The organism is uncultured Capnocytophaga sp., from assembly GCF_937936315.1.
In the GTDB taxonomy this organism is placed as follows: Bacteria; Bacteroidota; Bacteroidia; order Flavobacteriales; family Flavobacteriaceae; genus Capnocytophaga.
This window is the reverse complement of the sequence record NZ_CALGWU010000039.1, coordinates 57672-115342: the sequence shown is the minus strand read 5'-3', so window position 1 is coordinate 115342 and position 57671 is coordinate 57672. Positions and strand designations below refer to the sequence as shown.

The window sequence follows — 57671 nt, the reverse complement described above, 5'->3', positions numbered from 1 at the left end:
ATGAACTCTCACTTCTAAGGGCGTTTGCAAGTATAGTTTTTCCACGTAACATACTCTAAAAGTAATTGATTTTCAGAGTAATCAACTTTGGCAAAGTGTAGTGACGCAAAATTTGTAAACCAATTCTGATTTACTATAATAGAGAAAAAATTTCGGTATTCTCGCAGATATAAACATCTTTTAGTTGGCAATCTATATAGCCCCATTTTTGCCAATTTTCCTTTAGCCAATCTGCTCTTAGTCCGAATTTGTAACCTTCTGGTATAGATTCTTTAGGGAAAAGCACGTAAGTTAATCCTGCTTTATACCCCGAGATTACCATTAAACCGTAACTATCACCTAATTCACATAATAGAAAATATACAACTTCTTCATAAGGATATATTCCTTTACATTTGAATATAGTTCCTCTTGGGATAGATGTTTCTGTATAATCTATCAATTTTTTCATTCTAACAACTATTGTAAGAAACCTATAAAAGTAGTCAAGATAAAGGCGTTGATAAAATCTATAAAGAACGCTCCTACCATTGGCACAATCAAAAAAGCTTTGTGCGAAGCTCCAAAACGCTCAGTAACCGACTGCATATTAGCTACTGCTGTAGGGGTAGCTCCTAAACCAAAACCACAATGTCCTGCACAGAGTACCGCTGCATCGTAATTAGCTCCCATTAGACGGAAAGTAACAAAATAGGCATACGTGCACATTACAAAAGTTTGTACTGCTAAGATGATAAACATTGGTAGTGCTATATCAAAAAGTTGCCAGAGTTTTAAGTTAATTAGAGCGATGCCTAAAAACAGACTGAGTGAAGCATTGCCAAATACATCTATAGCACGGTCGAACATATTTACTTTGAAGGCATTGGTGAGTATATTACGCAAGAGAACCCCAAAAAATAAAGCCCAAACAAATTGTGGAATAGTAAGTTTTTCTGGCAACCAAGCCGTTACCGTAGGAGATACCATTATAGCCGAAAACGACAGACAAGCGGCAAAAAGCGCCATTGTCTCTATTGCCGATTTTGATGTAATCAAACGCTGTTTACCTGCATTTTCAAAGACTTCTACTACAGCATCAACAGCGTTGTCATTTTGTTTTTCTACAGGTTTTTTTCCTAAATTGTTCACCAATTTGCGTGCTACAGGACCACCTATGAGACCACCGAGTACTAACCCGAAAGTAGCTGAAGCCATACCGAGAGTCGTTGCTCCTTCAATATTATATTTAGTTTCTAATATCTTACCCCAAGCACCTGCCGTTCCGTGTCCGCCCGTAAGTGTGATAGAGCCTGTAATCAAGCCCATAATAGGATTTTGTCCCAATGCGCTTGCCAAACCTACTCCTACCGAGTTTTGTACGATAATAAACAGAGCTACTACTCCTAAGAAAATGATAAGCCCTTTACCACCAGCTTTTAGTCGGGAGAAATCGGCACTAAGCCCAATAGAAGAGAAGAAAAAGAGCATAAAAGCATCTTGTAGGTTTGTACTGAAGTCTAATGAAATCTCGTATTTGATATACAACAGATAGATGATAACAGCAGCTAATAGTCCACCTGCTACGGGTTCTGGTATGTTGAAATCACGTAGGATTTTTACTTTGGTTACTAATAAGCGCCCTACCAATAATACAAGGGTAGCAATAATAAGAGTGTAATAAGGGTCGATGATAATGGATTTCATTATGTTGGGTTTTAAAAAAGTTTTTTACTTTGTAAAAAGGGGATTTATAAGCAAGCATTCCCACCCCTAAGTACATAAAAGGGTGGGAATGCCAAATTTAGAGGTTAAACTCATTGTTACTCCTCACTTTCTTTCATAGTGTGGTAAACATTCTGGACATCCTCATCTTCTTCGATTTTTTCCAAAAGTTTTTCAACATCAGCTTGTTCTTCAGGGGTGAGTTCTTTAGTTGTTTGTGGAATACGTTCAAATCCAGAGGATAAGATTTCTATACCACGACCTTCTAATTCTTTTTGGATAGCACCAAAACTCTCAAAAGGGGCATAAATGAGTATACCATCTTCATCTACGAACACTTCTTCAGCTCCAAAGTCTATCATTTCGAGTTCCAATTCTTCAGGATCTATGCCCGTAGCATTGATACGGAAGTTACAAGTGTGGTCGAACATAAATTCTACTGATCCTGAGGTACCTAAAGTCCCATTACACTTATTGAAGTAACTACGGATATTCGCCACAGTGCGGTTATTGTTATCGGTGGCTGTCTCGATGAGCACGGCAATACCGTGAGGGGCATACCCTTCAAAGAGTACTTCTTTATAGTTAGCAGTATCTTTTTCACTTGCTTTTTTGATGGCGCGCTCAATATTTTCTTTGGGCATATTGGCGGCTTTGGCATTTTGTATCACGGCACGTAAGCGCGAGTTACTCTCGGGGTGAGGTCCCCCTTCTTTCACAGCCATTACAATGTCTTTCCCTATGCGGGTAAATGTCTTTGCCATTGCAGCCCAACGTTTAAATTTGCGGGCTTTTCTAAATTCAAATGCTCTTCCCATTTATATATTTATTAGTTTTTAGTTATTAGTCGTTAGTTAGTTAAAGTTTTCAGTTGTATTTTGTCGTTTTCAAAGTGTAAAGGAGTTTCAGGAAAATCAAGTTTTGTAAGTCGTTTCATCTCTTCAAAAACCTTACAATCATCATCAAGTAACAATCCATTGGCTTTGGTTTGTTTTACAGAGAGCACATCGGCATAGAGGAAATCGCCCTTGCAGTTGATTTTGATGTTTAATAAAGGCGCTATGCCATTAGCTCCTTGCAAATTAAATCGTCCATAGGTATTGAAGTTACCCATACTATAGGCAATAAACTTACCGTTATATACTTCCACAGCACGTGTTACGTGAGGCCCGTGCCCTAATACAATATCAGCTCCTGCATCTATTACCGAATGTGCGAATTTATAGACATTTCCTCTGTTTTCACCAAAGAAAATTTCATTAGCGCGTGGTACACGAGTATTTTTAGAGCCCTCAGCCCCTCCGTGAAACGATACGATCACAATATCTACTTGAGGGCGTAATTCTTTTACTAAATCAGTAGCTTGGTCGATATTGTTCACCGATAACATATTGCTATTAGGCGAGAAAGCACAAAAACCATATTTCACACCTTCTTTCTCAAATATAACCGATTTATTCTCTACTGGTCCTGCGTGATATATACCTACTTCATCAAGTATTTTAGCTGTATTGCGTCGCCCTTTTTCACCAAAATCATTAGCGTGATTATTGGCAGTACTCATCAAGTTAAAACCTGCCTCTTTGATAATTTTACCATAGCGGTCGGGCATCCGGAAAGCATAACAAGTACCTTCAGCTGAGTTTTTGCATTTATCAGAAGTTCCACTATCAAGAATTGCTCCTTCTAAGTTTCCAAATACAATATCACCTTTTAGATAAGGTTTTACGTATTTAAAGCTCTCAACAGCATCATCTTTAGGAAGATATCCTTCAGGAAACCCTGAACCTATCATCACATCGCCTACTGCCACTATACTAAGAGTGTCCTTAGTAGCGTTTGTAGCAAGGGTATCAATTTGAGCAGAAACATAAGAACTTGCGATGAGTGCTATTGAAAAGATATATTTTTTCATAGTAGAATAGCTTTATTTTTCAGCAATCACTTGCACGCCTCCTTTTACCTTATCGCCCAATTTTACTTTCACTTTAGTTCCCAAAGGTAAATACACATCTACACGCGACCCAAATTTGATAAATCCAGCGTCTTCTCCTTGTACAGCAGTGTCACCTACTTTGGCATAATTTACTATGCGTTTTGCCAAGGCTCCTGCTATTTGTCGGTATAACACTTCTCCAAATACAGGATTATCTACCACTACGGTAGTACGTTCGTTTTCTTCTGAAGCTTTTGGATGCCATGCTACCAAGTACTTACCTGGGTGATACTCACTATAAGTAACTTTACCCCCTAATGCATAACGTGTTACGTGTACATTGATAGGCGACATAAAGATGGAAACCTGCAAGCGTTTATCTTTGAAATACTCTTTTTCAAACACTTCTTCTATCACCACCACCTTGCCGTCTACGGGGGCTATGATATGCTGGTCGTTTCGAGGTGTTACGCGTTTAGGATTTCTAAAAAACTGTAGAATAGCTATAAGAAATACAATAGCCAAGAGTTGTATACCTTTCTTAAGCCATAGTATATCAACAAAATAATGCGCTATTAGTGATACTCCTATCACTATGAATAGCGTTACGAGAATAATCTTAAAACCTTCTTTATGAAACATTATTATTTATTTTAGGGGGCAAAGATAAGAAAAAATTGACAATTAGCAATTATCAATTACTAATTGTCAATCAAATGGCTAATAGCTATGGATAACAACTCTTAGCTCTACACGTCTTGCTTCAGCTGGAGTAACTTGTGGGTCTATTCCTTTAAAAGCAGTTAATATACGTTCGCTACTTATTCCTTTAGCTTTTAATATTTGAGCTACATTTACAGCACGTTGCATCGACAAGACATTGTTATATGCAACACTTCCTACCTCACTTGCGTAGCCTTCTAAGAGTATTGATAACTCGGGATGTGTTTTTAGCATCGTTACCATTTCATCTATAGTAGTAGGGTCGTAAGTTAAGGGCTCTGACTTGTTATTAGCAAAATAAAGTACAGCTTTTTTATGTCCATACGCAGCTAACAACTGTTCCAATTCACTTCGCCTTTCAGCCGAAATTTGCATAGGTACTCCTGTAGCTGTTACATTTTGGACTACTATAGGAGTTTGAGATGCTGTTGTAGGTGTAACTGTTGTTGCACGTGCATTTTTTGTAGCTATTCCTACTCCTGTATTCGCAGCCAAAGCAGCTAAGAGCAATTGTTGTTGCTTGCGTAACTGATCTACACTTTTCGACAATTGCGCCACCTGTTGTGCGATAGCAGTAGTACTACTTCCCGTTTGAGATACTGCCATAGGAGCCACTGTAGTGCGAGGCATTACACGAGAGGTTGTAGTACTTGCTGTGCGAGGTATTGCAGTGTTACGTGCGATAGCAGTGTTGGTAGCTGTACGCATTGCAGCTGTATTAGTTGCCGTGCGTGCTACTGCAGTATTACTTGCTGTTCCTACTGCTACAGTTGGGCTTTTGGTAGCAAATTTACTCTCTTCAGCTACTGCCGAAGTGTAAGGCATCTCTTTTTGTTTGTATTTTACAGCCGATAGCATACTGTCCAACTCCTTATCTCTGAGATTAGTGAGTTCTGCTCTTCCTATTTGTTCTAATAAGTATTGCAGTTCATCTACCGTCATTACTATCTCTGTTTTTGTTTTATTGGGGGCTACTTGTGCATACATACTATGTACACACAATAATAGCCCCCCTATAATGTAATAGATATACTTCATAGTTATTTTGATGCAGGTATTTCTATTTTCTCTTCTTGAATTTCACCTTTTGAATCTTGCATTTCCAAAAGAAGTTTTTCCAATCGGTCAATACGTTGTTCAGGACTTTTTACTTCTCCTTCTCTAATGCGTTTTACTACATCGTTTATTAGCTGTTGTAGTTCTTCAGGAGTCATACGCACTAAACGCACTTGCTCTGAAGCTGGATAAGGCAAACGCTCAGCTACATAGGTATTTCTAAGATTTTCCCACTGTTGTTTTTCTTTTAACAAACGGTTAGCATTTGCAGTATCACCATTTTGGTAAGCCATTTGTAGTTGTTTTTCAGCAGCAGTTATCTGGCTGTTGTAGTAAGCTAAGTTTCGTTTTTCAGGAGAAACAGGAGAAGTAGTAGAGGCAACATTTGTTGTAGTTGTAGGGGTAGCAACCCAAACTTTTTCAGCTTCGGCAGCACCTAATTCTTGCTCGTACAATTCTTTTTCTACTGATTTAGCCAACTTAATTCTTACTCCTGCATTGTAAAATACATTGCTTTGCAATTTATGTACTGAACTCAAGGCAGAAGATACATCTTCATTACGAGTAGTGTACATCAAATTAGCTACTCCAAAAAGCTCAACACGTTTTCCTAAAGGTATTGCTAATCCTACACCTCCTTTGGCAAAAAGGCCTGAGGTATTGGTATTGCTAACTACCTTGCCTACATAGTCATCGCCTACTTTCATATAACCCACACCTATTTGCAAATAAGGAACTACTCCTTTGGCTACATTCAATCGGGCTAAGAAATCTCCCCCATATATGGATAGTTTATCAAACTCAGCAGAGAATTTCTCATCTTTCATAGCACGGTGATAGTAACCTCTAACACCTATGTACTCAGTGAAATCTACTCCCAATGCCAAACCTCCAAAGTAGGCATCGCGCAAATTGCTGTCATCGCTGAAGTTTAAGTAACCCAAAGTAGGTTCTATCACTACTTTAAAACCTTTTAGACTTGTGTATACTTGGTCTAACTCGGTTAATTCATTAGGATTGCGACCTCCTAAGTAAAGTTCTAAACCTGCACCTACACTCCATGCTAAATGACTTTTATCTTCTACATTATTGTTTATCCAACTATTGTAAGCTGATGTGTTAGCTTCTGTTGGTTTATAAAGTATATTTCTAGAGTCTAATGAAAAGTGAGTAGCTTTAGCTTCAATATTTAAAGTAAGACGGCGGGCAAGATTAAATTTAGAACCTATTCCTAAACCAAAATACACTTGATTTTGACTTAAATCATTAGCTTTGATAGTTTGCATGCCTGAACCTAAAGTAACATAAGGTTGAAAAGAATAGGTCATTGGAATATTGCCCTTTAGCTCTCCACCCCAGCGATATATAGATACATCTTTAGCTTCAAATACATTGCTAATAGCAGCAGGAGCATCATAACCATCAAGAGTTGATTTCAACCCTATTGAATGTTTATAAGAACCTAATAGTTCTAAATTTCTACCAAAACCAAAACCTACATAACCTCCTGCCATAAAGCCATTAGTTACAGCTGTTTTCTTTGGTAACCACACATAGTCAGCAGTAGGTGCTACTGCAAAACTGATATCCTTTACTTGTGCAACAGCCGAAACTGATAAAAGCACGAAAGCGCTAACGCTTAAAAAAGTTTTTCTCATTTCTTTTTAAATAATTTTTATAGTATGTTTTTTTAATTAGAAAACCTAATTTTTAAATTTAGGTTAATTCTCAATTGCAAAAGTACAAACTAATTAGTTAATGAACAAATTTTCAAACCTTTAATTTATTTTTTTTTTTGCCATTCAAAAAAAACTTTGTACCTTCGCAACCTAATTTATATATTTCATCAAATTGTAATGAAAAAACTATTTATTTTGTCGTTAGCCTCTTTAGGCTTTGTAGCTTGTGGTGAACGAGCTGATTACATCGTGCTATCTGGTAAAATTGATAGCTATAACGGTCTGCCTCTTAATGTTACAGGAGGTGATTTCAAGACCGATTTACATATCAATCAAGACGGGACTTTCCGCGATACTTTGAAAGTAGCTACTAACTACTTTTATTACACAATTGGAAACCCTATGTATGGTGTTCAAATTCCTGTTTATTTGGAAAAAGGAAAAGAAACAACTGTGAATATCAACCTCAATAGTAATCCTATTGCAGCCACTTTCACTGGAGCTAATGTAGATATCAACAACTATTTACAAAAGAAAAACGCCCTTTACTTCCAAATACAAAACGGATTAGAAAAAACTTTTGCCCAAAAACCTGAAGACTTCAAAAAGAGTATCATAGCAATAGGGCAGCAGTACCTCAACCTCCTCAATGGCGAAAAAGAACTCTCTAAAAAGTTTGTAACTACAGAAACTAAAGCTATCAATTATGAATTGCTTTACATCAAAAACCTTTACGAGGGTGCTCACCAAGAACTTACAGGTGAAGAAGTAAAACTTCCTAAAGAAATAGCTGATGAATTGGCTCGTGTGAACTACGACCTCTCTCAGGACTTTGATGTCTATGCCTATTACAAAGCTTTAGTTATAAGTAACTTTTACGAAAAATACCAAAGTGCCAAAGAGGATGAAAATCCTTGGGATAAAGTAATAAAACACTTTGAAACTCTCAAATCTGAAAACATCAAAAAAAGCCTTTCACGATCGCTTATCAGTGGTATTTCGGTAGCAAACACTCCAGAAAACAACAAAAAACTAGCTGAAATAGTAAAAGCCAATGTAAAAGATGCTGAAGGTGTTGCGGAAATTAACAAACGTTTGGCTAACCTCGAGCGCCTAAAAGATGGTAATCCTTTTCCAGCTTTTGAAGCTCAAGATATAGATGGAAAGACTATTAGTTCTGAAAGTCTCAAAGGCAAACTACTCTACATAGATATTTGGGCAACTTGGTGTGTACCTTGCCGTAAAGAAATACCTGCTTTAAAAGCACTACAAGAAGAATACAAAGATAAAGACATCACTTTTGTAAGCATTTCAGTAGATGAAAACAAAGAGGCTTGGAAAAATGCAGTAACCACCGAAAAATTAACTGGTGTACAATTGCATAAAAATGTTCAAATGGCACTTGATTTCGCTGAAAACTACGACCTTACAGGTATTCCACGTTTTATCTTGGTAAGCAAAGATGGAAAACTTATCAACATCAATGCTCCTCGCCCTTCTGAGGCTAAGATAAAAGAACTTATCAACGCAAATCTATAACAGAGACTTTTTTCATATTGATTAATAACTTTGCTAAGGCTATAAAAGGCTTTAGCAAAGTTTTTTTCTGATTAACTCATCGACAAATTCACAAATTAACTATGGCTCAATCTCTCATATTTGAAGAATACGACCTCCCTAATGGACTACACATAATTCTTCACCCTAATAATGCCGCCCCTGTGGTAACTATAGGGGTAATGTACCACGTAGGTGCTAAAGACGAAGACCCTACCCGCACCGGCTTTGCACACTTTTTTGAACACCTCCTCTTTGAAGGTACTCAAAATATTGCACGTGGCAAATGGTTTGATATTGTATCGGCAAATGGCGGGCATAACAATGCCTTTACAACACAAGACAAAACGTATTATTACGAAGTTTTTCCCTCTAACAACCTGCAATTAGGCTTGTGGATGGAAGCTGAACGTATGCTCCACCCGGTTATCAATGAGATTGGAGTAAGTACTCAAAATTCAGTGGTAAAAGAAGAGAAAAACCAACGTATAGACAACGCTCCTTACGGTAGAATAATGTATCGTTCAGCTATCAATCCTTACCTTTTTAAAAAACACCCCTACTCCGGCACAGTGATTGGTGAAGTAGAGCATTTAGATGCTGCCAGTTTAGAAGAATTCATCGCTTTCAAAAAGAAATTCTACAATCCTAACAATGCGGTATTAGTAGTAGCTGGCGATTTTGATACACCAACTACCAAAGAATGGATAGAGCAATACTTCGCAACGATTCCTAATACGGGTAATGTGATACAACGCAACAAAATAGAAGAAGCTCCTATCACTGAAACTATTGAGGTAACTGAATATGACCCTAACATTCAAATTCCTCTTAAACTATATGCCTATCGCACTCCTGCAATGACGGACAAAGATTCGTATACTATTGACCTGCTTTCTAATATCCTTACCGATGGCAAAAGTGCTCGTCTGTACAAAAAAATGATTGACGAACACCAAACAGCTTTACAGGTATTGGCATTTTCGGATGCTCAAGAAGATTATGGCGTTTATATAATGGGAGCGCTCCCTATGGACGGGGTGAGTTTAGAAACTTTAGCACAAGAAATGGATGAGGAAATTGAAAGACTACAAACTGAACTCATCAGTGAACGAGAATATGAAAAGTTACAGAACCAAATAGAGGCTAACTTTGTGGCTCAAAACAGCAATATGGAAGGAATTGCCCTCTCTTTAGCTGATAACTATACTTTCTATAAAGATACAAACCTCATCAACAAAGCCATAGACCACTACCGTACTATTACTCGTGAGGATATTAGAGAGGCTGCTCGCAAGTATTTAGACAAAAAACAACGTTTAGACCTCAATTATTTACCTTCAGTTCAATAAGTAAACAAAAATGACACATATAGACCGCTCTATACAACCTCCTTCAGGAGCTGCTCCTATCATCAATTTAGGAACTCCTATTACACATAGTTTTCCGAACGGACTCACATTATTGATAGTAGAAAACCACCAACTTCCTCAAGTAGGCATCCGACTCTCTTTAGACGAATGTCCAGAATTAGAAAAAGAAAAAAAGGGAATTTCCGACCTTATTTCACTAATGGCGGGCAATGGCTCTACCTCTATCAATAAAGACGATTTTAACGAGGAAATAGACTATCTCGCTGCAACACTCTCTATCGCTCCTAATGGTGCATACGCTCAAGTACTCTCTAAATATTTCCCGCGAGTATTAGCGCTCATTGCCGATGCAGCCCTGCACCCTAACTTCACTGAGGAGGATATGGAAAAAGAAAAAGCACGCATTATCCAAAGTATCCGTGCTAACGAAAGCAATGCTGAGGTGATTATGAAACGCGTACGGCAAACCTTGCGCTACACTACGGCTCACCCTTACGGCGAATACATTACTGAAGCCCAGATTGCTGCCCTCACCTTAGACGATGTAACCAACTATTACCGCAAGCGTTTTGTGCCTAACAATGCCTATTTAGTAGTTACGGGTGATGTAAACCCCGAAGAAGTAATTACTTTAGTAAACGAACATTTCGCTGATTGGCAACCTTATTCAGAAGAAACTCCTAATTTATATATCCCTGAGAATGTGAGTGAAACGCAAATTAACTTTATAGATTTGCCCAGCGCAGTACAATCGGAAATACAAGTCACAAACCTCATCGACCTCAAGATGTCGCACCCTGATTACTTTCCACTATTAGTAGCCAATAGTATTTTAGGTGGAGATTTTAGTAGTTATATCAATATGAATTTGCGCGAAGAACACGGCTATACTTACGGAGCTTTTTCTACTTTCAAAACCGATAAATGGACAAAAGGTAGTTTCAGCATCAAAACCAAAGTAGGCAACGCCGTAACAGCACCTGCTATTAGCGAGATACTCAAAGAAGTAAAACGCATACAAACTACTATAGTGAGTGAAGAGAAGTTAGCACAAGCCAAAGCACAGTATTTAGGTCAGTTTGTATTAGCTACTGAACGCCCACAGACGATTGCTAATTACGCCATCAATATAAAAGTGCGCAACCTACCTGAAGATTTTTACAAGAACTATATCGCCAAGATTAATGCAGTAACTAAAGAAGATGTACAACGAGTTGCTAATAGTTATTTTCTATTAAAAAACTTCAGAATCATCATCGTAGGCAAAGGTAGTGACATAGCTGATGAACTTAAAAACATCAACTTTGATGGAAAGAAAATTCCTATGAAGGAGTTTGATAGCTATGGAAATGAAAAGTGAAAAGTAAAAAAGGCTTTGCTATGAGTTAGCGAAGCCTTTTTTATTTCTTATTCTTAAAACTGGAAGTATATAAAAGGTTGTGCCCCACTGGAGGCAGTAGCATATACTACCCAGAAAGTGAGTGCCACTATCACTGCTTTGAAAAGTATAGGCATACTACCAAAGAAATTCTTCAGTTGATCGTTCATATTTTGAGGGAAGAAATGCCATACAAAGCCTATTGCCATTAGTAGGAATACATTTCTATACCCCTGAATAATAGTTTGCCATTTGTGCCAATCGAATTGTAGTTCTGCAATATTATTCATCACTGTAAGGGCAATATCAAAGTCTTTTGCTCTGAAAAATATCCAACAGAAAGCCACAAAGTGAAAGGTAATTATCACAAATATCACATTGGCAGTACTACTGAAGAAACCTTTCTTCTCATCTTCTTTTTTAGCAGGGAAAAAGTCCATAAAAGTTTTATGCACAGCTAAGGCAAGTCCGTGAAGAGCTCCCCAAATGATAAAACGCAAATTAGCCCCGTGCCATAATCCTCCTAAGAGCATCGTTGTCATTTGGTTGAAATGGCTACGCACTGATTTTTTTCTATCTTTGGCTATTAGAATAGCTAATACAAATACTATTATCGCCCCTGCTACAATATAAAGCGGTATAGGAGTAGTGTTGTACATTTTTACTGCCCAAAATAGTGTAGCTCCAAAAAATAAAGTAGGGAAAAAGTAGCCCCAGAAAGTACCTCGTCTGTTCCCTCCTACCGAGAAATACAAATAGTCTTTCAACCACGTTGAAAGTGAGATATGCCAACGTCGCCAAAATTCGGTAATATTTTTAGATTGGTAAGGCGTACGGAAGTTTATAGGCAACGTAAAGCCCATCAATAGGGCTAACCCTATCGCCATATCGGAATAACCTGAAAAATCACAATAAATTTGTAACGAATAACCGTAGACTGCCATTAAGTTTTCAAAAGGAGTATAACTATTGGGAGCCTCGAAAACCCTATCTACGAAGTTTAGTGAAATATAATCGGAAATCACAGCCTTTTTGAGTAATCCTCCTATGATAAGGAAAAGAGCCAATGAGGTTTCTTCTTTAGTGAGAGTGAGCTTTTTGTATATTTGTGGAATAAAATCTTTTGCTCTTACAATAGGTCCTGCTACCAACTGAGGGAAGAAACACACAAAGAAAGCGAAGTCTAAAAAACTCTTAGCTGGTTCTATTTCACGGCGATATACATCAATCGTGTAACTCATCGTTTGGAAAGTATAGAACGAGATCCCTACTGGCAATATGATATCCATCAGCGCAAAATTGCTTTGGAAAATAGCGTTAAAACTATCGATAAGGAAGTTTGTATATTTAAAATAGAACAATATCCCCAGATTGGTTATCATACTCACCGCCAAGAAGAATTTTCGCGCAGCAGGTTTTTGGGTTTTGTAAATCTGTCCAGCAAAAAAATAGTCTAATACGGAAGAGAGTATTAGTAGTACAAAGTAATTACCCCCTGCTTTGTAATAAAAAAACAGTGAAAATAAGGTAACATATACCGTACGGAAATGGACGTGTTTTTTAGTGAAAATGTACACTAAATAAAACACCAAAAATAGCCCCAAAAACAAACTGCTATTAAATAGTAGAGGGTGATTGGGGTTATAGGTAAACCATTGTTTTACTTGTTCAGTTGTGAAGCTAAAATTATCGGTAAACCATTGGGCTAATGTTGCTGTATTCAATTTAAAATGGATTTAAAAGAGTGTTTAGATTGTTTTTTGTAGTTTAGGTAATTACTCATAAGAGCATCGAAGAAAAGCGCACCTTGTTCTAAATAACCATCTCTGGTATAATGTACGCGATCACCTGCGATAAGGTTTTGTTGAATAAATCTACTCATTGCTTCATTACCCCCTAAGGCACGATAGAGGTCGAACACACTATAGTCATCCTTTACAGCGTTGTCTATCAATGTATCAGCGTATTCTACACACAATGAAGTGGTACTTTTTTTTCTATACAAAAAAGGAGGAGGAGTAGTGAGTATAATGGGGCAGTTGCCATACTGAGTGCGTATAGTGTTGATAAACTTCATCACCTCGGCATCGTATCTTTCAGGAGCAAGTCTACCATAAGCCTCATTAGTCCCCAAGGAAATCACTATCAAATCGGGTTCGAGAGCACTTATTTGTTCAAAGAACAATTCAGATTTGTTGTAATCAGAAAAATGTGCTCCATTCACACCTATAGTGTGATAAATAATTCCTTTTTGGTCATTTTCAAGTACTATACCATTAAGCGTATATGAACTGCTTTCGGTATTAGGGGTTAAGTATATTTTATCAGAAACATTTAAATTTTCATAAGCATAGTAGTTATAAAGTGAATTAGCTTTGAGGATAGTCGCATTGCTCATATCCACTTTAGTTGCAGGAGTAGAAGCGGGTACAGCACCTGCTATTCCTTTTGTAGAAGCGATATGTAATACTTGCCCTATACGGATGTTACTACCTCTCAAATGGTTGTTTTTCTGCAATAAAGCTACTGTAGTGTGATATTTTTTAGCAATTGCATAAAGCGTTTCTCCTTGGGTTACCTTATGTGAAATCATCTTAGGAGCTGAAGGTTTTAAAGGAGCAGTTACCTTCCCTACATTGGTTGCCAACTCAAATTGACGTTGGTTTTTAGGGGTAATAATTTTAAGGGTATTAAAAGCGTAATCTTTATTTTTTAGGTTCAGTTCTATCACGAAATCTTTCTTATTAGTAGAAAGAGCGTAACCCGTGATTCCTGCGAGAGGTGAAGAAGTATTTTTTTGAACTTCCCAAGAGATATTAGAAGTAAAACTTACATTGCGCCCGCCGTTAGTACGGACTAGAGAGTAAGGAAAAACCAAGCCTAAACCTGCATTGCCAAAACTTTCTTGCAAACGCTGTCTCATCACATTGGGCATTACATCAGCTTGGATGTGTGAGTCGCCTATGTGTACGATATTCAGTTTGCGATCTTTAGATTTTTCTAAGGTGGCTAACTTTTCAAAAAACGGGTTTAGCGCCGAAGTGTTGTACATATTATTGTACTCTTTCGGAGCTTCATTTTTGGCATAAACTGCAAGGGTATCTTTGCCTGCCAAAGGGGGAGAAAAATTTTCCGCTGAGGCGTAGTTAGCTTTCAAGTAGTGTACTACACCAAAAAGCAGGCAGCTCCCCATTATGATTTTCTTTACCAAGCGTTTCTTTTTCATTATAATTATACCTCTTTAGTGTGTTATTAGTGTTTTTAGTATTACAATTCGTACAAATCTGTTTTTTTTGGCTTCATAGTATCTTTAGGAATACGTTGTGATACTGGTGTTTGTTGTACGGGGTGTACAGGTTCTGCTGCTGGTTGTCTCACTGGTGGTGTAGGCTGTTCTGTACGTGTAGTTGTAGCTGCAGTAGCAGTAGTAGCTGTAACTGTAGTAGGATGTACTTCTTGTATTTCTTTTATTTTTTCACCAAAAGCATCAGCTTTTTGGGTATTATGAGGGTCTTTGTAATGTTCGTATTCTTCCATCAATTTATTATACAACAAATGAGCAACCTTTTTAGCACCTCGTGCATTGAAGTGAGTGTAATCCTTGCTTGCAAGAGATGGATTTGCTTCTACCCATTGTTTCATAGAACCTTTTCCTCCCATCAATTCGTACAAATTGATAAAACCAGAATGAGTATTGCGTGCGTATTTGTGTTGGGCATTTGCCAAAGGCACTACAGCTTTATCAGTTTGCATTTCCATATTCACCTTAGTTGATTTATCAGCAGTTGAGACGATAAGAATAGAGGTATTAGGGAAACAAGCGCGTATTTGGTTTACTACTTTGGTCATTCCTCTTTCATACCAAGAATAATCCAAAGTACCATAGTTTAGGACATTAGCACCGAAATGCAACACAATGAGGTCATATCCGCCAAGAGCATCATCAAATCGGTTCATCAAATCTACATTGAAAAGAGAGATTGGCAAACCTGAATTACCACGACTTGAAAAGTTATCAACGTATACACCTTGTCGTTCTCCTGAACTCACTCCATAGATAGGAATACTATCAGATTTGATAAAATTGATACGTACAGACTTAGTATTATGACCTTCAGTAAGAGACAGAGTATTCAGTAACTTATTAGTTGACAAAGGTTTTACTACTTTTACTGTATCGTTATATATAATTTCTACTTTTGCTTCCTTATTGCCTGATGAACCATAATATAGCACGGGGGCATACAGTTGATTGATATGTTTTTGGTTAGATGATTTGTACTGAACCCAAGTGCCATTTCCTTGAGTAAAGAACACTTGCCCACACACCCCAAATGGACGTTTAGGGCGTTTTACATTTACATACGATTGTGTTTTCCAAGTATTAGAATAAGTGTGCCATACACTTCCTCGAGACTTAGCCGACTCGGAAGTAATAGGCAAAAATCCAATTCCTTGTCCGCCAAAAGCATCTTGAAAGAGAGCTCTTAAATCCTGTACAATTAAGTCACCATCGGTCATAGAATCGCCGTAGTAGCCTATTCTTATCTTTCCTTTTTTTGTAGTTTCGAGTTCGTGTAACTTCTTAAAAAAAGCAAAGAGATATTCATCGGATTTTTTCAATCTCTTAGTAGTAGCCATTGAATCATTTGCCTGACTGAGCACTTTATCAATTTCCTTACCTGATATAGCTTCTAACATCAAGCTATCTACCACTACATTATCCATAGCTTTGGCTTCAGGAAATATGCGTGCTGGCAAAAACTCCTTAAAACCTATAAAGATGAGGGTAGCCAGCAAAACAATAAAAAACGATTGTTTAAAATATGATGTGTTCACAAAATGGTACTTAGTTTTCTTCAGGGGGCAAAATTACAAAATAATTGGAAACTACGTATCACAAATAAAAAAAAAAGTATTACTTTTGCGTACTTTAATTTTAGTAAATATGATTGATTACTATAAAACACTGGGAGTAGAAAAAACTGCTACTCAAGATGATATAAAGAAAGCCTACCGCAAATTGGCACGAAAATATCACCCTGATATGAACCCCAACGACAAGACAGCAGAGCAAAAATTTAAAGAAATTAACGAGGCTAACGAAGTACTCAGCAATCCTGAAAACCGTGTTAAATATGACAAGTACGGTGAACATTGGCAACATGGTGAGGAGTATGAAAAAACCCAACAACAGCAATATGCTCGAGGTGGTGGTTTTGGCGGTTTTGGAGGATTTGAAGGTTTTGGTGAAGGCAACTATTCAAATGAGGATTACTCCGATTTCTTTAGAGATATGTTTGGAGGACGTACAGGTGGTTTTGGTAGAGGCTATAGCAGTGCTTCAGGTAAATTTAAAGGGCAAGACCTTTATGCCGATATGTCTCTCCCATTACGAGAAGTAGCTACTACCCAACAACGCACCTTCACGGTGAACGGCAAGAACATACGTATAACTGTACCAGCAGGAGTATATGAAGGTTTGCAAATCAAACTCAAAGGTCACGGACAAGAAGGCTATAACGGAGGTCCTAATGGTGATTTGTACATTACCTTCCACATAGAACCTGACGCTCAGTTTGAACGCAATGGCAACGACCTAAAAACAACTGTAAACATCGACCTTTATACCGCTATGTTAGGTGGAGAGGTGCAAATAGAGACTCTAAGTGGCAAGGTAAAAATGAAGGTTGCCCCTGAAACCCAAAACGGTACTACAGTGCGACTCAAAGGTAAGGGATTCCCCGTATACAAACAAAAAGATAGCTTTGGCGACCTCTTTGTTACTTACCAAGTACAATTGCCTAAAAATCTTACTGAGAAACAAAAAGAATTGTTTGAACAACTTAAAAATTCATAGTTATGGAAGAGAGAATATCAAGAGAAGACATCGTTCGTTTGTACAATATAGAAATTACTTTTTTTGACGACTTAGCCTCCAGCGGACTCATACAAACGGAGGTTATCAACAATACTACTTACCTTCATTACAACCAACTTTCTGCTTTTGAACGCTTTACAAATTGGCATTATGACCTTGAAGTAAATATGGCAGGATTGGAAATCATTCATCGTTTGTTACAACAGATTGAAGAACTCAGAGGGGTAAAATTTGAATTAGCAAATTAGCCAATGGCTAATTTGCTTATTTATTAATTTTCTGGTGGAAATCTATAACCATTGCCCGTAGCACTATCAAAAGAAGCTCCTGAAGGCAAACTGATTGTAGGCATTCCATAAGATGACCAATCCCAAAGTTGTGTTTCGTCGTCGGTTACCACTTTGGTATTAAAATCTATTTTTTTGCCATTGAGAGGCAAATAGAGTTGTAAGTCTTTGTTAGTAGGTAAAGTATGCCATAGGTTAGCTTTAAGTTCTTGCTGGGTAAGAGCTCTTCGCCAAAAGCGCAGCTCTCTCAAACGCTGATTACTACCTGCTATATATAGATTTCTAAGCTGAAGAGCTCCTCCTTGTAACAATTGAGTAGCAACAGGTTTGCCATTTACAAAAGCACGCAAAGTGTTACCATCATAAGTAAACGATAGAGCATACCATTTGTTTACTTGAGGAGCAAAAGCTGTTGTAGGAATTTCGAGAGCAGTAACAGCATTCAGTTGTGCTTGTAATTGTCCGTTTTTAAACGCTATTTCTAATGGATTTACTGTATTTTTATTGAGTCCCACAATTGGTATTTCACCTGTAAGACTTTCTACATACACTGTAGTTTCAAAACTCCACTGCTGAAAAACATTACTTGAAGAAAGAATTTCGGTAGAAGTTACCGAGGTTGTGCCCATTTTCAACACTTTACTATATCTGTTAGGACGGATCACCAACAGCAAATGTTCTTGTCCTTCAATTGCTTGTATGCTTTTTCTATTCACAATTTGCAAGGGAAGGGCATACACTTCATCATCATCGAAAATGAGATTTTTTATAGTAATTCTTATAGGAGTTTCTCTTTCACCTTTACCAAAGACTATAATTTCATCAACATTGTACTTATCAGCAGGTAATAATTTATAATTTACGCCATAGCGTTCATTATAATCAGCGAGATATTGCGCATCCCCTGTAAGGAGATCTGCAAAAAGGTTTTTCTCAGCCGGATAAATAAGTCGGGCTTTTACATTTTGCAATTGGTTTTCTTGGTATTGCTGTACAAATACCTCTTGTGCTTTATTGCCTACAAAATACACCTTTTGGTCAATATTGGGGTGAGCAATTTTTTCGGTAGTTTCATCTTTACAAGCTACTATTGAGAGCAAGCTGAGTATTAAAAATATTTTTTTCATCATTATAGAATTTTAGAATTGCATTTTCACATTTAATCCGTAACTTCTTACGGAAGGCAACATAAATTTATCATAACCACTGCCATAAGTACCTACAGAAGGCACTATTTCGGGGTCGAATGGTGCTTTGTTGTAGAGCATTAGCAAGTTGTTACCTACTAATGACACACTAAGATCTTTCAATCCTTTCACAATAAAACCTTCTCTAAAGTGATAGGTAAGAGCAGCTTCTTGCAAGCGAATATTAGTAGCCGAATATTGATAATCGGCAGCAGTTCTATTGGCTACAAAAGGAACATAGTTAGCTCGATTATCAGCAGAGGCTTTAGAAACCCCATAACGATCAAAATAACGTTCTGTTTCTGAAAGAACTATCCCACCTAAACGCGCTTTGAACAAGAAATTTAAATCAAAATTCTTATAGCTCAATTTTCCTTTCCAGCCTAAGAGCCAATCAGGGTTTGTAGAGCCTAATTTATTGCCATTAGCATCGTATATATCGCCTATTTCACCTCCTTCACGCAAGGTGTACATACCATTGGTAATCTCACGAGGTAGGCTCAGTATCTTATTTTTATTAGTAGAAGCAATGATTTGAGTTTCACCTTTCAATGCTCTGTTATAAGTGTATCCAAGTGCTACTTCTACTCCTTGATTTTGTACCTCTCCCGCTTGTTGCCACAAAATGGGAACTAACTGATTGTTAGTACGGGTGTGATAGAATGTAGCATTCAATGAAAGATTGTTAAACCATCGGGTATCTAAACCTACTTCGTAAGAGGTGGTACGTTCTAATTGTAAATCAGCAGGGTAGTTAGGTAAAGTATACGAATCACCTATCCAAGCGCGAGAAGTTTCGGCAACGCCTAACCCCGCATAGCTCATAGGGGCGGCTACTTGGCTGTAACCTCCGCGCAATTTGGCATCTTTCAATATATCTTTATTTATATTTACATATAAGGGTATTGCTAATCCTATTGACGGACTGAAGACTGTACTTTCGCTTGTGTAAGGAAAATTGGATGGTTTATCAGCGCGACCTGAGAGAGTGAGGTATAATTTATTTTTCCAATCTATTTCAGCCATTGCAAAGAAAGCTGTATTGCTTCTTTTTCCCCATAACGGGTGAAAAATCGCCGTAGGAGCTGCAATATTGCTTTGAGTGAAATTGTTTACATTTGTCAGATTTCCTCTATAACCATCTACTTGAGTGTCATAGCCTTCATAAGAGGCTCCGATATGAGCGTCTAAATACAAACCTAAAACCGTTTTATTATAATGAACGATAACATCGGCATATTGTTGTTTAAAGGTTTCTTTCCAATGAGCATAGTAACCGTTGGCAGCCGCATAAGCAGGAAGTGTGGTAGCATAACGCTTGTCGTCCATAGTAGAAGAAGTATTATCCATACGAAAACGAGCTGCCACTTCTAAATTATCCATAATTTTGTAGTTTGCTTTAGCTGAAAACATATAGCGATTTTTAGTAGCAGGACGCAAATTGCGATAGGCAATCCAATAAGGATTTTGGATATTTTCTCCTAAATTAGCAGGAGTATCAGGAGTCCCTGATCCCGCTATCCAATACTGTTTATCATAACCTGCTACAGCATCATAACGCTCAAAATAACGTTCTTGAGCAAATTGTTCACCTCTTGGATATAGATATAAACCTACTATAGGGTTGAAAGCGATGCCCGAAGCAACCTGATTGCGCTCATACTGACGGATATAGTTACCTGAAAGATCTATGTTCAACTTCTTCTTTAACAGAGAAGTGCTATTTTGCAAATAAGCGTTGTAACGGTTGTATACGCTATTAGGCACTATCCCTCCTGACTGCAAAGATGCTACTGAAGCATACGTTTTATTATTGCCACCTTCAAAATTAAATCCACCTGAAACATTTAGTGAATTTTGGTATAGGTGACCTGTTCTATAAAAATCGTTGATATTGAAATTAGTACCCTTAGGTAAGGCGCGAGTAGAGAGAGAAGTGTATTGTCCTAACTCATTACCATAGGTTTCTTGGAACTCAGGTTTTGTTAGTTTATTTACAAATTCTACTGAGGAAGACAAGTTAATATTGAGTTGATTGTCATTAGCCTTCTTAGTGCGAATGAGCAGTACCCCATTAGCAGCCGATGCTCCATAGAGGGCAGTGGCTTGTGCCCCTTGTAGTACTACTACCTCTGCAATGTCCTCAGGATTAAGGTCGGATATACCTTCGCTGGTATCTCTGCCATTGCCCCCAAACCCTCTTTCAGCTTGGTTGGCTATAGGCATTCCATCCACCACATAAAGCACATTGTTATCGCCAAAAAGCGAGCGAGCCCCGCGCATAGTAGCTTTAGTAGCCCCACCGATACCCGTCGCACTGCGCTGGATATGCAAACCCGCAACCCTGCCATCAAGGCTATTTACAAAATTTGCTTGCTTGACTTGAGTGAGGTCTATGCTTGATACAGCTTGTTGTAGATAGGTTAAACGATATGGGACTTTTTGAATCCCCAAAGCCATAGTTTTTGGAGGAATAGTAATAAAAGGGAGGATACAAATGCCTATTTTTTCCTCTTTTAAAACCACCCTAAAATTGATAGTTTTATTTTTACCCTCTACTTTTCTTCTTTGGGTTTCATAGCCTAAAAAACTAAACTCAAGTATATCACCTACTCTAGCTTTGAGTTCAAACTTACCATCGATATCTGTTGAAACACTTTTAGGATTTTTTGATGAATTTGTGTTTTTAATAATTACTTCAACTGATGGCATAGGCTCATTGTTCTCGTCGAAAACTTCCCCAGTAATGGTTTTCATTTGAGCTTGGAGGGCTCCTGAAGTTAGGAACAACAAGGTTAAGAGAAGTTGTATTTTCTGTTTCATAGCGATATATTTATAAATATACCCCGCAAAAATACAATTTTTATTCACTTATACAAAAATTTTAGCATTTTTTAAGTTTTAAAAAATAAAATTATATCAACTCTCTAACTTCTAAAACGAACCACTCGCAACTAATTTTTTGCTATTTCAAAAAAATATTATACTTTTGCCTGATTTTTAGTTTATAAATAGAAAAAAACAAGAATGGCTCGGTCTATTGATTCTTTTAACAAACGACGATTACTCACTTCCTATTTTTCGGTAATAGTGAGCATTACCTTAGTACTCTTTCTGTTGGGATTCTTTGGTTTTTTAGTGTTCAGTACTAAAAAGTTAGCCAATCACTTCAAAGAACAAGTAACCGTTACTATCCTCATTAAAGACGAAGCTAAAAGTGCCGATATCGCTCAATTGCAAAAAACACTCTCAGTAGCTTCGTTTGTAAAGTCGTTGCGATTTATCTCCAAAGATAAAGCTGCCGAAACCTTTAGTAAAGATATAGGAGAAGATTTTGTAAGTTTTATAGGCACCAACCCGTTACAAAATGTCATAGACTTGAGTTTAAAAGCCGATTATGCTGAACCCGATAGAATGGCTGAAATTAAACGTGAATTAGAACAAAATTCTTTTGTATCGGAAGTAGTGTACGACCAATCACTTGTAGCACTTATTCACGAGAATGTAAACAGAATAGGACTTATTACCTTAGTGTTTAGCGCACTGTTCTCCTTTGTATCAGTACTGCTCATCAATGCTTCTATTCGCCTATCTATTTACTCTAAACGTTTTATTATCAAAACAATGCAATTAGTAGGTGCCACACGTAGTTTTATACGTCGCCCTTTTATTCGCACCAATGTGCGTTTGGGTATCTTGAGTGCTTTCCTCGCTATACTACTTTTCTATGGATCACTCTTGGCTATTGTAAAATCATATCCTGAATTTTCAGTATTGTTAGACAATACAGTCTTATGTATCGTTTTTATAGGAATTCTCGCTATGGGTATCTTTATCAGTTGGTTGAGTACCTATTTTGCTACACAACGATTTTTAAATTTGAACACAAATGACCTTTACTATTAGGTAACTAGTAACAGATATGAAACATCATTCAACTTTTATATTCGGAAAGAAAAACTATCTCATAATGGGGATAGGGTTGGCTGTAATTGCAATTGGTTTTATACTAATGAGCGGCGGTGGAAGTGATAATCCTGCAGTATTTGACGCTTCAATTTTCAATTTCAGACGTATACACTTAGCCCCTGCTTTGGTGCTTTTAGGATTTGCTATTGAAATATATGCTATTTTAGTAAAACCTAATAAAGAAGAAGATAAGAAAAAGGGGGTATAAGGCTATGGTGATTGTAACCTTACAACGTGAAAAGTGCATAGGATGCAACTATTGTGTAGAAATGGCCCCTGAGCAGTTCCAAATGTCTAAAAAGGACGGCAAAAGTGTGCTGTTGCGTTCTACTGAGAAAAAAGGTTTTTTTACTCTCAAAAGCTATGATGATAGCATTTTTGAAGATTGTGAAAAAGCTCAAAAAGCTTGCCCTGTAAAGATTATAACTACTAAAAAAATATAAAAACAATGAAAAAAATAGTATTATTAGCAGTATGTTTATTAGCTTCTTATGCTGTAGAAGCGCAATACATAGGGCTCAAAGCTGGTTATAACTATGCTACCCTAAAAGGCAACGTGAGTGATGGTGCTAATTTTAAGCCTTATCACGGCTACTATGCAGGAATTACGTTAGAATTTCCGCTCTCTAATTTGTTTTCTCTACAAGTAGAAGGTATTTATAACCGACGTGGAGCAAATATTACTTCTAATACTTATGGCAAAGCTAAACTGAATTTAGATTATCTTTCGTTACCCGTACTTGCACGTTTCAATGTGGGAAAGGGTATTAACTTGCACATAGGTCCTCAGTTAGAATATCGCATTGATAAACCTAACTTCTACTTTGATGCTGGCACCGACCCTGTAACACGCGTGAAAGATGATGCTCTAGACATCATTGATGGAGCAATGACTGTAGGTATTGCTTATATGACCGATGCAGGTTGGTTTTTTGAAGCTCGCTGGGTACAAGGACTCACTAGTGTTTTTGAAGCAGATGAGACTAGCCTTACTCACATAGGTATTAGTCCTGATTATAATTTCAAGAATAGAACACTTTCTGTAGGAGTGGGATATAGGTTTTAGATAACAAGTAAGAAGTGATGAGAAGATTTATAATTATTATAATACTTTTTATAGGATTGTGGGGTTGTGAAAAAGAACAGCAAAAACGCAATCCTTACTTAGGAGAACTGCGCTTTACTTATACCATTGATTTAAACCAACCTCTTTATAATAGTCTCAAAACTCCTATGAATACAGTTTTCGTACCTTATGGAGGTATTAGAGGTTTTTTTGTAATTTATAATGGAAGTTCCTATTATGCTTGGGAGGCTGCTTGTCCTAACCACAGTTTAGATGGCTGCCCTAGCAGGTTATATGGTGTAAAAACTCAAGCTGATGAGGAAAATTACGAGAATACCAAACTACATAATTACGTTTATGTGCGATGCTCTTGTGATAAAACCGTTTATCTTTTAGGAAATGGCACTCCTATCACTATTGGTGATATTGCCAAACCTTATCCTTTACTCAACTATCACGTTTCAGTTTCAGGCAGCTCTTTAAGTATCAGTAACTAATGCTTTCAAAATACTTTGAAAATACAAAGCCCATCACCTTTATCATAGTGTTATTAGCACTTTTGATAGGTGATGGACTATATCAGTTTCAGATATTACAACGCCCTTTAGGAGAAGGAGCGTATTTCATCTCTTCATCTATTAGCTTTGGATTATTCCTATTTTCCTTAATACTGCTACACCAAATAGATAGATGGAATGAACTCACACAAACTAAAAACATTTATTCTATCGCTTTTTTTAGCATTTTGGTAGTGCTCTTTCCTACTCTTTTCGACAATATGAAATTAGTAGGTGCTAACTTACTCATCATCATAGCTCTATGGAGAGTACTCACCCTCAAAACGGGGGAGGAAATCCCTCAAAAGTTATTAGATACTTCCCTACTCATTATTTGTGCAAGTTTATTACATCCTTGGGCTTTAGTTTTCTTACTAAATGTATGGATTTCATTGTTATTCTACGGAGCTGAAAAGCGTCGTTATTGGTTCATTCCTCTCTTGGCTCTTTTAGTAATTACTTTGTTAGGAGGAGCTATATTATTAGTTTTGCAAATGCCCTTCCCTTTTGATAGTTATTACACTTTAGTTAGTAACGATATAGCCCACTTGTTACAACTCCCTTCCTACCCTATTGCTACAACAGTTGCTTTAGTCAGTTTAGTTTTGTTGTTTTTAGTATCAGTAGGAGTGTATTACTTCAGAAGTACTTATCATAGCATCAGTTCAATAGTAGTGGTGCAATTCTTATGGGTGGGCTTACTTGTAGTATTTTTATCAAAAGAAGTGATTTATATTTTTGCCCCCATAGCCATACTTTTTGCTTTGTATATAGAAAAAATACGAGTATGGTGGCTAAAAGAAACTGTACTATGGATATTATTATCACTACCTGCTACAGTGCTCTTACTCCATTTTATTACCAAAAGCTAAATCTCCGGCATCCCCTAACCCTGGCACTATATAGCCGTGATCATTGAGAAGTGGGTCGATAGTAGCAATCCACAAGTGAGTGGTTTCAGGGAATTTATCTTCTAAATATTCTATTCCTTGTTGCGCCCCAATTACAGCAAATAAGTGTATTTCTTTGGGTGTTCCCAAAGGCTTCAGAGCGTTGAAAACATTGGCAAACGAACGACCTGTAGCCAGCATTGGGTCGGCTAAGAAAAGAATTTTGCCTTCTAAAGAAGGAGAGGCAAGGTACTCTACCATTATATCAAAATCGGTTTCGGAAGTGTGTTTACGATAAGCTGATATAAAGGCGTTATCGGCATTGTCAAAATAATTCATCAAACCTTGATGTAGTGCTAATCCTGCACGCAAAATAGAGCAAATCACTACCTCATCTTTGGGTAATTGTACCTTTTTTTCACCCAAAGGAGTAGTTATCACTTCGGTTTTATAGTGTAGAAATTTACTCATTTCATAACACAACACCTCGCCTATACGTTCCAAATTTTTACGAAAACGCATACGGTCTTTTTGAATATTTACATCGCGCAATTCGGCGATAAATCGGTTTAATACGGAGGGCTCTTCGCCTAAATGGTGTATAATCATTGGTATGGTAAGTTTAATATTCTCACGCCACAAAAGTAGTGTATAATTTGCTAATTTCCAAATTTGCTATTTTGCTTTTTTATTTTTTTGGCACGCTATTTGGGATAATTACTACAAAACATTAAACAATAATTAAGCGTATGAAAAAAACAATCACTAAATTAACAGCTTTTATTGCTATAATGCTACTCACCACTACTGCCTATGCTCAGGAGTTTCACTTAGGAGCTAAAGCAGGTGCTAACTTAGGAAAATTAGATGGCGTTGCCTACAGCCAAGGCTTCAATTTGGGATACCAATTGGGCGGTTTTGTAGAATATGACTTCAATGACAAATGGGGGCTACAAGGTGAGGTATTATTTAGCCAAACCAATACAAAGTTCCGTGATAGTTATCAATCAGTGTGGGATGAGAAGTTTGAGAAGAAAAAAACACTGAACTATGTAAGTGTGCCTTTACTCTTTAAATACAATCCTAATGGGTTGATTTCATTGCACGCAGGCCCACAATTTAGTTTCCTTGCTAATAAAAACGACAGCACTTGGGAAAATGGTAAAAAACTTTTTAAAGATACCGACTTTTCATTAGTTGCTGGTGCCGAAGTGAATTTAGGCCCACTCTTTGCTTATGGTCGTTATGTATGGGGCTTTTCTGATATTAATAATGCCCTTAAAGAGAAAGCTACTACCCAACAAATTCAAGTGGGTGTAGGTGTACGTTTTTAGACTTACGAATATATTAGTTAATTAGAAGATAGGTTTTAAGGATTAACAAGTATCACCTTAAACCCTATCTTATTTTTTTAATATAGTAGGTATTTTTTTCTTACTCCTTTGAATTCTTCTAACTCTTTTTGCCAAGTTTGGCGTATTTCAGCTTCAGTTTTACCTTCTATAATTTGTTTTTTTAGAGCATCAGTACCTGCTATTCGGTTAAATGATGAAGTGAAGAAAGGTGTTTTCACCCCTTTACTTTGTTCAAAAGCCTTTTTAAGCCAAGAAAGATTGAGTTGATTTAAGCGAGGCGTTTTACTCAAATCTTCTCCATAACACAATTTCCCGTTAAACTTTGGATTTTTATCTCCTGCATTAGGGTGAGGTGTAAAACTAAAAGTACTTTTCGCAAAATAAGGTGAACCATAAATTTGAAACTGCTGAGAAGTACCACGCCCCATACTCACATTAGCCCCCTCGAAGAAACACAAACTGGGGTATAAATTTATTGACACATCATTAGGCAAATTGGGCGATGGTTTTACTAGCAGGCTATAAGGTGTTTGGTGAGTATAATTTGCTAACGGAATCACCTTTAAATCGGCTGTAATACCTTCGTGCAACCACTTTTCACCATTAATCATCTGGGCGTATTCACCAATAGTCATTCCATAGACCACAGGCACAGGGTGCATCCCTATAAAACTCTTGAATTGCGGTTTCAGTACAGGACCATCAATATAATGTGCATTAGGATTAGGGCGATCTAACACCATTATAGGAATATGTTGCTCAGCGCAAGCCTCCATTACATAGTGTAAAGTAGAAATATAAGTATAAAACCGCACTCCTACATCTTGGAGATCAAAGAGTACGAGGTCTACCCCTTTAAGTTGTTCTGGGGTAGGCTTTTTATTTTTACCATAGAGTGAAATAATAGGCAAACCTGTTTGTGTATCTTTACCATCTTTTACCACTTCTCCTGCATCAGCATCTCCTCTAAATCCGTGTTCGGGAGCAAAAACCTTGCTGATATTTATTTTCTTCTTCAATAGTGTATCTACTAAATGTACATAATTGTCTTTTTCAGTCTTCACAATTCCTGTTTGGTTAGTAACTACAGCTATATTTTTTGCACGCAAATCCTTAATATAAAGATACATTCGGTTTGCGCCTACAACTACTTCTTTTGTCTGTTTTTCAGCTTTTTGCGCAGAAGAGTAGTCTTGTGATTGTCCATTATTTTTGCACGAAATGAACGTACATAAGAAAAAAAGTGTAATTTTGGCACTTCTAAAAGGCATTATTGTTTTGAATATTGAATATTTCATAGCAAAAAGAGTTATTTTCTCAAAAGGGGACAAAGGTACAATTTCTTCTCCAATTATCAAAATGGCAATAGCTGCTATTGCTGTAGGAATGGTGATGATGCTCATCGCTATTGCTACAGGTATTGGTTTGCAACAAAAGATTAGAGAAAAATTAGTAGTTTTCCACGGTCACATACAAATTTTCGATTATGGCAGCAATGCTTCACAAGTTACTACCAAACCTATTAGCATACAACAGGATTTTTACCCTAACTTTTCGGAAGTACCCGAAGTTACTCATATTCAAGCAGTAGCAACCAAAGGCGGAATTATCCGTACCGAGAATACTTACGAATCCATTCTCGCTAAAGGTGTAGGACAAGATTACAATTGGTCACTCATTCGCGATTTTATTACCGAAGGGCGCACTCCTAATGTATCAAGTGAAGAACTGACCGATGAGATACTGATGTCTACCTATTTAGCTAATAGGCTACACCTTAAACTCGGCGACCGCTGCCAAGCTATCTTCTTAAAGGACGAAGCTGCTCAAGCTCCTAACCAGCGTAATTTTAAAATTGTAGGTTTATACAACAGTGGCTTTCAAGAGTTTGACGCATCGTATATCTTCACTGATATTCGTCATATTCAAAAAATCAACAAATGGAAAGCTGATGAGATAGGCAATTTTGAACTTTTTATCAAAGATTTTGATCGTATTGAGGTGGTAGGCAAACAGGTATACGGCAAAATCGGTACTTTCCTCGATTCACAAACAATTATTCAAAGATTTCCCTTTATTTTTGAGTGGCTCAGTATGTTTGATTTTAATATCTACCTCATCATAGGGATAATGATAGTTGTAGGTGGATTTAATATGATTACAGCTATTCTCGTGCTCATTTTAGAGAAAACTCCAATGATAGGAACTCTGAAAAGTTTAGGAGCTTCTGACCGCAGTATTCGCAAGATTTTTTTATACAACGCTACCTATATCATAGGTTTAGGCTTGTTATGGGGTAATATTTTAGGGTTCTTATTATTGTGGTTACAACAACGTTATAGTATTATCAAGTTAGATCCAGCAACCTATTATGTAAGTGAAGTGCCTATTGCCTTCACTCCCTTATGGATAATTTTGCTCAACATAGGGGTTTTGTTGTTGTGTTTACTAATGTTGCTCATCCCCACCTATGTGATTACCAAAATATCACCTACTAAATCGATGAAATTCTCATAGTTCCTAATCCCTAACTCCTATTTTCTAAACTTAATTAATTATAAATCTATATGAAACACTTTTTGTTAACTTTAGTACTTTTTTCAGTAGCAACTTTGGCAATGGCACAAAGCCCTAATATTTTAGACCCCGATTATCAAAACAGCCATCCAAATCGCTGGACATACGGAGGAAATATAGGCTTGAGCTATACTTATGGCTTAGGAGTTGATATATCTCCACGTGTGGGATATAAAATCACTGATGATTTAGAATTAGCTGCCATTGTAAATGGTTCGCTACAACACAGTGAGTATTATCGCAGTCTCTCAGTATCTGTAGGTCCTGCGTTATCTTATTATATAGGAAGAGCAGCCTACGTAAGCACTAGTTATCAGCATTATTTCATCTCTCAAAAACACAAAACTACTGATATTAAATACAATACTGAAGAGGACGCTCTTTACATAGGGGGAGGTTATATGCAGAACATAGGAGGCAATGTGTATGTGCAAATAGGTGCAAGTTACAATGTACTCTACAAAAAAGACAAGAGCATTTTCAGCACTGGCTTTATACCCAATGTAGGAATTGTTATCGGGTTGTAATTGGCTAATTAACAAATTATTCGTACCTTTGCGCCCTCAATCACTATAAATAATAATGACAAATACAGGAAAAATTGAACTAATGGCACCTGCCGGAAACTTCGAGTCGCTACAAGCGGCTATAGACAACGGTGCCGACTCAGTATACTTCGGGGTAGACCAGCTCAATATGCGCGCAAGAGCAAGCATTAACTTCACTATTGACGACCTTGACGAAATTGCTCGCCGCTGTGCTCCTAAAGGTATCCGTACCTACCTCACCCTCAACACTATTATCTACGACCACGACCTTTCTATCATCAAAACACTACTTGATGCTGCAAAAAAAGCAGGGCTTACTGCTGTGATAGCAATGGATCAGGCTGTGATAGCCTACGCTCGACAAATAGGAATGGAAGTGCATATCTCTACTCAAATCAACATTACCAATATCGAAACTGTGCGCTTCTACGCTATGTTCGCCGATACAATGGTGATGAGTCGTGAGCTCAGTTTGCGACAAATTAAAAAGATATGTGAGCAAATAGAAAAAGAGCAAATCAAAGGTCCTTCAGGCAATCTAGTAGAAATAGAAATATTTGGGCACGGGGCACTTTGTATGGCAGTATCAGGCAAGTGTTATTTGAGTTTGCACTCTCACAATTCTTCAGCCAATAGAGGTGCTTGCAAACAAAATTGCCGTAAAAAATATACTGTAATCGACCAAGAAAGCGGTTTTGAAATAGAACTTGACAACGAATATATGATGTCTCCTAAAGACCTCTGTACTATCGATTTTCTCGACCAAGTAATCGATACTGGCGCAAAAGTATTGAAAATTGAAGGTCGTGGGCGAGCTCCTGAGTACGTTGCTACAGTAATTCGCACTTATCGCGAAGCTATTGATGCCTATTACGCAGGTACTTACTTCAAAAATAAGTTTGAAGGATGGATAGAAACCCTCAAAACAGTCTACAATCGTGGCTTCTGGGGAGGTTATTACTTAGGACAAAAATTGGGTGAATGGAGTGAAAACCCTGGTTCTAACGCTACCCAAAAGAAAGTGTATATTGGGCAAGGCAAACACTACTTCCCTAAAACAGGTATCGCTGAATTTGCTATCGAAGCCTTTGATATAAAAATAGGCGATAAACTCCTCATTACAGGTCCCTCTACAGGGGTACAAGAACTTGAACTTACTAGTATGATGGTGAACGATGTGCCTGCTGAGCGTGCTAAAAAAGGGGATTCGTGTACCATTAAAACTGATTTCAGAGTGCGATTATCAGATAAACTTTATAAAATAGTTAAAAACAATTAACAATGAACACACTACAAGCTATTATAATTGCCATTATTGAAGGTCTTACTGAGTATCTTCCTATTTCGTCTACTGCTCACATGGGCTTTACGGCAACTCTTATGGGAATACCCGATGACGAATATTTGAAAATGTTTCAGGTATCTATACAATTTGGGGCTATTCTCTCAATTGTTGTACTATATTGGCGTAAGTTCTTCAACTTTACTCAATGGCAATTTTATCTCAAATTAGCTTGTGCTGTAGTTCCTGCTCTTATTCTTGGCAAACTATTCGATGATAAAATAGAAGCTGTTTTAGGGAACCAAAAAGCCATTGCTATTACACTAATAGTAGGGGGGATAGTCTTATTATTTGTAGACAATTGGTTTAAAAACCCTAGCATTCACGATGAGAAGCAAATCAGTGTAAAGAAAGCTGTAACCATTGGCTTTTGGCAATGTTTAGCAATGATGCCAGGCACTTCGCGTTCAGCTGCCTCTATCATAGGTGGGATGACCCAAGGACTCACACGTAAAGCGGCTGCCGAATTCTCCTTCTTTTTAGCTGTCCCTACAATGCTTGCCGTAACTGTATATTCTATTTTCTTGAAGAAATGGGGAATTGCCGAAGAAAAAGGTTACGAGTTAATAATGAAAACTAATGATAGTTTTTGGTTGTTTATTATAGGTAATGTAATAGCCTTTGTAGTGGCTATGATAGCTGTAAAGTTCTTCATCCATATCCTCACAAAATTCGGCTTCAAAGTATGGGGTATCTACCGCATCATCATCGGTACTGCATTGCTAATCTATTTCTCTATAAACTAACTACTGATACACCTAAAATGAAAATATTATTTCTGACAATAGCTTTTGTTTGTCTGCTCATTCACTCTATAAAAGCTCAGACCGATAGTTTATCAGTAATGGATGAGCAAGGAATCGTAGCCGACACTCTGCGCAGTGATGCGGAGAAACCACAACTCAAACAAGTAATTTTACCTGCTTCTCTCATTACCTTAGGAGTAATCTCTAATGCTACCTACATAAACCGCTATGTACAGCGCCACGTTTATAATTATTCTGGCGGACATAAGCTACGTATTGACGACTATATGCAATACGCTCCCATTGCAAGTGTTTTTGCCTTTAGCAACTTAGGCGTAAAAGCTAAACACACCGTTAAAGAACGATTGATTATAGGGGCTACTGCCTATGCTATAATGGGAGCTTTGGTAAACGGAGTGAAATATACTGCCAAAATACAACGTCCTGATAGTAGTGCTTTCAACTCCTTCCCTTCAGGACATACAGCAACAGCTTTCACAGGAATGGAAATCCTATGGCAAGAGTACAAAGATGAAAATGTGTGGGTAGGTATCAGTGGTTATGCTATTGCTACTACCGTGGCAACCCTTCGTTTGTACAACAACCGCCACTGGATAGGTGATGTATTAGGAGGAGCGGGGATAGGTATCCTTAGTGCAAAAGCAGCTTATTGGCTTTTGCCTTATACTTCAAAACTGCTTAAACGTAAGGAAAAATCATCAGCACAAATGGCAATCTACCCTGTATATTCTAACGAAATAAAAGGCGTAGGACTCACTTTATTCCGCTAAAAAACAGCTTCTAATGGCAATTATTACCACTATATTAAATAAAGTACCACGCCCTTGGCTCATCAAATTGAGCTATTGGGTACGTCCGTTTTTATCATTCTATCTACGAGGTAAAAAATATGAAGACCCCATTGACGGGAAGACTTTTAGAAAATTCTTACCCTATGGCTATGGTAAAGCACGCCCTAATGTACTCTCCCCTTCTACCCTATCATTAGAACGCCATAGGTTGTTATGGCTTTATCTTACCCGCGAAACAGACTTCTTTACCAAACCCTTAAAAGTACTACACGTGGCTCCCGAGCAAGCCTTCTACAAGCGATTTAAAAAGCAAGCTAACCTCGATTACCTCACAACCGACCTTTATTCGCCTTTAGCCGATGTAAAAGCTGATTTGTGCGCTTTACCCTTTGAGGATGAAAGTTTTGATGTAGTATTTTGCAACCACGTGTTAGAACATATTAGTGATGATACCCGAGCGATGAAAGAACTCTATCGCGTAATGAAAAAAGGTGGTTGGGGCATTTTTCAAGTACCACAAGACTATAACAGAACTCTTACTTTTGAAGACAATTCCATTACCGACCCTAAAGAACGCACCCGCATTTTTGGACAATACGACCATGTGAGAGTATATGGAATGGATTATTTCGAAAAACTTCGCAACATAGGTTTTGAGGTAGAAGAAATACTTTATGCTTCAAAATTACGCACTGAAGAAATTGAAAAATACCGCATCGTAACAAATGAAATCATACCTCTGTGTAAAAAGATACAATAGAAACAAAAAGACAACACATAACTCTCTTACTACTAAATAGTTGTTAAAAACGTTAATAAAAACATAAAAATTAATTGCGGAAATACTTGTAAATATGAATAATAGTAGTATCTTTGCAATGTTTTGACAAAAAAAATGAAAAAATTATTATTGAGTATCCCCCTACTTTTTGTGGGGTGTCAAACCGAAAAATTGCATTTTATAGAAGGTGAGGCACAAGGTTCTACCTATCATATCAAATACATAAGCAACAATAATGAAAACTTACAACCTGCTATTGATTCAATTTTGCAGGTGATAGACCAATCAATGTCTACCTACAAACCCGATTCTGACATTTCTAAAATCAATGCAGGGGATACTACAGTAGTAGTTGATGAACATTTTAGAAAGGTTTTTGAGGCTTCACAACAAATATGGCAGGAAAGTGAAGGTCTGTTTGACCCTACTGTAGGAGTATTAGTAAATGCTTGGGGATTTGGCAAACAAAAAATAGATGATAAAGACCTCCCTACTGATGAAAAGATAGCAGAACTTAAAAAGTATGTAGGCTTTAATAAAGTACAACTTACTGATAATAATCATATCAAAAAAGAGTACCCTGAAATATTGTTTGACTTTAATGCTATAGCCCAAGGGTATACCTCTGATGTAGTTGCCGATTTTCTCAATTCTAAAGGTATTAAAAACTATATTGTAGAAATAGCTGGGGAAATGTTCTTAAAAGGAAAGAATACTATAGAAAATAAAGCGTGGACAATAGGTGTTGAAAATCCTATCAAACCCTTAGATGAAAAAGAATTAATCACCACTATACAGTTTGAAAATCAAGGATTAGCAACTTCAGGTAATTATCGCAAAGTATGGACTGATAGCAATGGTCGCAAATACGTGCACTCCATCAATCCCATAACAGGGCGTGCTACCCAAAGTGATGTACTCAGTGCTACTGTAGTAGCTCCTTCTACAATGTATGCTGATGGTTATGCTACAATGTTTATGGTAATGGGAATGGAAAAAAGCAAAGCTTTCTTAGCAAAACATCCTAATTTAGCAGTACTTTTAGTATATAGTAATGATAAGAATGAGGAACTCACTTTCAAAACCAATCCTTTTAAAAAATTAGAAGAGAAAAATTAAAAACTTAATAAACTAACTGAAAATATTAATTTTTAAATTGAAGTAAAATATGAACAGGAAAATTTTAACATTATGTTTGGGGGCTTTGCTCTTGTTTTCTTGTGATAACACAAAGAAAACCTCAAAACTTTATGATGTAGAAGGTAAAGGTGGTAGTGTAGCCTATCGTGTGAAATACATCTCTACTGATAGTACTGACTTAAAACCTGCTATTGATTCCCTTGTAAAAGTAGTAGATCTCTCTATTTCTTCTTACAATCCAGAATCTATTGTATCAAAAATCAATCAAGGGATTGAAACAACTAAGGTAAATGATCACTTTAAGAATGCTTTTGCCACTGCACAGAAAGTATGGAAAGAAAGTGGAGGATTTTATGATCCAACTATAGGAGTTCTCGTGAAGGCTTGGGGGTTTGGTAAAGAACCTATCCAACCTATTTCTAAATTACCTACCGAACAACAAATCGACAGTTTGAAAAAATATGTAGGTCTTGAAAAAGTTCACATTAGCAATGACGATTATGTAAAAAAACAAAGTCCAGCTATCCAGTTAGACTTAACTTCTGTACTAAGAGGTTATACCGTTGATGTAATTTCGAATTTCTTGAAATCTAAAGGCATTGAGAATTTCTATGTAAAAGTAGATAGTGAAGGCATTGTGCTTGGTAGGGATATTGTGAACAATACTCCTTGGAAAGTAGAAGCTGAAGATCCTTACGAACTAAATAATGATTACAAAGAAGTAATTCTAAACCTTAATAATGAATCAATTTCTACTGATGAGAACTATCGTAGAGTATGGATTGACGGAAATGGCAAACGCTTTGTACACATTATCAATCCTTTCACAGGTCACCCAATGACAGGAGAAATGCTCAGTGCTACTGTAATTGCTAAAACAGCTGTAGAATCAGATGCTTACTCTACTATGTTTATGATTATAGGTCTTGAAAAAAGCAAAGAGTTCTTAGCTAAACACCCTGAGCTTAAAGCTCTATTAGTATATAGTGATCACAACAATGAGGTTAAAACTTATAAAACTCAAAATATAGAACCTCTTATTGTAAGTATAGCACAAAATTAATTGAAAGTAAAATAGAATGAAGGGGACTGCTTGACAACTCAAACAGTCCCCTTCTAATTGTTAAATATTAATTGATATGATTGGAATTATAGGTGCAATGGAACTTGAAATCAACACACTAAAAGCTGCCATTGAAAATTGTAAAGAAACAAAAATAGGGCGTTTTGCATTTTATCAGGGAAACCTCTGTGGTAAAGAAGTAGTGGTTTTGCTATCTGGGATTGGAAAAGTAAGTGCTGCTGTAGGTACTACCTTGCTTATAGAGCATTACCATCCATCACTTATTATCAATACAGGGACTGCTGGAGGATTAGGTGATACTTCTGTGCACGATTTAATCTTAGCTACCGAAGTGCGTCACCACGATGTAGATGTAACCGCTTTTGGTTACGAAATAGGACAACAAGCCCAGATGCCCCCTGCTTTCAAAGCTGATGCTCAGTGGAATGAGAAATTAAAAAATGTAGCCTCTACTCATCAATACATTTTGCATTATGGGCAAGTAGTAAGTGGTGATTCATTTATCTCAGACCCTAAGCGTTTTGATGAAATTTCACTTAACTTCCCTCAAGCTAAAGCTGTAGAGATGGAAGCAGCTGCCATTGCCCAAACTTGCTATATGTTAAATATACCTTTTGTGATGTTACGTGCTATATCGGATAAGGCAGGTGAGGGCAACGCTATTTCCTATAATGAGTTTGTAGAGGAAGCAGGACGTATTTCAGCTTCTATTGTCAAAGCCTTCTTATTAAGTTGTTAATATTCTATTTAGTATAGAAGTCTACTATTTTACGAATTGCGCGTTCACATACAGGACAAAAGCCTTTAGGATCATTAGATTTCATTCGGCAATCTTGCATAGGACTATAAACCCCTTTACTAGTATACCCTCCGCCTTCAAAAGCTCCGAGGGTATTTTGGTATTTTGAGATACGAGGTGTAGGAATAGGAATACTTTTTTTTACCATATCTTCCCATTTACTCTCAAAATTCACTAAGGTAGTGATATTCTCTTCCCAAGGTTCTATCTTAGGATCATAAGTCTCTTGAAAAGTAGGATCCCAATCATAATAATATTCATCGGCTAAACCAACAAAACCATGACCAAACTCATGTATATACACTTTTTCGGCAAGTTCATTATCAGCTGAAGCTAAATTGAGATGATTATAAAAAGCACCCCCTCCATAAATAGAAGTATTTACCAATATATAAACTTGATCATAAGGCACTGCTGAGGCTGCATCGGCAATGGCTTTCATACTATTAGTGGTAAGATAACGTTCTTGGTTAAAAGTATAGAAAGAAGCATTGAACGCTGTATTTTTATAAATATATTTCCCTGGTACATCTGTGCCGCTTTCTTTAGAGGGCACAGCTATAGCATAAACATTGAAATCCTTTTTAAGCTTATCAAAAGGAGGAATTGTGAACATATAATCAGTCATACGCTGTGCATCAGTATAAAATTTTTCAGCCTCTGCAGCTGTATAGCCTTCTGCTAAAATCACAATATCCACTTTTTTAGCTGCATTGCCATTATTAAGCAATTGCTTTATAGGATAATCAGGTTGCTTCTCTTCAATAATAAAATAATCATCTGGAAATAATTCTTTTGCAGCAATTGTTTGAAATACACCTTGTTTATCACGTTTATCTAGGTGCAAAAGAAGCTTCTTGGCAGGAAAAGGCAATTGCATCGCATGAGCAAAAAGGCGTTTTTCAGTTTTTGCTTCTTCAAGTGTAGCCCATTCATTAGCCAATGAGTTAAATCCTTTAGAAAAAACTAGCTGAGAGCCATCAAACACTTGTAAGCGAAAATTTCCTAAATCAGGTGCTATTAGATTTGTGTGTGAACCTCCCCAATAAGGTTCTTTTTTCATCTGCCCAAAAATCACCTCTGTTCTTTGGGTATCAGAAAGTAAATCAAAGTCTAAGCGAAGACTTTTGTCAAAAGTAAAAACAGTGTTATTTTGTGCAAAAATAAACTGTGAGATAAAAAAAAGTAAAAATAAATGTCTCATATTTAGTTGCTATTATTTTTTTTACTACATTTGCAGTGATTTTAGTTAGGAGCTGTTAGTTTTCAACTGCCAAAGATAATAATAAAAACATTAATACCAAAACAAAATGGAACATATCGCTGTACTTAGAATGTCGGCAATGGGTGACGTTGCTATTAGTGTCCCCATTTTAACCGCATTTTCAGAGCAATATCCGGACGTAAAAATCACCTACCTCACACGCCCTTTATTTGCTCCAATGTTCTCCCACCTCTCTAATGTAGAGGTATTTACCCCTGAAATTAAAGGAAAACATAGTGGTTTAATAGGATTGTATAAACTCTACAAAGAGCTAAAATCAAAAGGTATTGATGGGGTCGCAGATATTCACAATGTATTACGTACTAACATCCTTAAATTTTATTTTAAAGGATCTAAAATACCTTTTAAACAAATTAACAAAGGCAGAAGAGATAAATATGCCCTTACTCGTTATAAATTTAAAGTTTTTGAACCATTAAAACCTTCGTACCAGCGATACGCCGATGTTTTTGCTGCCTTAGGCTTCCCTATTGATTTGAACGAGAAGTATTTGCCCCCTACCCCCTCTATGAGCGAACCGGTAAAAAACTTGTTTAATGGAGCTAATGTACACATAGGCGTTGCCCCTTTCGCTTCATATGTAAGTAAGCAATACCCTTTCGACAAAATATGTAACGTAATAGAAAAACTATCTGAACGTTACCCCAACGGGAAAATTTATATTTTTGGAGGTGGTAAAGAAGAAGAACAAAAAGTAGCCCAGATTCAATTACCTAACACTGAAAATATGGTAGGAAAACTTTCATTCAAACAAGAATTAGAACTCATATCTCATCTGGATTTAATGATAGGAATGGACAGCGGTAATGCCCACCTATCGGCTATGTATGGAGTTCCTACAATTACTCTTTGGGGCGTTACACACCCTTACGCAGGCTTTTATCCGTATGCTCAACCTAAAGAAAATGCTCTTTTAGCCGATAGAACACAATTCCCGTTGATCCCCACTTCGGTCTACGGAAAAAAATATCCAAAAGGTTATGAAAAAGCTATAGAAACTATTTCTGAAGAAATGATTTTAGCAAAGGTGGAACAAATATTGAATATATTATGAAAAAAATTATGACATTTATGACTATTGTCCTGTTTATAGGAGCAGTATATGGCCAGAAGAAAGTAGAGGCTGGAAAAGAAATCAAAATAGAAGACCGAAAAGTAGCTGTTTATGAGTCAGTAGAGGTATCAGGGGCTTATCATCTCGTACTCACTGAAGGTGAAGTAGGCACTTTGAAAGTTAAAGGACAAAAAGAGGTACTTCCGTATTTGAAAACGAGCGTATCAAACAAAGTACTCTACGTGAGTATAGACAATAAATACAAACTAAAGACTTCATTAACAGTATATATACCCATTAATACTTCGTTGAAAAAAATAGTAGCAAAAGGCGCTGTTGATATCTCTACACAAGAAAAGCTAAAAGTCGGTAACTTGCAATTCAAGATAGAAGGCAGTGGAGACCTTGATGCTACTGTAGAGGCTACTTCACTTGATTTGCAAGTAGCAGGAGCTGGTGATGTGGATATCGCAGGCTCAACAGAACGCCTCAATGCTGTAGTAAAAGGAGCTGGCGATATCGATGCTAAAGAGCTCGTTGCCAAACAAGCTACTTTGCGCATAGCAGGTGCAGGAAGCATTTCAGCTCACGTAACTGAAGATGTAGATGCTTCGATAGCAGGAGCAGGAAGTATTACTATAAAAGGAAATCCGCCTGTGTTTAAGAAAAGTGTAAAAGGTATAGGGCGCATCAAAATAGAAGAATAAGGCGTATTTATGAAGAAAAAAATAATGATTATCAATGGACCTAACCTCAATTTGTTAGGTACACGAGAGCCTGAAATTTATGGCTCTCAAACTTTTGAAACGCTATTAGCCGAGTTGCAAACTAAGTTCCCCGAGTGTGAGTTACACTACTTCCAAAGCAATCACGAGGGAGCTCTTATTGATAAAATCCACGAAATAGGTTTTACTTTTGAGGGAATAGTGCTCAATGCAGGCGCTTACACTCACACTTCTATCGCTTTAGCCGACGCTATAAAGGCGGTAAAAACTCCTGTGATAGAGGTACATATCTCCAATACTTTTGCCCGAGAAACCTTCCGTCATCACTCCTTTTTATCGGCAGTAGCCAAAGGTGTAATCGTAGGGTTTGGGATGAAAAGTTACGAATTGGCAATCCAAAGTTTTATTGATTGATTGAATGAAGAAATATATATTTAAAGCACTGAAATATTTAGGGATATTAGTAGGATTACTATTGGCTTTTGTGATTGTTTTCCCGATGCTCTACCCCGAGTATGTAACCGAGAAAGTTAAGAAATTATCCAATGATAACCTCAACGGTGAACTCAACTTCTCTAAGGCAAATCTCACTTTCTTTACCCATTTTCCCTCACTTACTCTTAACTTAGACGATGTACTCCTCAAAGGGTCAGCTTCTTTTGAGAACGACACTTTAGTATCCGTAAAACGACTCTCTTTGGGGATAGATGTGAAGGAATTGCTCTTCTCTAAAAAAATTGATATAGAGGAGATTTATCTTAAAAATGCTTTTGTTCATATCCAAGTGGACAAACAAGGGGGCGCGAGTTATAATGTATACAAATCATCAGAAGAAACTACTGACGAAGGAGATGATGACGCTCGCGTAGATTTACAACGCATTGAATTAAAAGACACTCGATTGATTTATGACGATAAATCTACCGGTATTTACATTCAAGCCAACGGCTTTAACTACTTAGGAAAAGGAGGTTTAGAAGAATCTATTTTTGATTTGCGTACCAAAGCCCAAATACAATCATTAGATTTTATCTTTGGTGGTGAAACTTATCTAAAGGATAAACACGTAAATGCAGAACTCATCACTCAAATCAACACGCATTCATTATCGTTTATATTTCAGCAAAACGATTTGAAAATAAACCAATTACCCGTAGACTTCAAAGGGAAGTTAGACTTCTTGAGCAATGGTTATGACCTCAATTTCGAAATCAATTCTAAAGATAGCAATCTCAATGATTTCTTTACCGCTTTGCCCCCTCAGTTTACTCAATGGCATAAAAAAGCAACCCTTAAAGGAAAAACTGACATTTTCTTTTCGATGAAAGGAAAATATATTGCTTCACAAAACCTGAGTCCCGATATTTTCTTTAAAATGAAAGTGAGAGATGGCTATGTAGGCTATGAAGGGGTACCTGCCCCAGCCGAACATCTCTTCTTAAACGTAGAGACGAGTCTGCCTTCTTTAGATGTGAATAAAGTAGGGGTTAAACTCGATTCTATCTATTTTACAATTGGTAAAGAATATTTTTCAGGTATCTTGAATTTAAATGGTATCAATCCCCTAGTAATTGATGCTAAAGTACGTGCAAACATCAATGTAGCAAATGTAATGCATTTACTGGATATGAAGGATTTAGAGGTAAAAGGAATGCTTTTAGCCGATATAAAATCTAAAGGAACATATGCTCCAGAACAAAAACTATTTCCTATTACCAAAGGCGATTTAGAATTCTCTGAAGGCTATGTAAAAACACCTTACTACCCTAACCCTATTACCGATATACATTTTAAAGGAAAGGTAGAGAATACCAATGGTGACATGCAAACACTCTCATTGCACCTCAACCCGCTCAATCTCCTTTTTGAGAATAAATCTTTTACAGTAAATTTAGCAATGGAGAATTTTGACGATATACACTATGATATTCAAGCTAAAGGAGAACTCAATATTGCCAAGATATACAAAGTATTCTCTCAAAAAGGATTAGAATTAGAAGGTTATGCTAAAGCCGATATATCGCTGAAAGGCACACAAAGTGATGCCACCAATGGGCGTTATCACTTATTGCAAAACAAGGGCTGTATTGAACTTCGCAATATCAAAACTACTTCAGAATATTTACCTAAACCTTTTATCATTCAAGAGGGAATTTTTAGATTCCAGCAAGACGATATGAGCTTTAACAATTTCCATGCTACTTATGGTAAATCCGATTTTTTGATGAACGGACGAATGAGCAATGTCATCAACTTTTTATTCTCTAAAAATCAGATACTCAGAGGTAATTTTTCAGTATCCTCTAACTATATTGATGTTGATGAGTTTATGTATGCTTCCCCTGCTCCCTCACCTGAAGAAACAAAAGATGAAACTACTACAACCCCAACAGCTACTGTCACTTCTGAAAAAGGTGTAGTGATAGTTCCTAAACCTTTTGATTTTGACCTGAATGCTAACCTGAAAAAGGTAGTTTTTCAAGGGCTCGATATTCTCAACCTCAAAGGAAGTACCCAACTAAAAAAAGGTACTTTATCCCTGAAAAATGTCAACTTTAATGTTATAGGTGTTACAGCTCAATTCAACGCTAAATACGCTGATGAAACTCCAAAACGCGCCCATTTTTCCTTTGATATCAAAGCAGAGAATTTTGATATACAACGCGCTTATAAAGAAGTAAAACTCTTTAGAGAAATAGCTTCAATGGCTAAAGATGCATATGGTATTGTCTCTTTAGATTATAAAGTAGCAGGAAAACTAGACGAAGAGATGCTACCTATCTATCCTTCACTCAAAGGAGGAGGTGTGCTCTCTGTGAAAGATGTACAGATGAAAGGATTTAAACTCTTTAATGTAATTAGCGAGAAAACAGGCGCAGATGCATTAAAAGATTCTAAACTATCTACTATAGACATCAAAAGTGAGATAAAAAACAATCTGATTAACATAGAACGTTTTAAGTTTAAGGTATCAGGATTCCGCCCACGTATTGAAGGTCAAAGCAGTTTTGACGGCAATCTGAACTTTAAAATGCGTTTAGGATTACCTCCTTTAGGGATTATAGGTATCCCTATAAAAATAACTGGCACTCAAGAAAATCCAAAAATAAGTTTAGGTAATAAATCTAAAGACTTAGATGAAACTGAATACGAGGCTAATAGCGAAGCTACCAATGAAGAAAAAGACACTGAAGTTATACAAGAAGAAGATCATAACTCCGATAGGAATGACGATAGCAATGGCAACGGATGAAGCTATTTGTGTATTAGATTTTCTCGACCAAACAACTTGGTATCGAGATCAAGCTGAAGTACTTTTGCGCTTGGAAGCTAAAGATATGGCGCAGGAAAACGCCTTGCTTTTAGAACTCGAAAAGCAACTAAAAGAGTACTTTGCTAAAGAACGCAAAGAATTTACATTACCCATTACCTTAGTAGGCACACCCTTTCAAGAAGAAGTGTGGAAGGTATTGCAAACCATTCCGTATGGCGAAACGCGCACTTATAAAGAACAAGCAATTGCGGTAGGAAATCCCAAAGGCGTTCGTGCAGTAGCCAATGCCAATAGTAAAAATCGCCTTTCTATTATTGTACCTTGCCACCGTGTGATTGGCAGTAATGGTACGCTCACAGGTTATGCAGGTGGTCTTAGCCGAAAGGAGTTTTTGCTCAATTTAGAAAAAAGTAATTCCTAATACTATAACTATGGATTTTAGAACTATTGTACCTATCTCTAAAGCAACAGAAAGTATTACTTACTATAGCTCTATAGTGAGTTTAGGATCGTGTTTTGCTGTAAATATGGCACAAAAGTTCGCTTATTACAAATTTCCTATTACTGTAAATCCGTTTGGAGTACTCTTTCACCCTTTGGCTATAGAGAATATATTGCAACACACTATTGAAAATTCTCCTTATACAGCTGAAGATTTTTTTCTTCACAATGAATTGTGGCATAGTTTCAATTTTCATTCGGATATGAGTCAGCCTTCACTCAAAGAGGCAATACAGTTGGCTAACAGCCAGCAAATACAATTGCAACAAGCCTTACAAGAGACGAGCTTTTGTTTTATCACCTTGGGGACAGCTTGGGTATATATCTACAACAGCACCGATACTATTGTAGCAAATTGCCACAAATTGCCCTCTCAACACTTTTCTAAACGATTGCTATCTGTTGAAGAAATTACAGAAAGCCTCAGCCATATTATCGCCTTACTGAAACAACTTAACCCTTCGATAACTATAGTTTTCACCATTTCACCTGTACGACATATCAAAGATGGATTCTTTGAAAATCAAGTGAGTAAATCACAACTCTTTGCAGCTTTATACCCGCTTATCACCGATAACAAAAGTCTTTATTTTCCTGCTTACGAATTGCTATTAGACGAATTGCGCGACTATCGTTTCTACGCCAATGATATGGTGCATCCATCGGAAATGACTATCAATTATATTTGGGAGCGTTTGGTTGCTACCTATATAGAAACTGCCACTCAAGCAGATATGAAACAAGTAGACAGTATCCAAAAAGGCTTATCTCATCGTCCGTTTAACCCTGAAACTGAAAGTCATCAGCAGTTTTTAGCACAATTACAACAAAAAATGGAGGCATTTACTATGAAATACCCCCATATTAGGTTTTAGGTTTCAGGGTTAGAGATTAGTGTGCTTCTATTCTATAACTATAGCTATAAGGCTGATATAGATACAACAGATATTGTTGCATTGGTAAGTTGCCCCAGCTGTTATCTCCTCCCAAACCTAATTGTTGCAAATCGATATCTAAATGGGTATAAGGTGAAGGTGTGAGTTCCCCAGCGTGAGTTTGCCCTTTTTCTACCCCAGGGAATAACTGGGCGGGACTATAAGGCAGGGCATTTACATTCAATAGAGTATCTATACTGTAAATAGTGAGGCTTACGCCCTTCTTGCTAAGTCTTGCCCAACGCACATCACTTTTATTGCCATTCTCTTGCGGACGCACATAAGGGTAATATTGGTCGGCAATAGTTCCTTCATACAAGCCTACCATAGCCGATGTTTTTCTATCCCAATAACTTTCCCAAGGACCTCTTCCATACCACTGAATACGCTGAAAAGGCTGTAATGTGAGATGATTGCCTATTTTGAAAGTAAGTGTTTTATCCTCTTTTAAAGGCTTAAAACTATTATGCACTGTTACTGAAGGTTTTCCTTCAAATAGCAACTCTTGGATATAATCAATAGTAGCATCTACTAATCGTTTGTGAATACATACCTTTATTTGTCCGTTTGTATATTTCTCTACCGATACACTCACGCTATCAGCTTTTTTATCAGCTTCTTGTAAGTGTTGTAGTTTTTTAGGTAAACCTGCCCCAAAATCGTTATCAGTGCCTGCACGCCATAAATTTACCTCCAATCCTTCAGGAGTGAAAAGTTCTTCGTTTTTTACTTTAAAAGACACCCATTTTCCTGCTTGCTTGTCTATTTTGGCTGTATAGTTTCTATTTTGCAAGAGAATATACATTGGCGTTTCCTCTATTGTTATAGGAGTAGTATCGATGATGGATTTTTGAGGAGTATAGGCAGTGAGAGGAAACTCGGCAAAGGCAAGAGGAGTACCTTTTGCAAGTAGTCCTTCATTTTCCTTTAACTGAGCGGTATACTGCAATATATACTCTGCTTTATCATCAGTGAGCAAAACAGGCATAACAAGTGATGTACTACTTTGTGGAAGCACTACCAAATCTGTAAAAGCACCACTTTGTACCTCTTTACCATCTTTAAGCAATCGCCATACTATTTGATAGTTAGAAAGGTCTTTAAAAAAATATTTGTTATGCAAAGTCAGCACTTTGTCTTTATACTCAAAGGCTATTTCTTGCTGTACCTTGCGCACTTCATAACTATGAGGGTGAAAACTTCTGTCGGAAGCTATAACTCCGTTGATGAGAAAGTTGTTGTCACTAGGCGTATTTTTGTTGCCATAATCTCCGCCGTATGCTAATATTTTTTTGCCATTGGCTAAGGTTTTATAAAGACCTTGATCTACAAAATCCCAAATAAAACCTCCTTGTAATTTGGGGTAGTGTTCATATACATCCCAATACTCTTGAAAGTTACCTAAGCTATTACCCATAGCGTGGGCATATTCGCATTGCAAGAAAGGTTTAGTACGATTGCTAAGCGCATAATCTACAAGGAAAGGAATACGGCGGTACATACGCGATTCTATATCGGTATTCCAATCGTAATGAGCTAATTCATAATGGATAGGGCGTGTAGAATCCAATCCTTTCATCAGTTTATATCCTTTGTAGAAGTTCCAACCATTCCCCGATTCATTCCCCATACTCCAAAACAATATACTGGGGTGATTTTTATCGCGTTGTATCATTCGCTGCATCCTAAGCAAATGTGCATATTCCCAGTTAGGGTCGTTGCCCAATGTTTTATCCTTTTCATAATGCATCCCGTGGCTTTCTATATTAGCCTCATCCATTACATAAAGTCCATATTTATCACAAAGTTCATAGAAATAAGGATCATTGGGGTAATGAGAAGTACGTACCGCATTGAAGTTGAGTAATTTCATTAGCATTAGGTCTTTCTCCATACTTTCCCGAGATACTACTTGCCCCGTTTGGGGGTCGGTTTCGTGTCGGTTTACACCTTTGAAAAATACGCGTTTGCCATTTACCAATATATCACTTCCTTTTATTTCAATCGTTCTGAAGCCTACAAACCTACTTACTACCTCTTTCACCTTGCCTTGTGCATCGTATAGAGTTACTTGCAGGCGATAAAGATAAGGGATTTCAGCGCTCCACGCCTTCACTTGAGGAAAAAGTGCTTGAAATGAGAGTTCTGTTTTTCCAAAAGAGCGTTTCAGCCCATCAGTCGTCTGTTTTTCAGTATACAGCAATTTGTCTTTGTCATACAACGATACCTCAACACGGTATTTTGAGGCATCTTCTGGAGTTTCATTCCACACTTCTACAAGCGTTGAGAGTTGCCCATCAGCGTAGTTTTTGGTTAGGAGAGAGGTAATACTTAGGTCGTACAAATGTACTTTAGGACGCATATAGAGATAACAATCGCGCGAAATGCCCGAAAAGCGCCACATATCTTGACATTCGAGGTAGCTGGCATCTGTCCAGCGACGCACTTCCATAGCAATAAGATTTTTGCCCTGAACGATGTAAGGCGTAATATCAAATTCCGAAGCCAATTTGCTGTCTTTTCCTACCCCTACGAACTTTCCGTTTACATAGAGTTTAAAAGCTGATTTTACAGCCCCTAAATGCAAATATACTTTCTCACCTTGCCAAGAAGTAGGTAGGTTAAAAGTTTTGCGATAGAGACCTGCATTTTGAGCAAGACTATCAGGAATATCAGGTGGTGTAGGGTTCTTTTGGTTAAACTCGTAAGAAGCATTCACATAGATAGGAATGCCATAACCATTTACTTCCCAATTGGCAGGCACAGCTATTTTTTTCCATTGACTTTCGTTAAAATCAGTTTTGTAGAAATTCTTTGGCAACTGCTTATAATCTTCTTTCCAAAGAAAAGACCACTGTCCATTGAGGTTTAAAAAGCGTGTAGAAGTAGTGGGATTGCCGGTTTGTGCTTTACTTACCTCTTCAAAAGGAAAGTAAGAGGCGCGCATAGGTAATCGGTTAATTTCTTGTATTGCAGGATTTTCAAAGATAGTATCCAACTGCTGAGCTGTATTTTTTTTGCTTAACAAAAGTAATATTGCAACTAAAAGATATTTTTTCATACAACTTTTCGAGTTTTATAAGTGAAATAACAGATTAATTTAGGAAAATAGAAATATATCATTAGGAATAAATTCTAAAAATATGCTAAGGGACAAAGATATGCATTTTTATTAGAACTCAAAAACTTTTGACTAAAAGAATGCTTTTCAATTTGCACCTTAGTTAGAAAATATTAGCATTTTTAAACTAACAAAGAAAAAAGAGCTGAGAATTATATTCTTATTTTAATATTTTTTAGCTGTCTTACAAAAATTATTGTACTTTAGCTTTTAAACTTACATCTATCAATTCTTTTAAGTTTTTATCAGAAGGCATAGGGGCATTGGCATCTATAATATTTCCTTTAGCATCTATCAACATATAACGCGGGATGCTTCTCAAATCGTATAATTTTTTGAATAATTCCTTTGTTTCAGGAGAGGCATATAGATGAATACCACGGAGTTTCTTTTCCTTTACCATTGCTTTCCACGCTTCTTTATCGCGGTCTACCGAAATACTTACAAAGGTAATAGGTTCCGTTTTGTAATCCTCTTGTAAGGTTTCTAAGGCAGGCAACTCCTTACGACAATCAGGACAATAAGTAGCCCAGATGTCTATAAACAGCAATTTACCTTTGAGTGGTAATTGCTCATATTTTACCTCTTTATCGTTTAAATCAGTAAGAGCAGGAAGAGCGGGAAAAGGTTGTCCTGCTTTGAGTTTATTTACCAAATCAATATGTTTTGAAAGGGTATTTAAAAGGTCGTTATCTTTCACTAATTGTTTCACTAAAGCAATGATTTCCTCATTAGTGGCAGTTGCCGAAGTAGGTGATACGCCCTCAATAATCAAAGGGGCTAATGCTTGCTTGATATTTTCAGATTTAAGCGCTTTGAAATCGGCTAATATTTTGCCCCAAGGGTCATCAAACTCATATTGTACTTTATGAGAGTAGATGCGCCATTTAAAAATATTCTGTACTAAAGTTTGGTACTCGGGATAATCGTTGAAATCAGTAGCATTGTCTAAATCTACTGCGGTACATAAGTCTTGTAGCTCTTTGATAGCAGGAGCTTCTTCCTCAGTATATTTACGGTGATTGAACAAATATTCCGATACTATAACCAACTGTTGATAGTGGTTAGCTTTCTCTTCTTTAGCTGCAAAATCTGCTGGCAAGTTCTTGAGTATTTCGGTGTATTGTTGCGCTATTGCCTGCATACTTTGTTTAAAAGCCATAGGAGATTGCCCTAAGAGTTCATTTTGTTTCTCAGCTGATTGTAAGCCTATAGCTTCTTTTTGTTGCTGATAAGCTTTTATTGCTTCTTCTGAATTGGTACACGACACCAAGGCGCATACAAGGATTGCAAATATCTTTTTCATAACACTATGATTTAAAAATAATGACAAAGGTACAATATTTTTTGGAAAATTCCTCTAATTCTAGCAATTATTCCTATTTTTGCACTCAAAAAACCTCTCATAGGAAACAACAATTCATTTTATGAATATAAATATTGAAGATTTCAGTCTTACTAATTTCATTTCTTCTGTTGAAACTATCCCTTTTTATTATGCCAGCATAGAAGGTATAGCCGATTGTTTGGGGTATTACATTATCTGTTTTAAGGAAAGAAACAGTGATATTCTCTCTGCTATCAGTTTTGAGGATATTTTACTGCATAAAGAACTTACTGAAATAGCTAATCATATTTTACAAACACTGTGTATTCCTATCCGTTTTGGAGATGATAGTCATCTTGTTGCCTCTACCTTAGGACACCCTTTCTGTATTGATGAAAACCTTTTTACTGACCGAAAGATATGGTATTATTACATCAATGAAGGAAAAGGACTCTTAAGTATTGGTATTAATCTGGCAGATAAAGTTATGAATTTAGAGATTATCACTCACCCCACAATTATAAAAGAACGAAAAGAAACCTTATCTATATCATAAAAAATCCGACCTATTACTAAGTCGGATTTTTATATAATGTAGGTAGTTATTAACCACCAAAGTCGTCGAAACGGATATTTTCATCGGGCATACCAAAGTCTTGACCCATTTTTTGAACAGCTTTGTTCATCATTGGAGGACCGCAGAAGTACAATTCTATATCTTCTGGGGCTTCGTGTTTGCTCAAATATTGTTCAATCACAGCATTGTGAACAAAACCTAAGAAGCCATCACCTTCGGTATCATTGACATCTTTCTTCACTTTCCAATTGTCTTCTGGTAGTGGTTCAGAAAGTACAATGAAGAACTTGAAGTTAGGGAATTCGCGCTCTAATTCACGGAAGTGTTCTACATAGAACAACTCGCGTTTTGAACGACCACCATACCAATAAGTAACGGTACGTCCTGTTTTCAAAGTTTTGAATAGGTGGTACAAGTGAGAACGCATAGGCGCCATACCAGCCCCTCCACCTACGTACAACATCTCGGCATTAGACTCGTTGATGAAGAATTCACCATAAGGTCCTGAGATGGTTACCTTATCACCTGGTTTGCGAGAGAAGATGTACGATGAAGCAACCCCTGGGTTTACATCCATCCAGCCACCTTTAGCTTTGTCGAATGGTGGAGTAGCGATACGTACATTAAGCATAATCTCACGACCTTCGGCAGGGTAAGAAGCCATAGAGTAGGCACGTTCAGCAGGCTCTGGGTTTTTCATCACCAATGGCCATAGCTTGAACTTATCCCATTCCATTTTGAACTTATCGGGTTCACCTGGGTGTTCTACAGGGTGTGCAGTGATATCGATATCGGAGTATTTTACCTCACAAGGTGGGATTTCAATTTGGATGTATCCCCCTGGTTTATAGTCCATATCCTCAGGGATTTCTACCACAAACTCTTTGATGAAAGAGGCAACGTTGTAGTTACGCACTACAGTAGCTTGCCATTTCTTGATACCAAACACTTGTTCTGGCACCCCAATTTTCATATCTTGTTTTACTTTCACTTGGCAAGCCAAACGCACTCCTTCTTTCAATTCTTTTTTAGTAAAGTGAGGAGTTTCGGTAGGGAGTGCTTCTCCTCCGCCTTCGTATACGTGGCATTCACATTGTAAACAAGACCCTTTACCACCACAAGCTGATGGCAAGAAAATCTTTTCGTTACCTAAAGTAGAGAGCAGTGAACCTCCAAGAGGCACTTCAACTACTTTTTCGTTATTGATAGTAATTTTTACAGGTCCTGATGGTGTTAGTTTCTGTTTTACGTAAAGCAAAATAGCAACCAACAATAGGATTACAACTAATAATCCTATCACCGTTACTGCAATAGTTGTTAATATTTCACTTGCTAATATCATTGCTTAAATCTTTTGTGTTATGAGCTAATTTATCAGTTTTAACTTCTTGTTGGATAGTAGTCTCTTGTTTAGGAGCTTCTTTAGCTTCTTCTTTTTTGCTGCTACCACCTGTAAGCATACCACCAAAGCTCATAAAGCCGATAGCCATAAGACCTGTGGTGATGAAGGTGATACCTAAGCCGCGCAAAGGTGCAGGCACGTGTGAATAACGTATTTTCTCACGAATAGCAGCCAATGCTAAGATAGCGATAGCCCAACCCAATCCTGAACTCACTCCATAGGCTACTGAAAGACCGAATGAGTGAATTACTTCAGCACGTGATTGCATAAAGAGAGATCCCCCTAAGATAGCACAGTTTACCGCTATCAAAGGTAAGAAGATACCCAATGAGTTATACAAAGATGGTGAGAATTTCTCTACTATAATCTCTACTAACTGTACCATTGTTGCAACCGTAGCAATGAACAAGATATAAGTAAGGAAGCTCAAATCGTAATTAGCGTACTCTTCGCCTAACCAACGCAAAGCACCCTCTTTGAGTATGTACTCATTAAGTAGCCAGTTCATAGGTACAGTAAGGGTTTGTACGAATATAACGGCAGCTCCTAAGCCTATGGCAGTAGATACTTTTTTAGATACAGCCAAGTACGAACACATACCTAAGAAGGTAGCGAAAATCATATTCTCAACGAATATTGATTTAAAAATCAGTGTTAAATATTCTAACATTTTCTTTTCTTTTTAAATGATTAATGACTGTCTTCTATCAAGGCTTTGTTACGTGAGCGTTGTACCCACACTACTATACCATAGGTTACCAAAGCCATAGGTGCTAACAACATAAAACCGTTGTTCTCATAGCCTAATGCATAAGCTCCCGTTTTTTTGATAGGGTCTCCTAATACTTGGAAACCGAGCAAAGTACCAGAACCTAATAGTTCACGGAAAAAAGCAACGATAAGCAAAGCGATAGAATAACCACCTGCATTACCAATAGCATCTAAGAACGATTTTCCTGGAGGGTTACCCAAGGCAAACGCCTCAAAACGTCCCATCAAAATACAGTTGGTAATGATAAGCCCTACATATACTGATAGCTGTTTGCTAAGGTCGTACACATAGGCTTTAAGCACAAAGTCCACCACGATTACCAAAGCAGCTGCTACAATTAGCTGAGCGATGATACGGATTTTAGGTGGTATTACATTTCTAAGCAAAGAAATGGTTACGTTACCCATTACAAGTACAAAGGTAAAGGAAAGGCTCATTACGATAGCGGCTTTCAGTTGGGCTGTAATTGCCAAAGCAGAACAGATACCCAACACTTGTACCGTTACGGGGTTGTTATCCCATAGAGGGTCAGTTACTAATTTTGTATCTTTTTTTGATAGTCCCATAGTCTCTTATTTGTTTAAACTTTTAATATAGGATATATAAGGCTCTATGCCATCGCTTATCATCGCTTGCACTCCATTACCAGTAAGGGTAGCTCCTGCAATAGCATCAATTTTCCCATCTTCTTTACGTTTATTTTCAGGGTCGCCATTGCTTTTTGAAATTTGAATGCTTTGGAAGTTACCTGCGGCATCCAATAAATGTTCCCCAATAAAGTCGTCCATAAAGAAACGTTCTTTGATATTAGCTCCTAAACCGGCAGTTTCTCCTTTATGGTCGAAGAAAACGCCACGTACAACAAGATCTTTATCTACGGCTATATATCCCCAAATAGCATCCCATAAACCACGTCCATTTACGGGAATGATATAGAGTGTAGTTCCATCTTTTTCACCTACATAAAGAGGCAAACCTTCACGATGACCGTTGAAGTTGATAAGGTCGTTTGCACCTTCTACTTTCTCAGCGGTATTTCCTTTGATAAGGTATTGTTCTTTCACATAGTTAGGGAACTCTTTTTCAGCATCAGTTGTAGAAAGAAACTCTACTTTACCTCCTCCAAGCTCTCCTTGGTTGTGATTTACCCCCATAGCGTAGAGAATGTTTTGTTTCTTTTCTAACTTTTTATTGTTACTGATATCACTGCTCAATGCTGATGAAATACCAGCGAGCAAAGCTCCTACGATTACCACCATTATAATGGCGAAAATCACTGTATACGAATTACTTTCTGTTTTTACTGCCATAATTTATGCGGTTTTAGTAACTGTTTTTAAACGTTTTTTACGACGAGATACATTAGCTTGTACTACAAAGTGGTCGATAGTAGGAGCTAGTACATTCATCAATAGGATAGCGAGCATTACCCCTTCAGGATAAGCAGGGTTGAAGCAACGGATAGCAATTGCTATGAAACCTGCTAAGAATCCGTAGATATACTTACCTGTATTTGTTTGTGCTGCGGTTACTGGGTCGGTAGCCATAAATACAGCTCCAAATGCTAAACCTCCAATGAGCAAGTGCTGATAAGCTGGTATACTCCAAATAGCGTGGAATGAAGTGCCTACCATACTTGGTGCTAAAGCGTTGAAAATTAATCCCATTACCCAAGCTCCTACAAACATACTCACCATTACACGCCAAGAAGCGATTTTGGTATAGATGAGGAATAAACCTGCTAAGAGGATAAGAATTGTAGAAGTTTCACCTACTGAACCTGGGATAAACCCGAAAAGGAGGTCAGAATCGGTGTAGTGAATAGAGTGCCCTTGTGCCAAGTTACCTAAGATAGTTTCTCCTGAAACCGCATCTAAGTTTGCACCTGCAGCGATTTCTTTAGAACGACCTAATACGCCAGTTACCCATACTTTATCCCCTGTCATGGAAGTAGGATAAGCAAAGAATAAGAAGGCGCGAATGGTAAGTGCAGGGTTTAAAATATTCATACCTGTACCCCCAAATACCTCTTTACCAATGATTACTCCAAAGGCTACTGCTACAGCAAGCATCCAAAGAGGAATATCTATAGGAACTATAAGAGGTACTAACATACCGGTTACTAAGTATCCTTCTTCTACTTCGTGACCGCGGATAGTAGCAAAGATAAACTCAATGCCCAAACCTACCACATACGAAACGACTACTAAAGGAAGTACTTTAATAAAACCAATACAGAAGTTTGTCCAGCTCCAAAAATCACCACTACAGAAAGCTAAGCCTTCAGCTGGATGCGTTAAGTGTCCAAAAGCCACTTCGTGCTGGTAACCTGTATTGAAAATACCAAAAATCAAACAAGGAATGAGTGCTAAAACCACCATATTCATTGTTCGTTTTAGGTCGTCGGCAGCCTTAATATGGGTACCTCCGTGAGTTACCTCATTAGGCGTATAAAGGAAAGTGTGGAGCGCATTGAAAGTAGTCTCCATCTTGGTTCCTTTATACTTTTCTTTTAATGTATTTAATTTACTTTTTAAACTCATTTTCTTAATGAATAAGTTAATTATTTCTTTTTATTGATTTGCGAATTAGTTTTAAAGCTGAATTATAAAGACTTGTGTTTTTTTATTAAGTAAGTTTTTTTGCTTGGTGGTATATTTCTATCAAAGAAATTATATCTTTAGCTAAAAATACTAAGTCTTATTTTGTTACAGGAGTCATTACAATTTTTGCTTTTATCATATCATAAACTATTTTATTGATACGTAGATATTTTATAAACTCATCAGATTCAATCTCTAATTTGCCTTTATCATTAGTTTTTGCTTTTAGGTTAAGCACAGAAAGATAATATTCATTAGCAACCAGATATGGTACAAAAACACTATGACTTGATTCTCTATTGGTTAATTGTAAGGGTTCAAGTATTTGTTCCCATTTACCTTGTTCGGCAGCTTGTTTAAAACTATTTTTGTTGTCTATATAGGTAAAAGGAGGCAATATTTCTTCTTTAAACCATTGTTCAGTAACCTCGCTAAAAGGTTTTTTTGAACGGCCTGCTGTTGTAAATGAAAAAAACATAATAACAGCAAATTCAATCAGCCAAATAATACCAAGAAAAACACCACTTACAGTCATACCTTTTATTCCCCAAGTGCCTTCTTTATTGATAAGCAGTATCAAATCAATTAGATCGCTTGGATGTGTTGCTAAATAAAGCAGTTGTTCAAACTGAATATTGCTCACCGATAGGCCTATTTGTTCATTTCCATAAACCTCTCCTGAGTTTAGCACTAAGTCTACCCATACCACCCATTGGCTGTAATAAGCTACCAATGAGGCAATAATAGCAAAAAGCACTGAAAGTCTATAGTTGCGTATTTTACCTAACTTAATGAGTAAATGGCCTATTACAAAAGAGATACTAATTCCAAAAACAATGGTAATTAGGAAGTTTATATAAACAATAGGTATATACCACGTAGCATAAGCATAGATAACGCCTAAAATAGGCATTATTACGGCACATACTAATAAGAGAATTACGAAAGCTAAAGGGGAGATTTTTCCTGAAGGCTTGTAATAGTTTAACACTTTCTGATGTATTATCGTTTACAGATTACTATCCTAATTCTGCCATCATTAAATCAAGTCCATCTCTGATGATTTGTTGATGTGGTTGTTTAGACACACATACAAATTCTGTAAGAGCAAAATCTTCAGGTGCTACTTCGTAAGCTCCTAAATTCTCCAATTCGTCTAAATCCTTATACAAGCAGGCTTTAAGCAACTGCATAGGATAAATATCTAATGGAAAAACTTCTTCATACATACCTGTTACCACAAAAGCGCGGTGTTCACCATTGGTATTAGTGTTCAAGTTGTATTTTTTCTTAGGATTTAACCAAGAGAAGGTAAGCGAACGTGTAAGTGAAATTTTGTTGGCTATAGGTTTTGCCCAACCGAATAAATCATAGTCGTTTCCTTCAGGAATAGCTGTAATTTGATCGTCGTAAAAACCTAAAAATCCTGTTTCATTCACTTGTGTACCAGTAAGAACATCACCACTGATCACACGAGTATTAGCAGCATCTTTCACTTGGCTACCTACAACACCACTGATTTGAGCACCAGCGAGTACTGTAACATAGTGAGGTTTTTCGATGCGAGCACCTGTAAGAGCTACCGTACGTGTAAGGTTTAATTTACCGGTGAGGAAGAGTTCACCTATCACCACCAAATCTTGAGGAGTTACTACCCATACCACTTCACCTTTGTTGATAGGACTAATCTGTGCGATTTGAGTGCTGACGTTCCCAGCAGGGTGAGGTCCAGACACATTATGCACCACGATGTCCTTAAGGTTGCGGAAAGGTGACAACGAACTGTCTTTGAATACAGACACGTGTACTTTACCTGTGGTGAGTTTAGACAAGGCAGTAAGAGCTGTTTGCAGCGCTTGTTCTTTGCCTTTCAGCACATAGTCGTAATCGGGAGCGAGCGGATTGGTTTTGCAAGCCGACACGAAAATAGCTTTAGGCTTTCCGTCGGGATTGGCAATCACGTCGTAAGGGCGTTGTTTGATAAAAGGCCAGCAACCTGAAGAAAGGAGGTGAGCCTTAATGTCTTCGCCCTGCATCTCGTTTACATTTTTCTTTCCATAGTCTTTGAAGGTTTGTTCTTGGGCTGGTGCAATGTGTATTTCCAACACTTTGCGACGCTCACCACGTACAATCTCCTTGATAGTACCACTTACTGGAGAAGGGAACAAAACACGCTCATCACTCTTTGAAAAGAATAGTGCTTCACCTGCTTTCACTTCACTACCCTCACGCAATAAAAGCTTAGGGATAACACCGTGAAAATCAATGGGTTTAATACCATACAAAGCAGCAAGAGGAAGCTGTTGTGTAGTTTTATCAGCTTCTCCTTCTAAATGTATGTCCAACCCTTTTCGAATGCGGATGTCGTTTGACATATCTAAATAATATTAGTTAGTTTTATTAAATTGGCGACAAATATACGAATAATTCTTTACAAAAAAATAAAGTCTATTTTTTTAAAGCTAAAAAAGAATCATTCTACATTAGACATATCTTCTGAAAATCTTGAGACTTTCATAAGGAATTGTGTAAAATGATTCTTTTTATTTATCAAAGAAAGCTATTATTCTTTAAAGAAGGAATCTACAAACTCGTATTTATTAAAGATTTGCAAATCGTCTATTCCCTCCCCTACTCCTATATATTTCACAGGAATTTGAAACTGATCGGAAATACCTATTACAACACCGCCTTTAGCCGTGCCATCAAGCTTAGTTACTGCCAAAGAGGTAACCTCCGTAGCCTTCGTAAATTCCTTAGCCTGTTCAAAAGCATTTTGCCCTGTAGAACCATCGAGCACTAAGAGTACTTCGTGAGGAGCATCTGGCAATACTTTTTGCATCACGCGTTTGATTTTAGAGAGCTCATTCATCAAGTTGATTTTGTTATGCAAGCGTCCTGCTGTATCAATAATTACCACATCGGCATTTTGTTTTACGGCAGAGCTCAGCGTATCGTAAGCTACTGAAGCAGGGTCGCTCCCTAATTGCTGCTTGATCATCGGTACCCCTGTACGGTCAGCCCATACTTGCAATTGGTCGATTGCAGCCGCTCGAAAAGTATCAGCAGCACCTAATACTACTTTCAAACCTTTTTTAGTAAACTGACTTGCGAGCTTACCTATAGTAGTGGTTTTACCAGCTCCATTCACGCCTACGACCATCATTACATAAGGTTTTTTGTCGGCTGGGAGGACAAAATCAGTTGCTTCACCGGTATGTGTTTCGGAAAGGAGACCTGCTATTTCTTCACGAAGAATGGTATTGAGTTCGGAAGTGCCTAGATACTTATCTTTAGCCACACGTGCCTCAATACGATCGATAATCTTAAGTGTAGTATTCACACCTACATCACTGGCAATGAGGACTTCTTCGAGGTCATCAAGCACCTCATCATCTACTTTAGATTTTCCCATAACCGCTTTTCCTAAACGATCGAAGAAGCTATTTTTAGATTTTTCTAAGCCTTTATCTAAGGTTTCTTTCTTTTCTTTAGAAAAGATATTTTTTAGAAATTGGAATGCCATAACTTATTGTATATATTTAGATATGAGTGCAAAGGTAATAAAAAAGTTTATATATGCAAAAAAGCCGTCTCACGACAGCTTTTTTTAGATATGATAAAAATAGAGAAAATTTAATTATTTCTTCTTCAAAAATTCATCAACA

54 protein-coding genes (1 of these 54 only partly in view) are annotated in these 57671 nt (G+C 37.2%); 28 read left to right on the top strand and 26 right to left on the bottom strand.

Features of this window, described 5'->3' with window-relative positions:
• Positions 1-133: 133 nt before the first annotated feature.
• From imm45 to Q0162_RS06835, 7 genes are all read right to left on the bottom strand, one after another.
• Entirely contained in the window at positions 134-451 is a 318-nt protein-coding gene (imm45, locus tag Q0162_RS06865) for an Imm45 family immunity protein (RefSeq protein WP_297890629.1), read from the bottom strand.
• An 8-nt stretch (positions 452-459) separates the two neighbouring features.
• Positions 460-1686 (bottom strand): sodium/glutamate symporter, encoded by a 1227-nt coding sequence (gene gltS, locus Q0162_RS06860; protein WP_297890627.1) that lies wholly within the window; start codon positions 1684-1686, stop codon positions 460-462.
• Between the two features lie 116 nt (positions 1687-1802).
• On the bottom strand, positions 1803-2522 hold the full coding sequence (locus Q0162_RS06855) for a YebC/PmpR family DNA-binding transcriptional regulator (protein ID WP_297890626.1): 720 nt from the start codon (positions 2520-2522) through the stop codon (positions 1803-1805).
• A 32-nt stretch (positions 2523-2554) separates the two neighbouring features.
• The gene (locus tag Q0162_RS06850) at positions 2555-3619 is read right to left on the bottom strand and encodes a CapA family protein (RefSeq protein ID WP_297890625.1); all 1065 of its coding nucleotides are present in this window, start codon (positions 3617-3619) and stop codon (positions 2555-2557) included.
• Between the two features lie 12 nt (positions 3620-3631).
• Complete coding sequence (locus tag Q0162_RS06845; protein WP_095900816.1) at positions 3632-4282, bottom strand: phosphatidylserine decarboxylase family protein; 651 nt, start codon at positions 4280-4282, stop codon at positions 3632-3634.
• Positions 4283-4360: 78 nt separating this feature from the next.
• Positions 4361-5401 carry an OmpA family protein gene (locus Q0162_RS06840; protein ID WP_297890624.1) on the bottom strand — a complete coding sequence of 347 codons (1041 nt, stop codon included), beginning with the start codon at positions 5399-5401 and terminating at the stop codon, positions 4361-4363.
• Between the two features lie 2 nt (positions 5402-5403).
• Positions 5404-7077, bottom strand: coding sequence for an outer membrane beta-barrel protein (locus Q0162_RS06835; protein WP_297890623.1), 1674 nt, complete (start codon positions 7075-7077; stop codon positions 5404-5406).
• Positions 7078-7275: 198 nt separating this feature from the next.
• On the opposite strand from Q0162_RS06835, the gene Q0162_RS06830 reads away from it, so the two are divergent.
• The 3 genes from Q0162_RS06830 to Q0162_RS06820 all read left to right on the top strand — a co-directional run bounded on the left by Q0162_RS06830 (position 7276) and on the right by Q0162_RS06820 (position 11388).
• Positions 7276-8637 (top strand): TlpA disulfide reductase family protein, encoded by a 1362-nt coding sequence (locus Q0162_RS06830; RefSeq protein ID WP_297890622.1) that lies wholly within the window; start codon positions 7276-7278, stop codon positions 8635-8637.
• Positions 8638-8738: 101 nt separating this feature from the next.
• Positions 8739-10007, top strand: coding sequence for a pitrilysin family protein (locus Q0162_RS06825; protein WP_297890621.1), 1269 nt, complete (start codon positions 8739-8741; stop codon positions 10005-10007).
• A gap of 10 nt (positions 10008-10017) precedes the next feature.
• Positions 10018-11388 carry a pitrilysin family protein gene (locus Q0162_RS06820; protein WP_297890620.1) on the top strand — a complete coding sequence of 457 codons (1371 nt, stop codon included), beginning with the start codon at positions 10018-10020 and terminating at the stop codon, positions 11386-11388.
• 53 nt (positions 11389-11441) lie between these two features.
• On the opposite strand, the gene Q0162_RS06815 is transcribed toward Q0162_RS06820, so the two are convergent.
• Genes Q0162_RS06815 through Q0162_RS06805 form a run of 3 tightly spaced genes read right to left on the bottom strand, consistent with a single transcriptional unit; the run spans position 11442 to position 16245 of the window.
• Complete coding sequence (locus tag Q0162_RS06815; protein WP_297890619.1) at positions 11442-13130, bottom strand: MBOAT family protein; 1689 nt, start codon at positions 13128-13130, stop codon at positions 11442-11444.
• On the bottom strand, positions 13127-14632 hold the full coding sequence (locus Q0162_RS06810; protein WP_297890618.1) for a LysM peptidoglycan-binding domain-containing protein: 1506 nt from the start codon (positions 14630-14632) through the stop codon (positions 13127-13129). Before Q0162_RS06810 ends, Q0162_RS06815 begins: the two co-directional genes overlap by 4 nt.
• Positions 14633-14673: 41 nt before the next feature.
• The gene (locus Q0162_RS06805; protein ID WP_297890617.1) at positions 14674-16245 is read right to left on the bottom strand and encodes a GDSL-type esterase/lipase family protein; all 1572 of its coding nucleotides are present in this window, start codon (positions 16243-16245) and stop codon (positions 14674-14676) included.
• Between the two features lie 109 nt (positions 16246-16354).
• Here Q0162_RS06805 and Q0162_RS06800 point away from each other — a divergent pair, with 109 nt between their 5' ends.
• Complete coding sequence (locus Q0162_RS06800; protein ID WP_297890616.1) at positions 16355-17266, top strand: J domain-containing protein; 912 nt, start codon at positions 16355-16357, stop codon at positions 17264-17266.
• Between the two features lie 2 nt (positions 17267-17268).
• The gene (locus tag Q0162_RS06795) at positions 17269-17535 is read left to right on the top strand and encodes a chaperone modulator CbpM (RefSeq protein ID WP_297890615.1); all 267 of its coding nucleotides are present in this window, start codon (positions 17269-17271) and stop codon (positions 17533-17535) included.
• Between the two features lie 23 nt (positions 17536-17558).
• Here Q0162_RS06795 and Q0162_RS06790 read toward each other — a convergent pair whose 3' ends face one another.
• Together Q0162_RS06790 and Q0162_RS06785 are read right to left on the bottom strand one after the other, a co-directional pair.
• On the bottom strand, positions 17559-18701 hold the full coding sequence (locus tag Q0162_RS06790) for a DUF1735 and LamG domain-containing protein (protein ID WP_095899445.1): 1143 nt from the start codon (positions 18699-18701) through the stop codon (positions 17559-17561).
• Between the two features lie 12 nt (positions 18702-18713).
• A complete protein-coding gene (locus tag Q0162_RS06785; RefSeq protein ID WP_297890614.1) occupies positions 18714-21584 on the bottom strand; it encodes a SusC/RagA family TonB-linked outer membrane protein in 2871 nt (956 codons plus the stop codon).
• 204 nt (positions 21585-21788) lie between these two features.
• On the opposite strand from Q0162_RS06785, the gene Q0162_RS06780 reads away from it, so the two are divergent.
• Genes Q0162_RS06780 through Q0162_RS06755 form a run of 6 tightly spaced genes read left to right on the top strand, consistent with a single transcriptional unit; the run spans position 21789 to position 25225 of the window.
• Positions 21789-22667, top strand: a complete 879-nt coding sequence (locus tag Q0162_RS06780; RefSeq protein WP_297890613.1) for an ABC transporter permease — start codon at positions 21789-21791, stop codon at positions 22665-22667.
• A 16-nt stretch (positions 22668-22683) separates the two neighbouring features.
• Complete coding sequence (locus tag Q0162_RS06775) at positions 22684-22938, top strand: DUF3098 domain-containing protein (protein ID WP_297890611.1); 255 nt, start codon at positions 22684-22686, stop codon at positions 22936-22938.
• 4 nt (positions 22939-22942) lie between these two features.
• Positions 22943-23173 (top strand): ferredoxin, encoded by a 231-nt coding sequence (locus Q0162_RS06770; protein WP_002680813.1) that lies wholly within the window; start codon positions 22943-22945, stop codon positions 23171-23173.
• Between the two features lie 5 nt (positions 23174-23178).
• Complete coding sequence (locus tag Q0162_RS06765) at positions 23179-23796, top strand: porin family protein (protein WP_297890610.1); 618 nt, start codon at positions 23179-23181, stop codon at positions 23794-23796.
• A 17-nt stretch (positions 23797-23813) separates the two neighbouring features.
• Positions 23814-24293 (top strand): hypothetical protein, encoded by a 480-nt coding sequence (locus Q0162_RS06760; protein ID WP_297890609.1) that lies wholly within the window; start codon positions 23814-23816, stop codon positions 24291-24293.
• The gene (locus Q0162_RS06755; protein WP_297890608.1) at positions 24293-25225 is read left to right on the top strand and encodes a hypothetical protein; all 933 of its coding nucleotides are present in this window, start codon (positions 24293-24295) and stop codon (positions 25223-25225) included. The genes Q0162_RS06760 and Q0162_RS06755 overlap by 1 nt, the downstream gene beginning before the upstream one ends.
• Here the strand turns inward: Q0162_RS06755 and upp are convergent.
• Complete coding sequence (upp, locus tag Q0162_RS06750; RefSeq protein WP_297890607.1) at positions 25199-25852, bottom strand: uracil phosphoribosyltransferase; 654 nt, start codon at positions 25850-25852, stop codon at positions 25199-25201. The two genes, Q0162_RS06755 and upp, sit on opposite strands and share 27 nt — an antisense overlap.
• 140 nt (positions 25853-25992) lie before the next feature.
• Between upp and Q0162_RS06745 the strand changes: the two genes are divergently transcribed.
• On the top strand, positions 25993-26577 hold the full coding sequence (locus Q0162_RS06745; RefSeq protein WP_297890606.1) for a porin family protein: 585 nt from the start codon (positions 25993-25995) through the stop codon (positions 26575-26577).
• Between the two features lie 77 nt (positions 26578-26654).
• On the opposite strand, the gene Q0162_RS06740 is transcribed toward Q0162_RS06745, so the two are convergent.
• Positions 26655-28001 carry a DUF1343 domain-containing protein gene (locus tag Q0162_RS06740; RefSeq protein WP_297890605.1) on the bottom strand — a complete coding sequence of 449 codons (1347 nt, stop codon included), beginning with the start codon at positions 27999-28001 and terminating at the stop codon, positions 26655-26657.
• On the opposite strand from Q0162_RS06740, the gene Q0162_RS06735 reads away from it, so the two are divergent.
• From Q0162_RS06735 to Q0162_RS06695, 9 genes are all read left to right on the top strand, one after another.
• The gene (locus Q0162_RS06735) at positions 27958-29115 is read left to right on the top strand and encodes an FtsX-like permease family protein (protein ID WP_297890604.1); all 1158 of its coding nucleotides are present in this window, start codon (positions 27958-27960) and stop codon (positions 29113-29115) included. The two genes, Q0162_RS06740 and Q0162_RS06735, sit on opposite strands and share 44 nt — an antisense overlap.
• Before the next feature lie 50 nt (positions 29116-29165).
• The gene (locus tag Q0162_RS06730; RefSeq protein WP_281639766.1) at positions 29166-29702 is read left to right on the top strand and encodes a hypothetical protein; all 537 of its coding nucleotides are present in this window, start codon (positions 29166-29168) and stop codon (positions 29700-29702) included.
• Between the two features lie 55 nt (positions 29703-29757).
• Entirely contained in the window at positions 29758-31002 is a 1245-nt protein-coding gene (locus Q0162_RS06725) for a peptidase U32 family protein (protein ID WP_297890603.1), read from the top strand.
• A gap of 2 nt (positions 31003-31004) precedes the next feature.
• The gene (locus tag Q0162_RS06720) at positions 31005-31811 is read left to right on the top strand and encodes an undecaprenyl-diphosphate phosphatase (protein WP_297890602.1); all 807 of its coding nucleotides are present in this window, start codon (positions 31005-31007) and stop codon (positions 31809-31811) included.
• A gap of 17 nt (positions 31812-31828) precedes the next feature.
• On the top strand, positions 31829-32602 hold the full coding sequence (locus Q0162_RS06715; RefSeq protein ID WP_297890601.1) for a phosphatase PAP2 family protein: 774 nt from the start codon (positions 31829-31831) through the stop codon (positions 32600-32602).
• A gap of 13 nt (positions 32603-32615) precedes the next feature.
• Positions 32616-33383, top strand: a complete 768-nt coding sequence (locus Q0162_RS06710; RefSeq protein ID WP_297890600.1) for a class I SAM-dependent methyltransferase — start codon at positions 32616-32618, stop codon at positions 33381-33383.
• Positions 33384-33518: 135 nt separating this feature from the next.
• Positions 33519-34523 carry an FAD:protein FMN transferase gene (locus tag Q0162_RS06705; RefSeq protein WP_297890599.1) on the top strand — a complete coding sequence of 335 codons (1005 nt, stop codon included), beginning with the start codon at positions 33519-33521 and terminating at the stop codon, positions 34521-34523.
• A gap of 49 nt (positions 34524-34572) precedes the next feature.
• Entirely contained in the window at positions 34573-35607 is a 1035-nt protein-coding gene (locus Q0162_RS06700; protein ID WP_297890597.1) for an FAD:protein FMN transferase, read from the top strand.
• A gap of 76 nt (positions 35608-35683) precedes the next feature.
• Complete coding sequence (locus Q0162_RS06695) at positions 35684-36367, top strand: 5'-methylthioadenosine/adenosylhomocysteine nucleosidase (protein WP_297890596.1); 684 nt, start codon at positions 35684-35686, stop codon at positions 36365-36367.
• Between the two features lie 4 nt (positions 36368-36371).
• Here the strand turns inward: Q0162_RS06695 and Q0162_RS06690 are convergent, their stop codons facing one another.
• A complete protein-coding gene (locus Q0162_RS06690; RefSeq protein WP_297890595.1) occupies positions 36372-37631 on the bottom strand; it encodes a M64 family metallopeptidase in 1260 nt (419 codons plus the stop codon).
• Between the two features lie 106 nt (positions 37632-37737).
• On the opposite strand from Q0162_RS06690, the gene Q0162_RS06685 reads away from it, so the two are divergent.
• Genes Q0162_RS06685 through Q0162_RS06660 form a run of 6 tightly spaced genes read left to right on the top strand, consistent with a single transcriptional unit; the run spans position 37738 to position 44141 of the window.
• Positions 37738-38766 (top strand): glycosyltransferase family 9 protein, encoded by a 1029-nt coding sequence (locus Q0162_RS06685; RefSeq protein WP_297890594.1) that lies wholly within the window; start codon positions 37738-37740, stop codon positions 38764-38766.
• Entirely contained in the window at positions 38763-39473 is a 711-nt protein-coding gene (locus Q0162_RS06680; RefSeq protein WP_297890593.1) for a head GIN domain-containing protein, read from the top strand. The genes Q0162_RS06685 and Q0162_RS06680 overlap by 4 nt, the downstream gene beginning before the upstream one ends.
• A 9-nt stretch (positions 39474-39482) precedes the next feature.
• Complete coding sequence (gene aroQ / locus Q0162_RS06675; RefSeq protein WP_297890592.1) at positions 39483-39905, top strand: type II 3-dehydroquinate dehydratase; 423 nt, start codon at positions 39483-39485, stop codon at positions 39903-39905.
• Positions 39906-39909: 4 nt separating this feature from the next.
• Entirely contained in the window at positions 39910-42744 is a 2835-nt protein-coding gene (locus Q0162_RS06670) for an AsmA family protein (protein WP_297890591.1), read from the top strand.
• Positions 42665-43186 (top strand): methylated-DNA--[protein]-cysteine S-methyltransferase, encoded by a 522-nt coding sequence (locus Q0162_RS06665; RefSeq protein WP_297890590.1) that lies wholly within the window; start codon positions 42665-42667, stop codon positions 43184-43186. The genes Q0162_RS06670 and Q0162_RS06665 overlap by 80 nt, the downstream gene beginning before the upstream one ends.
• Before the next feature lie 10 nt (positions 43187-43196).
• Positions 43197-44141, top strand: coding sequence for a GSCFA domain-containing protein (locus tag Q0162_RS06660; protein WP_297890589.1), 945 nt, complete (start codon positions 43197-43199; stop codon positions 44139-44141).
• A gap of 16 nt (positions 44142-44157) precedes the next feature.
• Here the strand turns inward: Q0162_RS06660 and Q0162_RS06655 are convergent, their stop codons facing one another.
• Together Q0162_RS06655 and Q0162_RS06650 are read right to left on the bottom strand one after the other, a co-directional pair.
• Entirely contained in the window at positions 44158-47262 is a 3105-nt protein-coding gene (locus tag Q0162_RS06655; RefSeq protein WP_297890588.1) for a glycoside hydrolase family 2 TIM barrel-domain containing protein, read from the bottom strand.
• A 253-nt stretch (positions 47263-47515) separates the two neighbouring features.
• Positions 47516-48628, bottom strand: coding sequence for a TlpA disulfide reductase family protein (locus Q0162_RS06650; protein WP_297890587.1), 1113 nt, complete (start codon positions 48626-48628; stop codon positions 47516-47518).
• A gap of 121 nt (positions 48629-48749) precedes the next feature.
• Between Q0162_RS06650 and Q0162_RS06645 the strand changes: the two genes are divergently transcribed.
• A complete protein-coding gene (locus tag Q0162_RS06645) occupies positions 48750-49205 on the top strand; it encodes a hypothetical protein (RefSeq protein ID WP_297890586.1) in 456 nt (151 codons plus the stop codon).
• A 49-nt stretch (positions 49206-49254) separates the two neighbouring features.
• On the opposite strand, the gene nqrF is transcribed toward Q0162_RS06645, so the two are convergent.
• The 9 genes from nqrF to Q0162_RS06600 form a co-directional block, all read right to left on the bottom strand.
• Positions 49255-50568, bottom strand: coding sequence for an NADH:ubiquinone reductase (Na(+)-transporting) subunit F (nqrF, locus tag Q0162_RS06640; RefSeq protein WP_002680904.1), 1314 nt, complete (start codon positions 50566-50568; stop codon positions 49255-49257).
• Entirely contained in the window at positions 50552-51298 is a 747-nt protein-coding gene (gene nqrE / locus Q0162_RS06635) for an NADH:ubiquinone reductase (Na(+)-transporting) subunit E (protein ID WP_002680873.1), read from the bottom strand. The genes nqrF and nqrE overlap by 17 nt, the downstream gene beginning before the upstream one ends.
• Before the next feature lie 20 nt (positions 51299-51318).
• Complete coding sequence (locus Q0162_RS06630; protein WP_095897812.1) at positions 51319-51966, bottom strand: NADH:ubiquinone reductase (Na(+)-transporting) subunit D; 648 nt, start codon at positions 51964-51966, stop codon at positions 51319-51321.
• Positions 51967-51972: 6 nt separating this feature from the next.
• A complete protein-coding gene (locus Q0162_RS06625) occupies positions 51973-52710 on the bottom strand; it encodes a Na(+)-translocating NADH-quinone reductase subunit C (RefSeq protein WP_012796844.1) in 738 nt (245 codons plus the stop codon).
• Positions 52711-52713: 3 nt separating this feature from the next.
• Positions 52714-53943, bottom strand: coding sequence for an NADH:ubiquinone reductase (Na(+)-transporting) subunit B (locus Q0162_RS06620; protein ID WP_297890584.1), 1230 nt, complete (start codon positions 53941-53943; stop codon positions 52714-52716).
• Positions 53944-54100: 157 nt separating this feature from the next.
• Positions 54101-54994 (bottom strand): hypothetical protein, encoded by an 894-nt coding sequence (locus Q0162_RS06615; RefSeq protein WP_297890583.1) that lies wholly within the window; start codon positions 54992-54994, stop codon positions 54101-54103.
• Positions 54995-55022: 28 nt separating this feature from the next.
• Positions 55023-56378 (bottom strand): Na(+)-translocating NADH-quinone reductase subunit A, encoded by a 1356-nt coding sequence (locus tag Q0162_RS06610; protein ID WP_297890582.1) that lies wholly within the window; start codon positions 56376-56378, stop codon positions 55023-55025.
• A 188-nt stretch (positions 56379-56566) separates the two neighbouring features.
• Entirely contained in the window at positions 56567-57529 is a 963-nt protein-coding gene (ftsY, locus tag Q0162_RS06605; RefSeq protein WP_002680961.1) for a signal recognition particle-docking protein FtsY, read from the bottom strand.
• A gap of 114 nt (positions 57530-57643) precedes the next feature.
• Positions 57644-57671, bottom strand: partial view of a DUF4295 domain-containing protein gene (locus tag Q0162_RS06600; protein ID WP_002680984.1) — the 3' end only. The gene runs 125 nt beyond the window's last position; the window shows 28 of its 153 coding nt (coding positions 126-153); its start codon lies beyond the right edge, outside the window; the stop codon is at positions 57644-57646.

Bases quoted from the DNA above. Each gene is read 5' to 3' on its own strand.
- imm45 (WP_297890629.1), bottom strand. From the start codon at position 451: ATGAAAAAATTGATAGATTATACAGAAACATCTATCCCAAGAGGAACT.
- gltS (WP_297890627.1), bottom strand. From the start codon at position 1,686: ATGAAATCCATTATCATCGACCCTTATTACACTCTTATTATTGCTACC.
- Q0162_RS06855 (WP_297890626.1), bottom strand. From the start codon at position 2,522: ATGGGAAGAGCATTTGAATTTAGAAAAGCCCGCAAATTTAAACGTTGG.
- Q0162_RS06850 (WP_297890625.1), bottom strand. From the start codon at position 3,619: ATGAAAAAATATATCTTTTCAATAGCACTCATCGCAAGTTCTTATGTT.
- Q0162_RS06845 (WP_095900816.1), bottom strand. From the start codon at position 4,282: ATGTTTCATAAAGAAGGTTTTAAGATTATTCTCGTAACGCTATTCATA.
- Q0162_RS06840 (WP_297890624.1), bottom strand. From the start codon at position 5,401: ATGAAGTATATCTATTACATTATAGGGGGGCTATTATTGTGTGTACAT.
- Q0162_RS06835 (WP_297890623.1), bottom strand. From the start codon at position 7,077: ATGAGAAAAACTTTTTTAAGCGTTAGCGCTTTCGTGCTTTTATCAGTT.
- Q0162_RS06830 (WP_297890622.1), top strand. From the start codon at position 7,276: ATGAAAAAACTATTTATTTTGTCGTTAGCCTCTTTAGGCTTTGTAGCT.
- Q0162_RS06825 (WP_297890621.1), top strand. From the start codon at position 8,739: ATGGCTCAATCTCTCATATTTGAAGAATACGACCTCCCTAATGGACTA.
- Q0162_RS06820 (WP_297890620.1), top strand. From the start codon at position 10,018: ATGACACATATAGACCGCTCTATACAACCTCCTTCAGGAGCTGCTCCT.
- Q0162_RS06810 (WP_297890618.1), bottom strand. From the start codon at position 14,632: ATGAAAAAGAAACGCTTGGTAAAGAAAATCATAATGGGGAGCTGCCTG.
- Q0162_RS06800 (WP_297890616.1), top strand. From the start codon at position 16,355: ATGATTGATTACTATAAAACACTGGGAGTAGAAAAAACTGCTACTCAA.
- Q0162_RS06795 (WP_297890615.1), top strand. From the start codon at position 17,269: ATGGAAGAGAGAATATCAAGAGAAGACATCGTTCGTTTGTACAATATA.
- Q0162_RS06790 (WP_095899445.1), bottom strand. From the start codon at position 18,701: ATGAAAAAAATATTTTTAATACTCAGCTTGCTCTCAATAGTAGCTTGT.
- Q0162_RS06785 (WP_297890614.1), bottom strand. From the start codon at position 21,584: ATGAAACAGAAAATACAACTTCTCTTAACCTTGTTGTTCCTAACTTCA.
- Q0162_RS06780 (WP_297890613.1), top strand. From the start codon at position 21,789: ATGGCTCGGTCTATTGATTCTTTTAACAAACGACGATTACTCACTTCC.
- Q0162_RS06775 (WP_297890611.1), top strand. From the start codon at position 22,684: ATGAAACATCATTCAACTTTTATATTCGGAAAGAAAAACTATCTCATA.
- Q0162_RS06770 (WP_002680813.1), top strand. From the start codon at position 22,943: ATGGTGATTGTAACCTTACAACGTGAAAAGTGCATAGGATGCAACTAT.
- Q0162_RS06765 (WP_297890610.1), top strand. From the start codon at position 23,179: ATGAAAAAAATAGTATTATTAGCAGTATGTTTATTAGCTTCTTATGCT.
- Q0162_RS06760 (WP_297890609.1), top strand. From the start codon at position 23,814: ATGAGAAGATTTATAATTATTATAATACTTTTTATAGGATTGTGGGGT.
- Q0162_RS06755 (WP_297890608.1), top strand. From the start codon at position 24,293: ATGCTTTCAAAATACTTTGAAAATACAAAGCCCATCACCTTTATCATA.
- upp (WP_297890607.1), bottom strand. From the start codon at position 25,852: ATGATTATACACCATTTAGGCGAAGAGCCCTCCGTATTAAACCGATTT.
- Q0162_RS06745 (WP_297890606.1), top strand. From the start codon at position 25,993: ATGAAAAAAACAATCACTAAATTAACAGCTTTTATTGCTATAATGCTA.
- Q0162_RS06735 (WP_297890604.1), top strand. From the start codon at position 27,958: ATGGCAATAGCTGCTATTGCTGTAGGAATGGTGATGATGCTCATCGCT.
- Q0162_RS06740 (WP_297890605.1), bottom strand. From the start codon at position 28,001: ATGAGCATCATCACCATTCCTACAGCAATAGCAGCTATTGCCATTTTG.
- Q0162_RS06730 (WP_281639766.1), top strand. From the start codon at position 29,166: ATGAAACACTTTTTGTTAACTTTAGTACTTTTTTCAGTAGCAACTTTG.
- Q0162_RS06725 (WP_297890603.1), top strand. From the start codon at position 29,758: ATGACAAATACAGGAAAAATTGAACTAATGGCACCTGCCGGAAACTTC.
- Q0162_RS06720 (WP_297890602.1), top strand. From the start codon at position 31,005: ATGAACACACTACAAGCTATTATAATTGCCATTATTGAAGGTCTTACT.
- Q0162_RS06715 (WP_297890601.1), top strand. From the start codon at position 31,829: ATGAAAATATTATTTCTGACAATAGCTTTTGTTTGTCTGCTCATTCAC.
- Q0162_RS06710 (WP_297890600.1), top strand. From the start codon at position 32,616: ATGGCAATTATTACCACTATATTAAATAAAGTACCACGCCCTTGGCTC.
- Q0162_RS06705 (WP_297890599.1), top strand. From the start codon at position 33,519: ATGAAAAAATTATTATTGAGTATCCCCCTACTTTTTGTGGGGTGTCAA.
- Q0162_RS06700 (WP_297890597.1), top strand. From the start codon at position 34,573: ATGAACAGGAAAATTTTAACATTATGTTTGGGGGCTTTGCTCTTGTTT.
- Q0162_RS06695 (WP_297890596.1), top strand. From the start codon at position 35,684: ATGATTGGAATTATAGGTGCAATGGAACTTGAAATCAACACACTAAAA.
- Q0162_RS06690 (WP_297890595.1), bottom strand. From the start codon at position 37,631: ATGAGACATTTATTTTTACTTTTTTTTATCTCACAGTTTATTTTTGCA.
- Q0162_RS06685 (WP_297890594.1), top strand. From the start codon at position 37,738: ATGGAACATATCGCTGTACTTAGAATGTCGGCAATGGGTGACGTTGCT.
- Q0162_RS06680 (WP_297890593.1), top strand. From the start codon at position 38,763: ATGAAAAAAATTATGACATTTATGACTATTGTCCTGTTTATAGGAGCA.
- aroQ (WP_297890592.1), top strand. From the start codon at position 39,483: ATGAAGAAAAAAATAATGATTATCAATGGACCTAACCTCAATTTGTTA.
- Q0162_RS06670 (WP_297890591.1), top strand. From the start codon at position 39,910: ATGAAGAAATATATATTTAAAGCACTGAAATATTTAGGGATATTAGTA.
- Q0162_RS06665 (WP_297890590.1), top strand. From the start codon at position 42,665: ATGAAGAAAAAGACACTGAAGTTATACAAGAAGAAGATCATAACTCCG.
- Q0162_RS06660 (WP_297890589.1), top strand. From the start codon at position 43,197: ATGGATTTTAGAACTATTGTACCTATCTCTAAAGCAACAGAAAGTATT.
- Q0162_RS06655 (WP_297890588.1), bottom strand. From the start codon at position 47,262: ATGAAAAAATATCTTTTAGTTGCAATATTACTTTTGTTAAGCAAAAAA.
- Q0162_RS06650 (WP_297890587.1), bottom strand. From the start codon at position 48,628: ATGAAAAAGATATTTGCAATCCTTGTATGCGCCTTGGTGTCGTGTACC.
- Q0162_RS06645 (WP_297890586.1), top strand. From the start codon at position 48,750: ATGAATATAAATATTGAAGATTTCAGTCTTACTAATTTCATTTCTTCT.
- nqrF (WP_002680904.1), bottom strand. From the start codon at position 50,568: ATGATATTAGCAAGTGAAATATTAACAACTATTGCAGTAACGGTGATA.
- nqrE (WP_002680873.1), bottom strand. From the start codon at position 51,298: ATGTTAGAATATTTAACACTGATTTTTAAATCAATATTCGTTGAGAAT.
- Q0162_RS06630 (WP_095897812.1), bottom strand. From the start codon at position 51,966: ATGGGACTATCAAAAAAAGATACAAAATTAGTAACTGACCCTCTATGG.
- Q0162_RS06625 (WP_012796844.1), bottom strand. From the start codon at position 52,710: ATGGCAGTAAAAACAGAAAGTAATTCGTATACAGTGATTTTCGCCATT.
- Q0162_RS06620 (WP_297890584.1), bottom strand. From the start codon at position 53,943: ATGAGTTTAAAAAGTAAATTAAATACATTAAAAGAAAAGTATAAAGGA.
- Q0162_RS06610 (WP_297890582.1), bottom strand. From the start codon at position 56,378: ATGTCAAACGACATCCGCATTCGAAAAGGGTTGGACATACATTTAGAA.
- ftsY (WP_002680961.1), bottom strand. From the start codon at position 57,529: ATGGCATTCCAATTTCTAAAAAATATCTTTTCTAAAGAAAAGAAAGAA.